Below are 56,199 nucleotides of genomic sequence, written 5' to 3'. Positions count from 1 at the left end.
AGGCGGACCTTTCCTGGAGTGCCGCGCCCGGCCACGCGGCCCGGGCGGGCGTGTCGGTCTCGGCGTACCGGTTCCAGCTGGGTCAGGAATTCAACGGCGTGGCGCAGCCGGGATTCGACGAGCGTCCGGTCGGGACGGCCGCGTTCGTGGAGGACCAATGGACCCCGAACGCGCTCTGGACGGTGCGGCCGGGGGTGCGCGCGGAGGTGTTCGGCCGCCGCGGTCACGCGAGCGTGGAGCCGCGGCTGTCGGTGAATCACGTCCTGGGCCCGAACCTGCGCCTGAAAGCCGGCGGCGGCGGCTACACGCAGCACCTCCAGCTCGTCTCGACCGAAGCCTTCAATGGGACCGACTTCTGGGTGCCGACCGACGTCTCCGCGAAGCCGGGACGCTCCTGGCAGGCGGTGAGCGGTCTGGAGTGGCTGCCGACCGATGAGTACACCGTCTCGATCGAGGGCTACTCCACCTGGCTTCGGAATCTGGTGCAGCTCGACAACACCCGCGCGGCCGACGCGCAGGGGACGAGCACCGAGGACCTCTTCTACACCGGGGGCCGGGGCTGGGCGAGCGGCGTCGAGCTGTTCGCGCAGAAGCGCCGGGGCGCGCTCACGGGATGGGTCGGCTACACGCTGGGCTGGAGCCGCCGCCGCTGGCCGGAGCTGAACCAAGGGCAGACCTTCCCGCCCAAGTACGACCGCCGGCACGACGTGAAGGTGGTCGCGCAGTGGAATCGGAAGCGTTGGAGCTTCGGCGCGGACTTCGTGTTCGCGACCGGCCAGGCGTTCACGCCGGTCGAGGCGCAGTATCGACTCGACGATCCGGCCACGGGGCAGGAGAAGATGCTGCTACTGCCCGGCGCCAGGAACAGCGCGCGGCTGCTTCCCTACCACCGCCTCGACGTGAGCGCGACCCTGCATGGTCATCTCTTCGGCGTGCCTGCGGATTACTATGCCCAGGTCTTCAACGTGTATGACCGCAAGAACGAATGGTTCGTTCAGTACGACACGGAAACGAGCTCCGGGGCGGACCCCAAGATCGTTCATCAGCTGCCCCTGATCCCGACGATCGGGATCAACTTCGATCTATGAAACGCGCCCTGGCCTGCATCGCCATCGCGCTCGCGGTCGGAACGGGATGTTCCGGGGAGCGCGACGCTCGAAGCCTTCTGGCCCCGAAAGGGGGAGGCACGATCGTCGTGGAGGGTCGGCTGATCGTCAGCGGCGAATTTCCTGAAATCCATCTCAGCATCACGCAGGCCCCCGATCAAGCCCCCATGGGCGACGCACCGCCACTGCGCGGCGCAAGCTTGTTCCTGACGACCGGATCGGTGGATACGGTCTGGTACGAGGAGCTCAATAGCCCGGGGTCCTATCGCCCGTTCCGGGGCACCCCAGGGCTGCTCAATGAGGTTCGGCCGCGCACGACGTACCGCCTGAAGGTCAGTGCGGCGGACGGGCGGATCGTCACGGCCCAGACCACAACCCCGGATACCTTCTCCGTGCGCGAGTGGCTCCTGGTCGATTCGAACACGCTGGCGGCACGCAGAACAATCGCACCCTTCGATACTCTGTACTATCAGGACGGTCTGGTCGAAGCACGCTTCGACCGCGGCAACGCCTTGGCCTTCCAGATGGCGCTTTTCAACCTGGAAACCAATTCGCCCTTGCTCCTGGACGCCGACTTCATCGATCCGGCCGATCTCGCGACCCTGGAGCGCCGGAGCTCGTCGCCACCGCTGGAAGCCCCGGACGGATACGTCCGCCTCCCGTGGCTGGCCGTCTGGTACGAGGGCCGACATGAATTCGCCGTCTATTCGGTGGATCAGAACTGGTACGACGTGGCCCGCTCCGTACGATTCAACGGGCCCGCCAATCTCGGATTTGGGTCGAACGCGGGCGACGATTTCGAGCGTCCCCTCTTCCACGTTCAAGGCGGCATCGGCCTGTTCGGTTCCGCCGCGGTGGACTACACCTACTTCACCGTTTGGCCCCGCCCCTGAACTCCGCGAACCCGCCACAAGCCAGGCGCGGCATGGTCCCATGGTCGCAATGCCCCCTCGACCATAGGACGTGCCCTGGGGACGGTTCGTGCCTTGTGGGGGTGCCGACATTCCCCCATGATGCAGATGTATGAATTTGCCGCGGCCACGGCCTCTCCGGGCCTCCCGCGACGTTGACGACCGACAAACCTGACCGAGCGGACTGCCGGCCAGGAGGGAGCCCCATGACCACCCAGCTCAAAGACGCGAAGAGCCCCGAAACCGCGACCCTTTCCCTCAACGGCACCTCCGCCACCTTTCCGGTGATCCGCGGCACCGAGCAGGAGACCGCGATCGACATCGAGAAGCTCCGGGCGACGACAGGCCTCATCACGCTCGACCCGGGCTACGGCAACACCGGTTCCTGCCGGAGCGCGATCACGTTCATCGACGGGGAGAAAGGGATCCTGCGCTATCGCGGGTACCCGATCGAGGAGCTGGCCGCGAAGAGCACTTTCCTCGAGGTGGCCTGGCTCCTGATCCACGGCGAGCTCCCCACGCGCGAAGAGCTGGACGGCTTCACCGCCGAGATCACACGCCACACGATGCTCCACAAGGATTTCGACCGGTTCTTCGACGCGCTCCCGAAGGACGCGCACCCCATGCCGGTCTGTGCCGCGGCGGTGGGCGCCCTCGCGACCTTCTACCAGAAGCCCGAGAGCGATGCGCAGATCCACGACACGATCATCCGCCTGATCGGCAAGATGCCGACGATCGCGGCCTACAGCTACAAGCACTCGATCGGGCAGCCCTTCCTGTACCCGCTGAACCGACTCGACTACGTCGCCAACTTCATGCGGATGATGTTCGGAGTGCCCAGCGAGGAGTACGAGGTGGATCCCGTGCTCGCGCGGGTGCTCGATCTGCTGCTGATCCTGCACGCCGACCACGAGCAGAACTGCTCGACCAGCACGGTGCGCATGGTCGGAAGCTCGATGGCCAACCTCTACGCGAGCATCGCGGCGGGGATCAGCGCGCTCTGGGGTCCGCTGCACGGCGGCGCCAACCAGCAGGTCATCGAGATGCTGGAGCAGATCGCGCAGCAGGAGGGGTCGGCCGACAAGTTCATCGCGAAGGCGAAGGACAAGAACGACACGACGCGGCTGATGGGCTTCGGCCACCGCGTCTACAAGAGCTACGATCCCCGCGCGGCGATCCTGAAGCAGGCCTGCGCCGACGTGTTGAAGCGGGTCGGCCGCTCCAGCCAGCTCCTGGAGATCGCGATGCGGCTGGAGGAGGTGGCGCTGCACGACGACTACTTCGTCAGCCGGAAGCTCTACCCCAACGTCGACTTCTACTCCGGCGTCATCTACCAGGCGCTCGGCATCCCGGTGAACATGTTCACCGTCATGTTCACGCTGGGCCGGCTCCCCGGATGGATCGCGCAGTGGCTGGAGATGCGCCGCGACAAGGATTTCCGCATCTCCCGGCCGCGGCAGATCTACGTGGGCTCGCCGAAGCGGATGTACGTGCCGCTGGCCGATCGCGGCTAGCGCGGCCCCACAGGAACGTAGCGGGCCCCGCCCCCCGGCGGGGCCCGTTCTCGTGCCGCCAGGCGACCGGCACCCTTCATGCGTACCTCCCCACCGCCATCATCCTCATGAAACCGATAACCGCCGACACGACAGGCGTGTGCCTCCCGGCGCGCGCCGTCGGCGGCCGCTGTGGGACTGACAGCATGACAGAGGCCCATGACGGGCCCGTCAGGCAGGAGAAGCCAATGGCAACCCTCGTCCAGGATGCGAAGAAGTCCAGAACGGCCACGCTCTCGCTGGAGGGGACCCTGGCCACGCTCCCCGTGATCACGGGCACCGAAGGGGAGACCGCGATCGACATCGAAGAGCTCCGGGCCGCCACCGGCCTGATCACGCTCGATCCCGGCTTCGCCAACACCGGCTCGTGCAGGAGCGCGATCACCTTCATCGACGGCGAGAAGGGGATCCTCCGCTATCGCGGCTATCCGATCGAGGAGCTGGCCGCCAAGAGCTCGTTCCTCGAGGTCGCCTGGCTCCTGATCCACGGCGAGCTGCCCACGAATGTCGAGCTCAAGGAATTCACGAACGAGATCACGCGCCATACGATGCTGCACCAGGATTTCGAGCGCTTCTTCGGCGCCTTGCCGAAGGACGCGCATCCCATGCCGGTCTGCGCGGCCGCCGTGGGCGCGCTCGCCACGTTCTACCAGCAGCCGGAGAGCGAAGCGCAGATCCACGACACGATCATCCGGCTGATCGGCAAGATGCCGACGATCGCGGCGTACAGCTACAAGCACTCGATCGGACAGCCGTTCGTCTATCCGCTCAATCGCCTCGACTACGCTTCGAATCTGCTGCGCATGATGTTCTCGGTGCCGAGCGAGGAGTACGAGGTGGATCCGGTGCTGGCCAAGGCCGTCGACCTGCTCCTGATCCTGCATGCCGACCACGAGCAGAACTGCTCCACCAGCACCGTCCGCGTGGTGGGCAGCTCCAAGGCGAATCTCTACGCTTCCATCTCGGCGGGCATCAGCGCTCTTTGGGGTCCCCTCCACGGCGGAGCGAATCAGCAGGTCATCGAGATGCTGGAGCGGATCGAGGCCGAGGAGGGCTCGGCCGACCGGTTCCTCGCAAAGGCGAAAGACAAGAACGACACCACGAGGCTCATGGGCTTCGGGCACCGCGTGTACAAGAGCTACGACCCGCGCGCGGCGATCTTGAAGAAGTCCTGTGGCGAGGTGCTCCAGCGCGTGGGCGTCTCGAGCAAGCTTCTCGAGATCGCGATGAGGCTCGAGGCGGTGGCGCTCCAGGACGAGTACTTCGTGAGCCGGAAGCTCTACCCGAACGTCGACTTCTACTCGGGGGTGATCTACAAGGCGCTCGGCATCCCGGTGAACATGTTCACGGTCATGTTCACGCTGGGACGGCTCCCCGGCTGGATCGCGCAGTGGCTCGAGATGCGGCGGGATCCCGATTTCCGCATCTCCCGTCCGCGGCAGATCTACGTGGGGTCGCCGAAGCGGATGTACGTGCCTCTTCCCGACCGCGCCTGACGCGCGGCATCCATCCGGCCCGATGGACGGAGGCCCCGGTCGCGCGAGCGGCCGGGGCCCCGTACTGGTTGTGGCGCAGAGTCGCGATCAGTGGGCGTGCGTGGTGTCCGCCTTCTCCTTGGCTTCCTCGGCCGCGGCCTTGGCCTTCTCCGCCGCCTCGTCGGCCGCCTTGGCGTCCTGCTTCGCTTCCTTGGCCGCGTCCTTGGCTTCCTGGGCCGCGCCGGTCGCGCCCGTCGCGCCCGGGGTCTTCATCGTTTCGAGCCAGGCGGCAACGGCCTCCTTCTCGTCCTTCGTCCCCTTGAACTTCAGCGTAGGATGGGAGCGGCCGTCCACCTTCTCCATCTTGTCCAGCCACTTCTCAATCCACTCGTGGCCCCGCGTGTCTCCGATCGTGGAGAGATCGGGAGGCTTGTGCTTCATGGTCGCGGAGACCGGCTTGGTCCGCTTGATCTGAGCGGCATCCACCGAGTGGCACCCCTGGCACTTGTACTTGGTGAAGATCTCCTTGCCCTGCGGGGCCTTGTCGGACTCGTCGGCAGAGGCGCGGCCGGTCAGCACGACCGCGCAGAGCGTGATGGCCATCATGGCGATGATGCGCTTCATGGTTCGTCCTCCTTGTGAAGCACTCTGGGCGTGGGCGCCCACGTACCCACAAGGATAGCAGCGCCCGGCCCGTTCGTCGCGAGGGGGTGCAACAAAAGCCTTTACTTCCCGCCGGGGCCTGCCGATACTTCCCGCAGTCGAAGTCGCCTGACGGTCGCAGTGCAGCGCCATGACGCGATAGAACGCCGCAGGATGAACCCTTCCTGCGGCTTATTTTGTATCCGGACGACTCGTCCGGGGACCCGTCCAAAGTGGCCGGGTCGGCCGTTCCGAGAGGGCGGCGAGTTGGGGCAATCGTCCCCGAAGAGCAAGGAGCACAGTGTGGCTGCTGGTACCGTGAAGTGGTTCAACGAAGCGAAGGGCTTTGGGTTCATTCAGCAGGAGGGTGGCGAGGACGTCTTCGTTCACTACTCGGCGATCATGGGCGAGGGCTTCAAGACGCTGGCCGAGGGCGAGCGGCTGGAGTTCGACATCGTCCGCGGACCGAAGGGTCTGCAGGCGGCCAACGTCCGGAAGGCATAGCCTAGCCGAACCGAACCACGGAACAGCCCGGGGCGGGGCCGAAAGGCTCCGCCCCGTTCGCGTTCTACTCCCGGATTCGCCCCAACAGCCGGAGCAGCCCGTCGAGGATGGTGAGGGGATGGGGCGGGTGTCCCGGAACGAAGAGGTCCACGGGCACGACCGATCCGGCCCCGTCGATGACCTCCGGATCGCCCGCGAAGGGGCCGCCGGAGATGGCCGCGGCGCCCACCGCCACCACGATCTTCGGCCCGGGCACCGCCTCGTACGTCTTCTCCAGCGCGAGTTTCATGTTCCGCGTCACGGGGCCCGTGATCAGGAGCCCGTCGGCATGCCGGGGCGAGGCCACGAACTGGATCCCGAAACGTCCCATGTCGAAGACCACGTTGCCGAGCGCGTTCGCTTCCTGCTCGCACCCCGCCGATCCGCCCGCGCTCACCTGCCGCAGCCGGAGCGAGCGGCCGAAGAGCCTCCGCGCCTCGGCGTCGAGCGCCCCCGCGAGCCGGTACGCTCCCTCGTCCGCGACCAGGTCCTCCCGCGCGCGCGCGGCCATCCGGTAGTCCTTCCCGAAGCGCACCGCCCCGCTCGGGCAGGCCTCGACGCACTCGTTGCAGAAGAGGCAGCGCCCCAGATCCAGCGCCAGCCTCGGCGCTCCCCCGTTTTCCGCGGGCGGCTCGACGCGAATGGCCGATGTGGGACAGCGTTCCGCGCAGGCGCGGCATCCCTCCTCGCATCGCGCCGGATCCAGAACCGGCCTTCCCCGAAACGATGCGGGCAGCACCGGGCCCGCGGCGGGCATCGCGATCGTCCGCCGTCCCTGCCGCATCCGCTCCACGAAGGCCTTCAGCACGCGCCCGCCCTCACCGGTCGTAACCCGAGTAGGAGAGATTGAAGCTCTTGTTGCAGAGCGGAAAGTCGGAGACCGGCTGGTCGCGCATCGCCATGGCGAGCCCGGCCCAGTTGTGGAACGAGGGGTCCACGATCGCGTAGCGGCGGAAGCGTCCCCCGTCGTCGGTGACGGCGACGTGGCAGATCTCCCCGCGCCAACCCTCGACCAGCGACACGGCGATCCGATTCGCGCCCCCGCCGGCGGGGACCTGCGCGCGCGCCGGGCCGGCGGGCAGCGAGCGCAGGAGCTTCGCCAGGTACTCGGCGGAGTGCGCGCACTCCAGCGAGCGCACGGCCGCTCGCGCGAACACGTCCCCTGTGTCACGGACGGCAACGGGCATGGAGCGGGTCGCATACGCCCCGAGCGGATGGTCCTTACGAACGTCTCCGGCGACGCCCGACGCGCGCGCGGCCGGGCCCACCATGCCGAGCGCCGCGCAGGTTTCGCGCGGCAGCGCGCCGGTCTCCTCCAGGCGCGATCGGGCCGTGGAGTTCTTGAGCATCAGCAGGAAGGAACGGCCCAGCTCGGCCACCGCGCGATCCACGCCCGCGGCCATGCCGCCCGCCGCCTCGTCCGAAAGGTCGGCGGCGACACCGCCGGGCCGGACCCATCCCAGGCCCATCCGGTTGCCGCACGCGGCCAGCGTGAGATTCAGGAGATCGCCGCGGATCCTTCCGCAGAAGGCGGCGGCGGGCAGGTAGCCGATGTCGCCCGAGAGCGCGCCGAGGTCTCCGGCGTGATTGGCCATCCGCTCCAGCTCGAGCGCGACGGCGCGAAGGGCCGCGCCCCGCTCGGGGACGGCCGTGTCGGTCAGCGCTTCCACGATCTGCGCGTAGGCGGCCGCATGCCCCGCGGACATGTCGCCGGCGACCGCGTCGACGCGATGGACGGTGCGGGCGTCGGGGCCTCCCTCCAGCGCGCGCTCGATGCCCCGGTGCTGGTAACCCAGGGAGATCTCCAGATGGATCACGCGCTCGCCGTGGCACTGGAAGCGGAAGTGGCCGGGTTCGATCACGCCGGCGTGCACGGGTCCGACCGCCACCTCGTGCACCTCCTCCCCCTCCACGGCGAAGTACCCCATGATCCCCGGTCGCGGCGCGTCCGGGACGGCCGTGACCGCGCCGACCGGCTCGCGCCGGGGCGGCACGAACCGCACCGGCTTGAGCCACGGGTGCCCTTCCGGCGTCAGCCCCCAGGTCTCCGCGATCTCCCGTTCGAAGAGATGGGCCTGCGGCATCTCCACCGTGAGGGACGGAAACGCCTCGGCGGCGCGCGTCGAGGTCACGAGCAGGTTCCGGTCCCCGGGGCGCTCGAGAATCGCCACGATCCGGATCGCGTCCCCATCCGGGAACCCGAACAGCGAGACCAGCCGCGCCCCGGGCGTCGTGAGGATGGCCTCGCGGAACGACGCCGGCTGAAGACAGGGCACGTCGGCGAGCGGCGCCGATCCCCCGTTTCCGAGGGGAAGGAACGCGCGGGCGCTCATCGAACGCCGGCTCCGACCAGCGCCGCCGCCGAGCGCAGCGCGCCCGAGAGTCCCGAAGGAAGGTAGAGGCCCAGGAGCAGCGACGCCGCGATGAGCGCGAGCGGCGGCAGGACGGCGAGGCGGCTCTCGCCCGCGGAGGCCCCGGGCACCACCAACGGCGGTCCCTCCCCCTGGGCCATGCGCGTCATCGTCGCCGCCATGCCGACGAACGCCACCGTCAGAAGCGCCAGGTAGAGCGCGGCGATCGCGAAGCGCCCCTGCTCCAGGGCGCCGCGCAGGATCAGGAGCTCGCTCGAGAAGGTTCCGAACGGCGGCGAACCCGCGATCGCGAAGAGTCCCGCCATCCAGAGCGCGCCCGTCACCGGAACGCGGCGGAAGAGCCCGCGCACGTCGCGGGCGGTCTTGGTCCGATAGGCCGCGAGGATGTTTCCCGCGAGGAGGAAGAGCATCGCCTTCACGACCGCGTGGTTCACCGCGTGCAGCATCGCGCCGAACGTGGCCGCGCCGCCCAGGCCCACGCCGAGCGCGAGGATGCCCATGTGCTCCACGCTGGAGTAGGCGAGGAGCCGCTTGTAGTCGGCCTGCGCCACGAGGAACGCCGCCGCGAGCGCGATGGAGAGGAGGCCGAAGACGATGAGCATCCCCCCGGCGTACGTGCCGAGCCCGGCCGCCCCGCAGATCTGCAGCACGCGCAGGATTCCGACGAACGCGCAGTTCAGGAGCGCGCCGGAGAGGAGCGCCGAGACCACGGAGGGAGCCTCGCTGTGCGCGTCGGGGAGCCAGGTGTGGAGCGGCGCCAGGCCCATCTTCGTGCCGTAGCCGATCAGGAGGAAGAGGAACGCGGCCTTGAGCCAGGGCGTCTGCAGCGAGGCCGCCTGCGCGGTCAGGAGCCGCGCGCTCAGCGGCAGGCTGGCGCCGCCCGGCGCGGTCGCGGCCACCACGAGAAAGAAGTTCCCGAGCAGCGCGAGGCCAATCCCCACCGAGCAGATGAGAAGGTACTTCCAGGTCGCCTCGAGCGAGCGGTGATGGCGGTGGAAGTAGATGAGCGGCGCGCTGGCGAGCGTGGTCGCCTCGATGGCGACCCACAGGAGCCCGAGATGGTCGCTCACGACCACGAGGGTCATCGTGGCGAGGAAGAAGAGGAGGCATCCGGTGAACACCGCCTCCGGGGCGTTCGTGAAACGGAACCCCTCGACGAAGTCCTCCCGCGCTCCCGGGAACTCGCGGCCGAGATACCCCACGGCATAGACCGCCGCGGCCAGGAAGAGCCCGCTCGTGATCGTGAGGAAGAGCTGGCCGATCGCGTCCAGCGCGAGCGCGCCGCCCCATCCGGAGCCGGGGGCCCGAACCCAGAGCGAAGCGGTGAGCCCCGCGTGCGCGACCGCCGTGAGGAGGAGGAGCGCGCGACGCCACGAAGCCGGCCGGAGGAAGAAGGCCAGGAGGCCGGCCGCGGCCGGGATCAGAACGAGCGCGGAGAGCACCGCTACTCCTTGAGCGCCGCGAGCCGGGTGGTGTCGATGCTGTCGAACTCGCGGCTGATGTGGAACACCGTGATCCCCATGACGAACACCGCAACGAAGACGTCGAGCAGGATGCCCATCTCGACGAGCACGGGCGCCTGGTAGGCGATCCCCACGCCGAAGGCGTAGATCCCATTCTCGAAGACCAGGTAGCCGAGCGCCTGGCTCACCGCCTTCTTCCGGCTCACCACGAGGAAGAGCCCCACGAACAGGATCGAGAGCGACGTGGGGACGAGGAGGTCGGAAGCCGCCGCGGCCGGGAGCGGCAGGCGGCGCGCGACCCAAAGGGCGGTCAGGAAGGCGCCGACGCCGGCGAGCACCGACGGGACGTAGCCGACGAAGGGCTCCACCTCGCGCCGGATCTTCGCCCCGCGAAGCGCGCGGAACAGGAGCCAGGGGAAGACGATCCCCTTGAGCACGATGCCGGCGGCGCCGATCGCGACGAACGGCGCCGTCAGGTGCCCCGCGTTCGCCAGGATGGCGGTCACGCCCAGCAGCACGCCCTGCACCGCCACCGTCCGGATGCTCGCGTTCAGCCGGCTCAGCCCGAGCAGGCGGAGGTTCGTGAAGACGAGGAGCACCATGATCGTGTCCAGGAGGAGGCGCATGGTCCTATCTCAGGATGAGCGCGATCGCGACCACGGCGAACGCCCCGGCCCCGACCAGGAACTGAGGCACGCGGTTCATGCGAAGGCGCGCGATCGTCGATTCGACGATTCCGATCACGATCGCGAGGACCGCCATCGCCAGGAGGAAGGCGCCCCCGTCGAGCGCGAGGATCCCCGTGCGCACGGGAAGGAGGAGCCCCACGAGGAGCGCCCCCATCACCCAGAGCTTGAGGGCCGCGCCCCAGAGGATCATCGCCAGGTCCGGCCCGCCGTGGTCCAGCACCATCGCCTCGTGGATCATGGTCAGCTCCAGATGCGTGCTCGGATCGTCCACGGGGATGCGCGCGTTCTCCGCGAGCAGGACGGCGAGAACCGCCGCCCCGACGAGGACGAGAACCGGAGCGCCGCGCTGCCAGTCGGCTTCCGTGAGGCCGCCCACGATTCCGCTCAACGAGGTGCGCCCCGAGACCCGCGCGGCCGCCGCCAGGCAGAGCAGGAGGACCGGCTCGGCGAGGGCGGAGAACGCCGCCTCGCGGCTTGCCCCCATCCCCTCGAAGCTGGATCCGGTGTCGAGCGCCGCGGCCATCGTGAGGAACCGCGCCGTGCCGAGGAGATAGAGGAGCAGGACGAAATCGCCCGGGAACGCGAACAGCGCCGGAAGGCCGCCCTGCGGCAGGAGCGTGAGCGCCGCGAGCACCGCGGCGACGCCCGCGACCGGGCCGAGTCCGAAGACCCAGGTCGTCGTGCGGCTGAACACCGCGCTCTTCCGGAGCAGCTTGCCCAAGTCGTAGTAGAGCTGGAGGAGCGGGGGGCCGGTTCGCCCCGCGAAGAAGGCTTTGGCGCGCTGGATCAGGCCCAGGAAGAGAGGGGCGAAGAGGATGGCGAGAACGGGTCCGCCGAGGCCCTCCGGATTCATGGGTTCACCAGGAACTGATAGACGAGAACGGCGACCAGGGTGAGGGCGATGTAGAGCACGTACACCTGCACCCTCCCCTCCTGGATCCTCCGGAAGGGGGCGACGCGGCGCGCGACCTCGGCCGCGATCGGAGCGACGACCCGCTCGCGGAACGAGTCCGGCGTTTCCGTGGCGTGCGACGCCTTGTCCGGAAAGAGGCCCATCGGCTTGAGCGAGGAGACGCGCGTGCCCAGGAGCGGCGCGAAGACTTCGAGGATCGGCTGCGCGAAGGAGGATGCGGTGTACTGCATGCGCGGCGTCGGCAGGGCGTAGCCGCAGTCCCACGTTCCGCTCCGCCGGACGCCGCGGCGGGCCAGCAGCGCCCGTCGCAGCACGACCGCCGCCAGGACGAGCAGGAGAAAGAGCCCGGCGACCGCCGTGACGCGCGTCAGAATCGTCGTGGCCGTGCCGAATCCGGCGGCGAGCGCGGGTGCGGGAAACGCCGCGCCGTACGGGAGCGCCGGCTGGAGGAGCGGGAGCAGCCACGGCGCCATAAGCCCGATCGCGAGGCACAGGGCCGCGAGGATCGCCATCGGCGCGCGCAGAAGAACGCCCGACTCGCGCGCCTCGGACGCCCGGGCGCTCCGTGGCTCGCCGAGGAACGCGATGCCGAACGCTTTCACGAAGCACGCCGCGGCCAGCCCCCCGATCAGCGCGAGCCCAGCGATCAGCGCCATCCCCGCCAGCGCCATCGACCCCGGCGCGGCGGCGGCGGCCTGGAACGATCCCAGGTAAATCAGGAACTCGCTCACGAAGCCGTTGAGCGGCGGAAGCCCGGAGATCGCGAGCGCGCCGGTCAGAAACGCCGCCCCGGTCCAGGGCATGCGGCGAAGGAGTCCCCCCAGGTGCTCGATCTCGCCCGTCCCGGTCGCGTGGATCACCGATCCCGCTCCCAGGAAGAGGAGCCCCTTGAACATGGCGTGATTCCAGACGTGGAGCAGCGCGCCCGAGAAGCCGAGAGCGGCCAGGAAGGGCGTCCCGTACGCGGTGCCGAGAAGCCCGAGCCCCATGCCGCCGGCGATGATGCCGATGTTCTCGATGCTGTGGTAGGCGAGGAGCCGCTTCAGCTCGTGCTGGGCGAGCGCGTAGAGCACCCCGAGGATTCCCGAGACGAGGCCGATCGCGATCAGGAGCCACCCCCACCAGGCGGGGGGCGGTCCCAGGTAGGGCAGCATCCGGAGGAGCCCGTAGATCCCCATCTTGATCATCACGCCCGACATCACGGCGGAAACGTGCGCCGGCGCGGCGGGATGCGCTTCGGGGAGCCACATGTGGAGCGGCATGAAGCCCGCTTTCGTGCCGAAGCCCACGACGGCGAGCAGGAAGAGCGCAGAGGGGCCGAGGAAGGCGCCCGCCGCGGGGGTCGAAGCGGCCGGGGCACCGCTCAGGCCGAAATCCAGCGTGGGCGCCACTCCGGCGAGCCCCAGAAAGAAGACGAGGAGAAACGCCGTGCCGATGTGCGCGGCGATCAGGTAGATGCGGCCCGCGCGCCGCGCCTCGTCCCGGTCGTGGTGCAGCGTGACGAGGAACCACGATGCGAGCGTCATCATCTCCCAGGCGAAGAGGAAGAGGATTCCGTTTCGGGCGGCCACGACAAGCGCCATGCTGGCGACGAGCAGGTTGAAGGCGAGCCATGCGGCGGCGCCGCGGCGCCCCGGCCCGGCACGCCAGGCGCCGCCTCCATAGGCGGCGGCGAGCGCGGACAGGCCGAAGATCGCCACGAGGAAGAATGCCGAGAGCGCGTCGATCTCGAGGCTGAAGGAGGCGAGGGGAACGCTCCAGGGGAGACGGAGCGATTCCGCGGGGTGGCCCAGCAGCACGCGGACCGCCGGCACCAGTCCCAGCGCGCATCCGACGACCGCTCCCCCCGCGCCGGTCCGCGCGCCGGTGCAGCCGCGGGGAACGATCCATGAAACGAGCCCCGATAGGACGAGCGTTCCTGCGGAAGCCAGAAACCAGAAGATCGGACGGCCCCTTCCCGGGTGTGGGACGGCGTTCGAATCGACGCGCTTCGGAAAAAAGGACAAGCGGCCGTTCGGACCCTACCTCATGCCGGCGCGCGCGACAAGGCGCGTGGCCGGCGCCGTCGCCCGCCGCCATCCTACTTTGGTACCGCTTGCGCGAGCCGGGCCGCGGGCAGAACCTGAATCTCGAGGTGGTCGAGCCGAGGAGGGGTGAGCCATGCCGAACACGATGGGCGATCGAACCGAGGAGAAGGGCTTCTATTTCCTGACGTCGAGCCGGCTCCGCTGGGAGCCGGCCGCATGCGGGCCGGGCGAGGTGCGCCGGCTCTACGTGGATCCCACCGACCGGATCGAGGCGCGCCTCGTGCGGTTTCCCGCCGGGGCGGTGACGGCGGGCGCGCCCGAGCTGCTCGGACCGGAGGTGTACGTCGTCTCGGGCGAATTCGAGGCCGACGGAGAGCGCCTCAAGGAGGGCGACTTCCACCGGACGGTGGGCGCCGCGGTGGACGGCCGCACCGAGGCGGGATGCATTCTGTTCACCCTGCGCGAATGCGCCCCCTCCGCGGGCACCGGCGAGGCGCCGGACGTCGGCTCGATGTGCGCCGCGGACACCATCCGCGTCGTGGAGCGCCGCTGGACCGACACCGGCCCCGGCATGCGGTACAAGCGGCTGATGCGCGACCCGGCGCATCACATCGAGATCACGCTCGTGCAGCTGGATCCGGGCGCCGCCTACCCCGGCCATCGCTACGTCGGCGCCGAGGAGATCTTCATCCTGCGGGGCGACTGCCTCTGCGAGGGACGAAAGCTGGGCTACGGCGACTATCACCGCTCGGTGGAGGGCGCCGTCCACCGGCCCGCCGCCACCGAGGGGGGCTGCGAGTTCATCCTGATTCGCCACGGAATGCCCGACTAGCGCGCGCGGCATCCGCTGGCACGAGGGGCCCCGCTGTCCGGGGCCCTTTCGTTTGGGGGTGGACACGTCCGGCGCCGCGATATATCTTTTAGATATGTCAACGCGATCGCGGTCGACCCCTTTCGCCATTCTCGGCCTTCTCGGATTCGAGCCGATGTCGGGCTACGACATCCGGAAGGAAGTCGCGGCGAGCATCGGCTACTTCTGGAGCGAGAGTTACGGCCAGATCTACCCGGCGCTGCGGGAGCTCTCCCGGGAGGGCCTGATCCGGGTGAAGCCGGGGACCCCGCCGGGGGGGCGGGAGCGCCGCGTCTACGAGATCACCGCGAAGGGACGCCGCGCGCTCGCGGCATGGCGGGCGGAGCCGCCGCGCCCCGCCCCCGTTCGAAACGAGCTCCTGCTCAAGCTCTTCTTCGGCGCCCCGGGCGAGGGGGGCGGCGAGATCGCATGGCTCGAGCAGCTCGCGACGAAGGAAGCGGCGCATGGGCGCGAATTCCGCCGCATCCGCCGACAGCTCCTCGACGAGCGGCGCGATCATCCCAGCCTTCCCTACTGGCTCGCCGTGGTGGCTTATGGCGAGCTTCACTCCCGTGCCGCCCTCCGCTGGGCGCGAGAGACCTCGAGCGCGCTCCGGGATCTTCGGGTCGCGCGCAAACACCGGGAGCCTTCCCCATGACGGAACCGCTGGCGCCGAGCGTAGCGACCCCCGCAGAACGGCGCCTGCTGGCGCCGGTCCGCCACACCGTGATCCTGATCGCGATCCTGTTCGCGATCGCGGCGTACGGCGTGTACGGGCAGCACGTGGCGGCCCAGACTCCCCCACCCGCATCCCGCGGCTCAACCTTGCCGCTCTACCTGGCGCTCCTCGTCGCCGAGTGGGCGCTCGTCCGTTACGTCATGGTGGGTCTTCGCAAGGGCGGAACGCCGTTCCGCGAGATCCTGGGGCGCCGATGGACCGGCTGGAAGGACGTGCTGCGGGACGTCGCAATCGCTCTGGCGGTGTTCGCAATCTGGACCGCGGGCTCCGGCGTCGTGGACCACTTCACCAGGGCCCAGACCGCGAAGGCCGTCGAGAACATGCTCCCCCGCGGGGTCGCCGAGATCGCGGTCTGGATTCTGCTCTCGTTGTCCGCGGGCTTCTGCGAAGAGGTGGTCTATCGCGGCTACCTGCAGCGCCAGTTCCACGCCCTGACCGGCAGCGGCATCGCCGCCGTGGCCCTCCAGGCCGTGATCTTCGGCATCTCGCACGGTTACCAGGGCGTGCGCAATATGCTCTTCATCACGGTGTACGGCGCGCTCTTCGGCGCGCTGGCTCTCTGGCGGCGGAGCCTCAAGCCCGGGATGATCCTGCACGCATGGACCGACATCTTCGGAGGAATCATCCAGAAGAGCTTCTAGCGCCCACGCCGAGCCTTCCTACCGCCGGCGCTTCCGCCAGTCCTCGCACAGGATCGCCCAGCGCTCGTGATCGCGCCAGCGGCCGCGAATCTTGAGGTAGCGGCGCGAGTAGCCCTCCCGCACGAACCCCAGCTTCGCGACCAGCGCGAGCGAGGCCGCGTTGTCCGGCTGGATGTTGGCCTCCACGCGGTGCAGCCCCATCGTCGTGAACGCATGGTTCAAGGTCAGCGCGATCGCTTCGGTCATGAGTCCCTGCCCCGCGTACGCCGCGCCGAGGTAGTAGCCGAGGTACGCGCTGCGAAAGACGCCCAGCACGATCTGGCTCAGCTCGACCGCGCCCACCACGGCGCCGTCGGCGCGCCGCTTGATGAGGAGCCCGAGAAAGTTCGGCTGGCGGCAGGCGGCGAGGTAGCGCGCGTAGTGCTCGTGCGTGGTCGGCGTGAAAGCGCGCCCCTTGTGGAACGCGACGCTCGCGCGGTTCATCTGGAGCAGCGCCGCCTCGTCCGCGAGCCGCGGCGGCGCCAGGAGGACCCGCGGCTCCACGATCAGCGGTCCCGGCGCTTCAGGGAATGGAGACCCGCGCGGCGCTCACCAGAGGTGGACCCGCTTCTCGGGAGGAAGGTAGTACTTCGAGGAGGCCGTGACGGCGGGGAACGCGGCGTACCAGCCGTCGTCGTTCCGGACCACGCCGTTCACGCGGAACTCGGGCGGGCTGTGGGGATTGGAGAGGAGCCGCTGCCGGTTCGTGCCCTCCTTCACTTTCGAGCGCCAGCTTTGGGCGTAGCCCAGGTAGAAGCGCTGGTCGCCGGTCAGTCCGTCCCGCACCGGAGCCTCCTGGCCGCCCAGAGAGATCCGGTAGGCCTTATGCGCGATCACGAGTCCCGCGAGGTCGGCGATGTTCTCCCCCAGTGTGAGCTTCCCGTTCACGTGCAGCCCCGGAAGACCCTCGTACTGATCGTACTGGGCGGCGAGCGCGCTCGTCTGGGCGTCGAACCGCTTGCGATCCTCCTCGGTCCACCAGCTGCGCAGCACCCCCGACGCATCGTACTTGGAGCCCTGATCGTCGAACCCATGGCTGATCTCGTGGCCGATCACCGCGCCGATCGCGCCGTAGTTCACCGCGTCGTCGGCCTGGGGATCGAACTGGGGCGCCTGGAGGATTCCCGCCGGGAAGACGATCTCGTTGGCGGTCGAATTGTTGTAGGCGTTCACCGTCGGTGGCGTCATGCCCCACTCCGTCTTGTCCACGGGACCGTCGATCCGCTTGACGTCGCGGTTCCACGCGAACCGGATCGCGTTTTTCACGCTGCCGACCAGGTCTCCGCGGTCGACCGCGAGGGACGAGTAGTCCCGCCACTGGTCCGGATACCCGACCTTGACCGTGAACTTCCGAACCTTCTCCATCGCCTTTTCGCGCGTGGGCTCGGTGAGCCAGGGGAGCGTCTTGAGATCCTCCGTGTAGGCGGCGAGGAGGTTCTTCACGAGGGCCTGGATCTTGGCCTTGGCCTCGGGCGGAAAGTACTTCGCGACGTAGAGCTTGCCCAGCGCCTCCCCCATCCGCGTGTCGAGGAGGCGGGCGCCGCGCGTCTCCCGGTCGAGCTGCTTCGTCCGGCCCCCGAGGGCGGTGCCGTAGAAGTCGAAGTCCGCGTCGTCCACGGCCTGCGGGAGGTACGCCGCGAACGCGTGGAGGTAGCGAACGGTCAGGTAGTCCCGCCAGACCGCGACCGGCGTTGCGGCGAACACCTGGGCGATGGGCGGGAACGCCGACTTCTCGGCGACGACGAGGCGCCGATCTCCCGCCGGTGCGCGCGCCGGGATCCCCGCCGCCTGGAACCAGGCGCTCCAGGGAAAGCCGGGCGCGAGCTTCGCGAGCTCGGGGATGGCCATCGGATTGTAGGTCCGGTCGGCGTCGCGCCGGTCGGCGGCGGGCCAGGACGCGGCCGCGATGTCGTGCTCGGCCGCGAAGATCGCGTCGACCCGGGCCGGGGCGGCGTCCAAGCCGGCGAGGGCAAGCATCCGGGCGAGGTATTTCCTGTACGCCTCGCGCGTCGCGACGATCTCCTTGTCGTCCCGGAGATAGTAGTCGCGGTCGGGCATCCCCAGCCCCGACTGGCCGACGAACACGACGTAGGCGTTCGGGTTCTTGTCGTCCGCGTCGATCCGCATGGAGAAGGGCCCGCCCAGCCGGAGCGAGGGATCGCTCATCAGCGCGACGATCGCCTCGGGCGTATCCGCATGCGCAATGCGAGCGAGGTCGCCGGCTGAGGGGTTCATCCCGGCCGCATCGATCCCCTTCCGGTCCACGAACGCGTCGTAGAGGTCGCGGAGCTTCCTCTCCTCGTCGGTGAGGGTCGGCCGCGCGTGGAGGTCCGCAATGATCGCCTTCATGCGGTCTTCGTTCCGGAGACTCATCTCGAGCCCCGCGCCGGACGACGGGCGGTCCGGTGGAATCGCGGCCGCCTTGAGCCAGCCGCCATTGGCGTAGACGTAGAAGTCGTCGCCCGGGTTGCCGGAGCGGTCCAGGTACTCGAGGTTCAGCCCCCAGGGCGGCACGTCGGGGGCGGCGAGCAGCGGCAGGGGCCGGGCCAGCGGAAACGCTGCCGCCAGGAGCAGGGGAAGGAGCCTCAGTCCGCGCATGGGACGAAAACCGTAGCAGGGTTCCCGCGGCCCATCAAGAACCGAGGCAGACTACTCGTACCGAAGGGCGTCGATCGGGTTGAGCCGCGAGGCGCGGATCGCGGGGAGCATGCCGAAGCCGATCCCCACGGCGGAGCAGAATAGAATTCCGATGAACGCCCATTCCATCGGAACGCGCACGTCGAAGTGGGCGAAGACCGCGACGAGGTTCCCCATCCCGAATCCGGCGAGCACGCCGACCACGCCCCCGATATTGCAGAGGATCACCGCTTCCAGGAGGAATTGCGTGAGGATGCTCGCGGGCTTGGCGCCCAGCGCCTTCCGGATCCCGATCTCGCGGGTCCGTTCGGTCACCGCCACGAGCATGATGTTCATGATGCCGATGCCGGCCACGACCAGCGCGATGATGCCGATCACGAACGCCGCGAGCTTCACCCCCATGCTCATCTTGTTGAACTGGGTGATGAGGCTGGAGCTGCTGAAGAACTCGAAGTTGTCCTCCTGCCCCGGCCTCAACCCCCGGTCGCGCCGCAGCACCTGGCGCGTCTCCTCGATCGCGTCCTGGGTCAGCTCGGGCGTCTTGGCCCGGACGGTGATGTTCACCGACCGGGCGAAGCCGTCGCGCCCGATCAGGCCGTACGTGTTCACGAAGGTCGTGACCGGAATCAGGACGTAGTTGTCGAAGTTTCCGCCGAAAGCCGACTTCTTCTCGTCGAAGACGCCGATCACCTCGTACTTCCGGCCGTCGACGCGGATCTCCTTGCCGATCGGATCGGTGAAGGGATAGAGCTTCTTCGCGATGGCGAAGCCGATCACCGCGACCTTGCGCGCCGCCTTGATGTCGATGGGCGACAGGTTCCGCCCCAGGCCCACGTAGTGCGTGTTGTTGGGCGGGTACTCGGGCGTGCCGCCGCAGATGGAGAGGTTGGGGTTGGTCGTGACCCCATGGTACGAGGCCGCGAAGCCGAAGTCCCAGAGCTCCGAGCCGACCAGGTCGACGCTCGAGACGTGGTCCCGGATGGCGGCGGCGTTCTCCAGCGTGAGCGGCGGGCGCTTCATCGCCTTGCGGCGCTCGGCGGCGCCGTGGAAGCCGCCGGCGGGCCACTTCTGAACCTGGAAGACCTGGGCCCCCAGCACGCTCATCTCGCGCTCCATGGTCCCCTGCACCACCGAGATCGCGGTCATCACCGCGATGATCGACGCGACGCCCGCGACGATGCCGACCAGGGTCAGCGTCGAGCGGAGCTTGTTGCTGACGATGGCCCCCATCGACATGAACAGCGTATCGAGCGCGTGCAGCAAGGAGGGGCCCCGCCGGCGGCTATTCATAGCGGAGCGACTCGATCGGATCGAGCCGCGCTCCCCGGTAGGCCGGCAGCACGCCCGCGAGCACGCCGACCGCGACCGACACGGCGACCGCGATGACGAGGATCGGGACGGAGAGCGAGGCCGGCATCAGGGTGGCGTTGAGCACCGCGGTGAGGAGCGCCGCGAGCAGGATCCCGATCGCGCCTCCCATGAGGCAGATGGCCGAGGACTCGAAGAGGAACTGGAGGAGGATGCTCTTGCGCGTGGCGCCGATCGCCTTGCGCACGCCGATCTCGCGCGTCCGCTCGGTGACCGATACGAACATGATGTTCATGACGCCGACGGCGCCGACGAACAGCGAGATGCTCGTGACGATGAGTCCGACCAAGAGCACGACCCCGATCGTCCGGTTGAAGCCGCCCACCAGCGTGTCCATCTTGTTGATCGAGAAGTTGTCGGGCTGGGTGGGCCGGAGCTTCCGGATCGAGCGCATCTCGCCGATCAACTGATACTCGAGGTCACCCAGCTGCTCCTGGGCCGGCGCCTTCACCGCGATCATCACGTCCTGGTGGCCGTGGTCGCCGCCGAATGCGCGCACATACGTGGTGATCGGAACGTAGATCTGCCGGTCGAAATTAGGCCCGCCACCGATGAAGCTGCCACCCTGCTTCTCCATCAAGCCGATCACCCGGAACCGGCTCCGACCGATCTGGATCTCCTTGTCGAGCGGATTCATGCCCTTGAGGATCCCCCCTGCCACGTCCGTCCCGATGACGCAGACGTTCTTCTTGTACTGGATGTCGAAGGGCATCAGGAAACGGCCCGATTGGGGCTGGGCGCCACCCATGCGCATCTGCTTCTCGGTGGTGCCGACGATCCGCACCCCCTCCATGGTCTCGTCCCGGTACTTGACATCGAACTCGTTCGACAGCGACGGGTTCACGATGGCGCGCCCGCGCAGACTGGTCTCCAGCGCCTGCGCCTCGCGGAGCTCGAGATTGGGGCGGTTCCGATAGAGGAAGAAGTCGTTCATGATGACCCACGGCATGCGCGAGACGTAGAGCACGTCGGCGCCGACCGAGGAGAAGCTCTCCCGGAACTTGTTCTGCAGCCCGTTCGCCGCGGTCATCGTGAGCACGACCGCGACGATTCCGATCACGATGCCGAGGGTGGTGAGGACGCCGCGCGCCTTGTTGGCCCGGATGGCCCGGATCGCGATGTGGAACGACTCGCCGAGGCCGAGGTTCGATCTCATCCCGCCAGGACCTCGGCGCGCGCTTCGACGTTCGACGCGCGCGGGGGCGGCGCCGGGCCGCGGCCCTTGCCGGAGGACCCGCTCGCCACGTCGCTCTCGATCTTGCCGTCGCGGAGGCGCACGGTCCGATGGGCGCGCTCGGCGATGTACTCCTCGTGCGTGACCACGATGATGGTCTGGCCCGCCGCGTGCAGCTCGTCGAACATGGCCATGATGTCGTCTCCGGTCTTGCTGTCGAGATTTCCGGTCGGCTCGTCCGCGAGGAGGATCGAGGGGCCCACGACCAGCGCCCGCGCGATCGCCACGCGCTGGCGCTGCCCGCCGGAGAGCTCGTTCGGGCGGTGCTTCATGCGCTCGCCCAATCCGACCTTGGTCAGCGCCTCCTCGGCGCGGGCGCGCCGCTCGGCGCGCGGCACGCCGGCGTAGACCAGCGGAAGCTCCACGTTGTGGAAGATGTTCGCGCGCGGAATCAGGTTGAAGGTCTGGAAGACGAACCCGATCCGTCGATTCCGGATCTCGGCGAGATCGTTCTCGGCCATCGAGGCGACCATCTGCCCCTCCAGGTAGTAGCGCCCCGAGGTCGGCGTGTCCAGGCAGCCGATCAGGTTCATCAAGGTCGACTTCCCGGACCCCGAGGGCCCCATGATCGCCACGTACTCGTTCCGGGCGACGTCCAGCGACACCCCGTCCAGGGCGCGCACCTTCTCGGCGCCCATGTCGTAGGTCTTGACGATGTCCTGGAGCGAAAGGGTGATCCCGTCGGCGGGGGTCATGCCGTTATCCCTGCGAGCCGCGCTGGTCCTGGCTCCGCTCCGGCTTCTTGTTGTTGTTGATGGTCACGACGGCGCCGTTGTCGAGGTCCTTGGAGATCGCGCGATAGCTGCCCGTCACGATCTGGTCCCCCTCCTTGAGCCCGTCCACGATCTCGATCAGGTCGTCGCCCTGGATGCCGGTCTTGACCTGCTTGGCGATCGCCTTGCCGTTCTCGATGCAGAAGACCACCTCGACGAAGCCGTCGTGATCGGGCTTGTAGCGGGTCTCGGCGTCCTTCCGCTTCTGCCCCTTCACCGCGAGCTGGTCCACGCTTCGGGCGGCCACGGCCTGCAGCGGCACGCTGAGTGCGCTGGCGTTGGTCTTCGTGATGATCTCGGCGCTCGCGGTCATCCCCGGGCGAAGCGTCTTGGGCGGGTCGGTGATCGCGATCTTGATCTCGAACTCCGTCTTGGCCTCCGTCGTCCCCTGGGCCGCCGAGATCGCGCTGCTTCCGATCTCGGACACCACCCCGTGGAGCGTCTGGCCGGGCAGCGCGTCCACCTCGATGTCCGCGGGCTGGCCGACGGCGATCGACATGACGTCGTTCTCGTCCACCTTGACCTGCGCTTCCATCGCCGAGAGGTCGGCGACCGTGGCGATGACGTCCTTCTGGAACTGTGAGCCGAGCGCGATCTCCCCCTGCTCCTTGTTGAGCGCGCTGACCGTTCCGGCCATGGGGGCGAAGATGGTGGTCTTGGAGAGGTCGACCCGAGCCTGCTTGAGCGCGGCCCGCGCCTGCGCGACCTGGTCGAGGGCTGCCTTGTAGCGCGCCACGTCGGACTGGTACTCGGCCTGCTTCGCCTCGAAGGCCGAGGGCGACTCCAGCTTGCCGTCGAGGAGCTGCTTGGAGCGCTTGTACTCGCTCTCGGCCCGCACCAGGCTTTCCTTCACCTGGGCCGCGTTCGCCTCGGCGGAGCTCACGCCGGCTTCGGCGTTCTCGACGGCGGCCTGGTAGCGCTCGCGATCGAGCCCGACGAGGAACGTCCCCTTGTTGACCCACTGGCCTTCGACGATGGGTAGCTTGATGATCTTGGCGCTGACGTCGGCACTGATGTCGACCTTGGTCTTGGGCTGGATCTTGCCGGTGGCGCTGACCTTCTGGACGATCTTCCGGCGCTCGACCTTGGCCGTTTGGACCTCCGGCGGCTTGCTCCCGCGGCTCTTCATCGCCACGACGCTGGCGACGACCAGCAGGAGCACGGCGCCCACGGCGATCCAGACGCGCTTGTTCTTCATGGCCCAACGACCTCCAATCTCTTCTGAGTCAACGGCTTCAGGACCTCTGGAACGCGAAAGAAGTACGGCGCTCCGGCGCCGAAGGTTTCGGCGCGGTGGCGGTGTCTGCGGATTTTCCGGTATCCGGCAGCCTGGGGAATTGGATCGGGGGAAGTCTACAACTGGTTGGGAACGATTGGAACGGGGTGCTTCAGAGCCCTCCCCGCAGGGGAGATCTTACGCTCGCGAGAGTTGGTAGCCGGCCCAGATGCCGGCGAAGCCGCCGAGCATCGAGAGCGCGATGGGCCACAACGAGAAGGGATCGGCGCCCCAGAGGCTGGGAACCCAGCCTCCGAGCGCCGACCCCGCGATCATGCCGATGGTGATGAGCGCCTTGCGGTTCACCGCTGGCGGGTGACCGGCTCGTCGTCCGGTTCGTCCGACGTCCCCAGATCCACGTCGTCCACCGGGTCCAGCTTCAGGAGGTCTTCCCGCAGGGGCGCCGAGCCGTGCTGCAGGGCCGCCAGAGCCAGGTCCTCGGCCGGTGGCAGGTCTTGGAGCATGACGAACGCGGCTCCGGCCGCGAACCGGCCGATCGCCTCGCGCGCGGACTGGCCGGACGAGCCGGTGCGCTTCCGCTCCTCGAGCACCTGGGCCAGCGTCACCGCGCTGCCGCACACGGAAGCCCACCGCTTCTCCACGTCGCGCGCGCGGTCGGGATTGGAATTCCGCACCTCTTCGGAGACCAGCGAGTAGGAGGCGGGATCCCCTTCCGGCTGGTACGAGGTCCACACCACCCGCGCCGAGGTGCTCCGATCCAGGTGCCGATGGAGGAGCGACGTCCCGCTCGTGGTCTCGATCACCTCGTAATCGACGCCCGCCGTCACGTCGCGCGTCCGCGAGACGACCTCGATCGGCACGTCCACCCAGCGCGCGATCTCGTGGCCGTCCTTGTCGTGATCCACGACGCGGCGGTAGACCGTGTCCCGGAACAGGTGGAACTGGGTCGACGATTTCACCGGCCCGACCGTTCCCCAAACCACGCGCTGGGCCCCCATGCGCCGCCCCATGCGAAGGGCGTCGTTGCGCGAGAGGTCCTCCAGCTCGGCGACGGTCATCGAGCGTCGCATGGCGTCGCCGCCCAGCACCTTCGTGAACTGCGCGGCGGGAGGCGCCATCTCCTCGGCCAGCTCGTCCTGCCACGCCTGGGCCACCTGCGCGCCGAAGGCCGGATCCTCGGAGGTGGTCCGGAAGGGCGCGAGGGCCACGCGCGTCGTGGCGTCCGCCAGGGTGCGGTCGATCCGCCGGCCCACGTCGCGGTAGTCGTTCACGAAGCGGGAGGCCTCGGTGTACTCCAGGCACGCCTTCTTCGGACGCTTGGACGCGGCCGCTTCCTGCCCGGCCTGGTAGTGGACGCGGGCCGCGGCGCGCCGGAGCGCGTTCTCCTCGGCGGGCCAGCCGGGCCCGACCGGCACGGTGGCGTAGTGCGCGGCGTTCAGCCGGAACTCGGCGAGCTTCAGCACCTCCTCGGCGGCGTTCAGGCTGTCCAGCTGGGCCAGGTCGCGGATCTTCCGCTGCCAGTCCTGGACGATGGCCGTCCCGGCCGCGGCCGCGGCCGATTGCGCCCGCGGATTTCCCGGCTCCTTGTCGAGGGCGCGGGTGGCGAGTTGCCAGGCCTTCCAGGCGTCGCCGCTCGCGAGCTTCTCTTCACTTTTCTGGGACAGCTTGGACGAGCCCGCGCACCCGGCCAGGAGCGCGCCCGTCACGAGGATCGGCAGCCATCGACGGAGCATGAGGAGGTCCCCCTTTCGTCCTGACGGTATCGGCAGGATCGGGACCTTCCTTAATGGGAGGCCGGTGAGCTACTTCCGGAAGAAGACCCCCAGGTAGTAGGGCCAGACCACCAGCGCCAGGACGCCCTTCCAGAAGGCGAGCTTCAGATAGCCGATCGTGAACAGCCAGCCGATGAACCAGAGCGGCCCCAGCGCCGCGCCCGATCCCATCGACTTGCAGGTGACCTTGACCTCATCCATGCCCCGCCCCTTTCCATGGCCGCCCGGCGACCGGCGGCCGGATCTCAGTGATCGACGGAGGCGGCCCGTGCGGCCGGCGCGCCCAGGAAGTCCTCGACCACGCGCACGAACTTCTCGGGCTCCTCGAAGTAGGGCAGGTGTCCGCTCTTCTCGAACACCTGCCAGCCCGAACCGGGGATCGCCTTGTGGATCTTCCATGCCGTGCTCGGGGCGACGTTGATGTCGTAGCGCCCCGTCAGGACCAGCGTCGGCATCGCGAGGGTCGGGAGCACCGGCCACATGTCGTACTTGGCGAGGTCGGCGTTCAGCGCCTCGTTGACCGACCGGCTGTAGTGATAGCGATCCGCGTTCTTCATGAACTCGTCGCGCTTCTGCTCGGAGACGAAGAGCATCCGGAGGTATTCGGCCAGGCTCTGGCGGCCGGAGGCGCTGTCGCCGAGAGCGTCGGCGAAATCCAGCACCCCCTGGCGATCGATCCCTTCCGGGAAGATGTACTTGAAGATGAACTCCGTGTCGGCCCACTTGGGAGCGGCGGAGTCCACGATGAGCAGGTGCGCGACGCGTTGGGGATGCCGGGCCGCGTAGGCCATGACGAGATACCCGCCCCAGGAGTGCCCCAGGAGATCGATCGTCTCGGCGTGCAGCTGCTCGCGCAGCGCGTCCAGATCGGCGATCTGATCGGCAAGGGTGCAGGACTGCTCTTTCGCCAACGCGCCCGACCGGCCGTTCCCCCGCTGGTCATAGAAGACGACGCGCCGCTTTTTCGCGAGCGTGTCCCACGCGTCGGAGCAGAGCACGTAGTTGTGATCGAAACCGGGACCGCCGTTCACCATGACGAGCGGACGGCCGTTCCCGCCGCCGCGGACTTCGTACCAGATCGTGGCGCCGCCGCCGGCGGTGAAGGTCGCTCCCGGGCCCGACGGCGCGGCGGGACCGGCGGCCGCGGGGGTCGCGGCCATCACGAGGGCGGCGCAGGCGACGCCGAGGAACCAGCTGGGGCTGCGGAACATCGAGGACTCCTTTCGGAAGCGGTCGGACGCTGGGGGTCGAGCGCCGAGCCTACGTCCGCCGGATGCCTCGCGCCTATCGGATTTGCGGGAACTGACATCCTCGCAGGGCGCCGAGGCATGGAATTGGCTAGGTGCCGAGGCGGCGCCGGGCAAACGGCCCGGCGGCCACGCTGACTTCATGTTCGCGGCCCCGTGGCGTCGACGCCCGAGGGCAACTTGTAATCGAGTCATCCCATGGTCCTGGTGCAGGCGTTCCTCTCATTCCTCGGACGGTCGGCCGGTAAGGTCCTGAATGCGATCTTCGGCTGGGCCGTGATCGCCCTGTTCGGCCGTACCTCGTCCCGGCAGGAGACGATCCTCTCGGGGGTCGTGGCCATGGCGGTCCTCTGGCCGCTCCTTTTGGTCGGAATCGCCGCGCCCAAGGTCGCCACGTTCCTTCTGGCCTTCATCCCCCTTGCCCGGTCGGTGCCCGATTCCGTCGTGCGCATCGTCTGGATCGCTCTGGCGCTTCTGATCCCTACGATCGTGGGGCTGGTGGTGGCCGCCAAGGCTCCCCCGGGCACGGAGCGCGAGCCGTTCGTGAAGCGGGTGCTTCGCGGATTTCCGCTCACGATCGGCCTCGCCGCCGCGTTCGCCGTGATGTTCCTCACGGTCCCGGCGCTTCGGATCGTCTCCGTGCTGCGCGGGTGGTCGGACGAGCATGTGCCCCTCATCACCGAGGGGGACGAGTACCGGGAGGCCGCCGACCAGATCGACCGCCTGATCGAGGCGAACGATCTCGATGCCGCGCGGGCCGAGCCGCCCTGGTGGATGAAGACGCCGGCCGGGATCCTGCGACGGATGGGCGGCCGGGCGCTGCGAGGGTTCATCCCCCGGGAGCTCGCGCACTGGCGGGGAGCGTCGCTCCAGATCGCCCTCTATCCCAGCGACGCGCTCGTGCGGGGCGACAAGAAACGCGCTTCGTGGACCCACGGCCTGATCGCCGAAACGTTCGCGCGGGGGCCGGGACTCCAGACGTTCGATCCGGACGCCCAGGAGCTCGAGCGCCAGGTGCATCGCGTGTGGCGGGTCTACGAGAACGAGCCCGAGGCGCACCAGGACTCGCGCGTGCTCCTGGCGCGCGTCCGCGAGGCGGGCCGCGATCTGGGGACGCTCGACGTTCCCTACGAGCAGTGGCAGGTCGTTTATCGAAAAATCGTGCAGCTCGCCCGCGCGATCGAGGGGGAGCCGCAACTCTTGCAGGCCGCCGCATCGGCGGAGGGAGGATCCATGAATTCGAAACGTGTGGAGGACGCGGCGCCGGAACCGCGCCCGCTCGAGTCGGCGTCGACCGGCGAGCTTCTCGGGCAGTTCTTCCGGCAGACGTCGGAGCTGTTGAGGAAGGAGCTGGAGCTGGCCAAGGCGGAGGTGAACGCCAGCGTGAAATCGGGCGTAACCATGATCGTGGGATTCGCGGTCGCGGCTCTGTTCGGCCTGCTCGGACTGGGCCTCCTCTCCGCCGCGGCGGTGCTGGGGCTGGCGACCAGCATGGCGCCGTGGATGGCGGCCCTGATCGTGGGCGTCGCGATGCTGGCGATCGCCGGGATCGCCGCCGCCGTCGCGCGGTCGAAGCGCGTCAAGAATCCCCTGGAACGGACCCAGAAGACCCTGAAGGAGGACGTGCAATGGGCCAAGGAACGCATGGCGTGAAGGCCTCGCCCGAGGAGCTGAAGCGCGAGGTGGAGGCGATCCGGGAGGAGATGACGCCGGTGCTCGACGAGCTGGATCACCGGCGGCACGAGATGACCGATTGGAAGCTGCAGCTGCGCCGCCGCGGTCCCGCCCTCCTCGGGGTGGTCGCGGGGATCGCGGCCGTGGTCATCACCCTGAAGATGGTGAAGCGGCGCCTATCTCGATCGTGACGATGCGGACCGGCGACTCCCCCGGCTGCGTGCGCCGGAGCAGGGGAAGCGACACGTTGTAGACGGGGATGCCGGCGCTGGTCCGCCCCTCGGGCCGTCCATGGTGGGCGTGCCCGTGGAATACGGCCGACACCTGCATGCGGTTGAGCGGCTCCTCGAGCCGGCTGCTGCCCAGGAAGGGATGGATCTCCGCGGGCTCTCCCTCCACCGTCTCGACGATGGGAGCGTAGTGGAGGAGGGCCACGCGCGTCTCGGCCCGGAGCTGGGCGAGGGCGGCGCCCAGCTTCAGCGACTCCTCGACCGCCTCGCGGACGAACTGCTTGACCACCGGCTCGCCCCAGGGCTCGAGCACCCGGCGGCCGAACCCGGATGCGAACCCCTTCACCCCGGCGAAGCCCACGCCGCGAATCTCCACGGCGTCCCCGTCCAGGACCTGGACGGGAGAATCCTTGAGCGCCCGCTTGATCTCCTCCTGCTGGTCGGAATGGAAGTCGTGGTTCCCGAGGACCGCCAGGATCGGAATCTGGATTCGGGACAGGAGCTTCGCCAGCTCGACCGCTTCGTCGACCAGCCCGTGGTGCGTCAGGTCGCCGCAGATCAGCAGTACGTCAGCCTGCTCGACCGCTCTCGCCAGCGCTGGCACGGTGGATGCGTCACTGGAATGTGGATAGTGGATGTCCGCCACCGCCGCGATTCGCAGCCGCGCCGGTTCTCGGCCGTCAGTCATCGGATCCTCCTCGCTTCCCCACCCTGGAGCCGTCCTCCGAGCCATGCAGAAAACGCGCCCGAAATCCGTCTCCTTCTATGCGGCGGTCCTCAACTCGATGTGCGAATCGCAGATCCCGTTCCTCATCGGAGGAGGGTACGCCCTGAAGCGCCATACCGGAACGGGCCGCCCCACGCGCGACCTCGACATCTTCGTTCTCCCGGCCGACGCGGAGCGGGTGCTGCAGCACTTCGCGGAGCTGGGGTACCGGACCGAGATGACCTTCCCCCATTGGCTGGGCAAGATTTACAAGGGGAAGGCTTACGTGGACGTCATCTTCAGCTCCGGAAACGGCGTGGCGATGGTCGACGAGGCGTGGTTCGAGCACGCGTCGGAAGACGAGGTGCTGGGACACCGCGTGAAGATCTCCCCCGCCGAGGAGATGATCTGGTCGAAGGCGTTTCTGATGGAGCGCGACCGCTACGACGGCGCGGACGTGGCGCATCTGATCCTCGCGCGCGGCGCCGACCTCGACTGGCAGCGGCTCCTGCAGCGCTTCCGCGACTACCCGCTGGTGCTGCTGGCCCACCTCACGCTCTTCCTCTTCGCATTCCCCTCCGCTCGAGACCGGGTGCCTTCGTGGGTCTGGGAATACCTCCTCTCCGACCTGGAGCGGGCGCGCCGCGGATCGGGGGAGGAGGACCGGGTCTGCCGGGGAACGCTCCTGTCCCGCGAGCAATACCTCGAGGCTCTCGCGCGCGGATATCGCGACGCGCGGCTCCCTCCGGAGGGTCGGATGCGTCCGGAGGACGTCGTCACCTGGACGCGCGCCGCGCAGGCGAATCGGGAGGCGCAGGAGCGGAAATCGCCCTAGGGAGTGGGCGCGGCGCGCCGCGGGAGCGTACAATTCCGCCCTCATGGAACCTCCCCCCGCATCCGACCAGGGCTGTCTCTACAGCCTCCTCATCGTTCCTCGCGAGCGGCACGAGTCGATCCTCGAGACCTTCGTGGCACCCCTAGCCGCCAGCATCCAGAACCACCCCGACCTCGATTCCCTCTTCTTCGTCCGCTTCTCCGAGCCGGAGTGGCAGCTTCGGTTCCGCGTCCTGGGGCGCCGCTCGTGGGTCGAGGGGGACCTGCGCGCGGACGTCGAGCGCCGGGTGCGCGAGCTCGAGTCGGACGGCACGATCGAGCGCCACGAGTTCCAGCGCTACGACCGCGAGCTCGATCGCTACGGTGGAGAGACCGGCATGGCGCTCGCCGAGAAGCTCTTCCACGTCGACTCGCTCGCCTGTCTCGATCTCGTGCGGATCGACCGCGCCGGCCTCCTGAAGAAATCGCGCCGCGAGCTGGCGATGGCGCTGGTCGACCGCTTCATGGATCTCGCGGAGCTCTCGGCGCGGGAGCGCATCGACTTCTACAAGTACGGCTACGGCTGGGCGCTCGAGCTGAAGACGTGGGAGGCGGAGGAGCTGTCGGCGCTGGAGACCCGCTTCCAGGCGCTCCGCCCCGGATTGGAGAGGCTCTTCTTCGGCGATGCGGCCGAGGACCCCGCGCGATTCTATGGCGGAGCCGAAGCCGCCGCCGTCGCGGCCCGGTTCCTCGAGCAGGCGCGACCGATCGTGGAGTCGATCCTGCGCGAGCATCGCGCGGGCCGCATCCGGCAAAGCCTGGTCCATCTCCTCTGGTCCTACACGCACATGATGACGAACCGCCTCGGCGTGGAGGCGGTCCCCGAGGCGATCCTCCGCTTCTTCATGGCCCGCATGCTCGAGGAGCGCGCCAAGACCGCCGCCTGACCGCGATGACGCACACGGCTCCCCTGCTGATCGTCCGCGTGGCCGGCCTGCCGTTCGAGGCGCTGGCCCCGCTGCGCGGCGAGGAGGCGAGCGCCGCCGCCGGAGCGCTGCTGGACGGACTGGAATCGCGCGCGGCCGATGCGGAGCGCCTCTCGGCGCTCCTCTACGAGGCGGCCGGGGCGGGGGTCGCGCCGGAGCTGGCCGGGGCCCGGGGCGCCGTGCTCCGACTGCGCCGCGCGATCCACCACGGGCGGGCCCTGTCCGAGGGGGACCTCGCAAAGGCGGCGCCCCTTCTCTCCGCGGAGCTCGGCTCGAGGATGCGCGCGCATCGGGACGCGGCGTGCGCGGTCGAGCGGGCCCGCGCCGAATACGCGGCCGCCTATGCCAGGTGCGAGGCGGGCGGACGCGCGGCGATCGCCGCGGCGGCGCGCGATCCCTTCGTTCGCGCGGGCCTTCGCCTCGCGGCGCGCGAGCTTTTGGGGCGGGCCGACGCTCTCGCGGGCTCGTGGGGCCAGCGCGAACGCCACGCCGCCTCCAAGGTGCTCGCCTACCTGGGGCGCTTCGCCGCGAAGACCAGCCCCAACGGCCTCTTCTGCGCCACGGGCATCGGCCGTCTGGGCGATGCGCCGGCTGGAGTGCGGGACGGGCGAGCGGTCGCGCGGCTCGACTTCGCCCTGCACGTCGGCGAGGCGCGGACGATCACGGCGTGCCTCGCGGTTTCGCCCGGAGCGGCCGCGGCGATCTTCCCGCGCGCCAATCCGACGCTGCGCCGCGAGGGCGATCGCTGGACGCTCTGGCGGCCGGCCAGCCCGCGCCGCGAGAACGACGACGAGGTCCGTCTCGAGATCAAGGACCACCCGGTGCTGCGGATGTTCCTGGAGGAGGCGACCGGACGCATCCCCGCCGGGCGCGTGATCGAGACGGTCTCCGCCCGCGTCGGCCAGGACACCGCACCCTTCTACGCGAAGCTCGTGGAGCGCGGGGTGCTGATCGCCGAGGTGGAGATCCCCTGGAGCGAGCGGCGGCCGCTCCGCGCGCTCGCCGCGCGCTGCCCGGGCGCGCCCTGGGCCGGCGAGCTCCTCGCGATCGAGGCGGAGGTGGACGCGCTGGCGCAGGCGCCGATCTCCGAGATCCCGGCACGGATCGACCGCGTCGCCTCGCGTCTCGAGGCCCTGCCCCACGCCCGTCCGCTCTCGGGCGACGATCTCGTCCGCTGCGATGCCGCGACGGGATTCGAGGCATCGCTTCCCGCGGCGCTGCTCGCCGGTCTCGAGCGACTCCTCCCGCTCTACGCGCGGTTCTACGGCGCGATCTATCCGGAGCGGCTGACGCGCGAGACCTTCGCCGCCCGGTTCCTGAAGCGCTACCCGCCCGACGCGCCGATCCCGGTGCTCGACTTCTATCATGGCCTGTTCGAGCCCGCCGCGCAGGCGCCGCTCTCCGCCTTCGTCTCCGCGGCGTCCGGCCGATCCGATTCCCCGCGGCGCGAGGCCGCCGGGCGCGCGTTCGAGCGCGCGCGTGATTTCTTCGCCGAGCGGGCGAGGCGGGCCGAGGCGGCCGGCGCCGACGAAGTCCTCCTGTCCGAAGCGGACTGGATCGAGATCGCCGGCGACGCCCCCGAGCCGCGATTCTCCTGCGCGGCGCTGTTCCAGGTGGCGGCACCCTCGGCTGCGTCGGCCGCGGACCGCGCGGCGCGGGTCTGTCTGAACGCGCTCTTCCCCGGCGCGGGCCTTTCGGTGGCGCGGCTGGCCCACCTGCACCGGCCGGCCGTCGAGGGGGAGGAGAATCCGATCGTGCGCGTCCTGGAGGAGGGATGGGCGCGGCGAGCCCGCCCCGGGTCCGCGTTCGCCGAGGTGACCTTCATGCACGGCGGGCGCACCGCCAACGCGGGGCTCCGCCCGCCGCTCTTTCCCCTGGAGATCGAGCTGCCGGGCGATCGCGCGACCGAGGGGCGCGAGGCGATTCCGCTCGCCGACCTCACGGCGACGTGGGACTCCGCCGCCGGCCGCTTCCACCTGCGCTCCGTCTCCCGCGGGATCGAGATCGTCCCCGTGATCTCGAGCGGCATCAATCCGGAGGGGTTCGTCTCCTTCCTCACGATGGTCGGGGGACAAGACCTGCAGCCGCTCGGCCTCTTGCCGGGATTCGACCACCCCGAAGTGAGGCGCTGGCCGCGCTTCCGATTCGAAAACGTGATCCTGTTCCGGAGGCGATGGGCGTTCGAGGCGTCCGAGCTGCCCGGTGGAACGACGGCGGAGGAGCGTTTCCTCGAGACGCAGCGCTGGCGGCGAGCGCACGGGCTGCCCGCCGATCTGTTCGTCCACACCGATGCCGAGCCCAAGCCGTTCTACGCCAACCTGGACGCGCCCCTGTTCGTGGATCTCATGCGCCGCTCGTTTCCGCGGGCGGCGCGGGTCCACGTCACGGAGATGCTCCCCGGCCCCGCCGACCTATGGATGGCCGGCACGCCGAGCGGCGGTCGGCACGCCACAGAATTCCTGGCGCACATCGACAACCTGGATCCCGCGACGAGTGGCACCGAATGAGCCCGCGCGGCGCTCCGGAGGATGGAGGCGGCGCGCGCGCCGCGCTGAGCCGCCCCGATTTCCGCCGCCTCTGGATCGCCCACGGAGTGTCCCAGGCCGGGGACGGCCTCACCTGGCTCGCGCTGGTCCTGACCGTGAACCGGCTGACCGGATCGGCCGCGATGATCGCGACCCTCTCGGTCGTCCTCACCGTTCCGCAGCTGGGCCTCGGCCTCTTCGCCGGGGTGATGGCCGACCGCTGGGACCGGCGCCGCACGATGATCGTCGCCGACCTTGCGCGCGGGGCCCTGGTGCTCGGATTTCTCCTGATCCGCGATCCCGGCGATCTCTGGCTCCTCTACCTGCTCGGATTCCTCCAGGCGATCGTCGGCGTGTTCTTCAATCCCGCGCGCGCCGCGCTCACCCCTGGGCTGGTGGCGCCCGCCGAGCTCCTCGGCGCCAACTCCCTCCTTCAGACGACGCAGGTCGTGGGCGGCCTGATCGGGACCGCGCTCGCCGGCGTGCTGGTGCCGCTCGCGGGAAGCGGCTGGCCGGCGTTCGTGCTGGACGCGGCGAGCTTCCTCGTCTCGGCCGGATGCGTCGCGGGAATCCGCGCCGGCGGGATCGCCGCCACGCGCGCGGATGCGCCCTCCATCGAAGAGGGCCGCGGCATCCTGCGGGAGCTCCTCGACGGGCTGGGCCTGGTGTTCGGCTCCCGCGTGCTCCTCGCGGTCCTGATTTCGTTCGCCGTCGCCTCGCTCGGGACGGGCGCGGTTTCCGTGCTCTTCGTCCCCTTCCTGGTGAATACGCTCCACGTCCCCGCGGCCTCGGTGGCGCTGGCCAGGGGGGCGCAGGTCGCGGGACTTCTGCTCGGCGGCGCGTGGGCGGCGCGAAGCGGCCTGTCGCGTTCGAGCGCGCTCCTCGTGGGCGGTGGCCTCGCCGGCATCGGACTGGCCACGGTGCTCCTGGGCGTAGCCCCCGATCTCGCCTTCGTCCTCGCCTGCCTCCTCCTTCTCGGGCTCTTCGCCATGCCGATGCAGTCGGCGACCAACGCCATTCTCCAGCGCCGCACGCCCAACTCCTTGCTGGGACGCGTCGAGTCGGCGGTCGACACGATGCTACTGGCGGTGATGATGGTCTCGATGGGATGGGCCGGGCTCGTGGCCGACCGCGTGGGGATACGCGAGGTCTTCTTCGTGGCGGGAGCCCTCTGCGTGGCGGGCGGGGCCGTCGGGTGGGTCATGTTGACACGCGCCCTGGCCGCCGAGCCCGACGCCGATGATCGAACCGCGGAAACAGGCTGGAACGGCCTCTCGCGCCGGGAGTAAGATTCGGGCCCGCGGGTAATTCGACCCGCTCTTCCAATCCACCTAGGCAGGAGGCTCCCCATGAATGAGAACCTGGATCTGGAAGTCGTGGAAGTGGAAAGCGGCCCGAAGCCGGGATGCACCGGCTCTTCGAGCACCTCGCCGCGCTGCACGTGCCCCGTTCTGGTGACTCCGGAAGATTCCGAGGAGAACTGAGGCGGGCGGTTCCCTTCCGCAGTAGGTGAAGGGCGGTACGGCCATCGGGTCGCACCGCCCTTCGTACGTTTCCCGCCGCTACAACTCCTCCTCGCCCGCAGCCGCCTCCGTGTCCGCCTCGTCGCGCAGCGAATCCACCGCGGCCAGCAGCGCCACCCGCCGATGGGGCGGAACGAAGAAGCCGAGAGCGAGGCCGCAAGCGAATCCGCCGATGTGGGCGTGAACGTCGGCGTGGACCAGCGTGGGGAGGAAGACGAGGAGGAAGAGGGGGACGTAGACCCGCCAGACTTTCCACCGCTGCGCGTAGTTGAACGAGCGCCGCCTGCGGATGAGGAACGACACCGTGCAGCCGACCAGCCCCATGATCGCCCCGGAGGCGCCGATGCTGAGCGGCGGCGCGCCGTGCCCCGTGTAGGAGATCCAGGCGGCGCCGAGCCCGGTGAGGAAATAGAGGGCGACCGCCCATCCTCCTCCCATCAGGAATTCCACGGCTCCCGCCGCGGCGACCAGCGCCAGCAGGTTGCTCGTGAGGTGCCCCGGTCCCGCGTGGAGGAAGAGCGTCGGCAGGAGCCAGCCGTAGGCGCCGTGCGCGTGCACGTCGATCCAGCGCTCCCCCGCCCATGCGCGCAGGGCATAGGGGTAGCTGGATCCCAGGAGCGCGAAGAGGACCGCCGCGACGGTCACGTTGGCCGCGAGCAGGAGCTCGGTGGCGGAGACGCCACGCTTCGGGAAGAGGAGGCCCCGGACGCTGACGGTGGGAGGCTCGCTCATGCTCGTCGTCTCCGCCGCGCCGGCGGGGATCGCACGGAGGGATCAGGCGCCCGCGAGCGCCTGGCGCAGGTCCTCGATCAGATCGTCGGGGTGCTCCAGGCCGATCGAGAGCCGCAGGAGATCGTCGGGAGTCGTGGTGTCCGGACTCTCGACGGAGACGCGGTGCTCGAGGAGGCTCTCGAAGCTGCCGAGGCTCGTCGCGTTCCGGAAGAGGCGGACCCCCCGCGCCGCGCGAAGCGCTCCCTCGCGCCCTCCGGCGACCCGCAGCGACATCATCGCGCCGAAGCCGCTCATCTGGCGCCTGGCAATCTCATGACCCGGGTTCGATGCGAGGCCCGGGTAGTGCACCGACCGAAGGCCCGGATGCCCCTCCAGCGCGAGCGCGAGCGCGAGCGCGCTCGCGGCCTGCCGCTCCACGCGGCACGCCAGGGTGCGCAGGCCGCGCAGCACCATCCAGGAGGCGAACGGCGAGGCGATCGGCCCCAGGATGTGGCGGTGGTGCTGCACGCGCGCGACCGTGTCGTCGCGCGACCGGAAGACGAGCGCGCCCCCCAGGATGTCGCCGTGTCCGCCGAGATACTTCGTGGTCGAATGGAGCACGACGTCGGCGCCCAGCTCGAGCGGCCGCTGCAGCGCGGGAGTCGCGAAGGTGCCGTCCACGAGGAGCCGGGCCTTCGCGCGGGCCGACTCGGCCGCGAGCGCGCGCAGGTCGAGCACCTGCATCAGGGGGTTCGTCGGGGTCTCCGCCCAGAAGAGCCGCGTGTTCGGCCGGACGGCCGCGCGCACGGCACCGAGGTCGGTCATGTCGACCGACGAGGCTTCCAGCCCCCATCGCGGCAGGTACTCCTGGGCCATGGTCCGGAACGCGTAGTAGATATCGCGATGGAACAGCACGTGCGCGCCGGGATCGAGCGCCTGGAGGTACGCGCCCCCCGCGGCGACGCCCGAGGCAAAGACCAGCGCCGCTTCCCCTCCTTCGATCTCCGCGAGCGCCGCCTCGAGGCGCGCCTGCGTGGGATTGGACTCGCGGATGTAGATGTGCCCGGCGCGCGCCTCGCCGGCCGGGCCGTGCTCGAACGTGGTGGAAAGATGAACGGGCGGAGCGAGGGCGCCCGTCTCGGCATCGGGCTCTCCCCCGGCATGGACCGCCCGCGTCTCGAAGCGCATCACCCCACGCTGATCGGAAGGGCCGTGTTGTGTGTTTTCAGATAGGCGTTCGGGTCGTGGTACAGGGAACCCTCCGGGAGATGGGGCCAGAGCGGCCCCAGGTCCCGCTTGATCCGTTCCACGTAGAATTGAGGCAGCTTCTCGCTCTGTCCCGTGAAATAGGGCAGGAACGACGGGTCGGCGTCCAGGAGCTCGCGCACGCGCGAGTGATACCGGATCCGCCCGAAACCCTCCGTGGAGATGGCGCGCACCACGTTCATCCACTTGGGAATCGGCTCCTTCGTGCCCCGGAAGCGCCTGGCGATCGAGCGCCAGGAGAAGCTGTACTTGGTGAGGTCGATCACGCGGTCGTAGAACTCCCGCCACTGGTAGTTCTTCGGCTGGACGTTCATCGCGTGGTTGTTGTTCAGGAAGTGGAACGGAAAGCCGGAGACGCGCCCGGCCCGCTGCAGTTCGAGGTTGAGCGGAGCCGCCTTTCCGAACGCGGTGAGCAGCGAGTAGCCCGGAAACGCGCCCGGCGTCATGTCGATGAACCGCTTGGTCAGCTCGAACGGCTCATCCCCCTCGTCCATGTCGAGGCCGAGGACGAAATTGGTCTGCACGTAGGGGATGTAGCGGAGCACCGTATTCACGTGCGCCGAGACCTGCTGCACCTTGTCCATGCCGCTGATCTTGCTGCCGGTGCCGGCCTTGTTCCCCAGCGAGTACCAGGACTCGATCCCGGGCAGGATCGCCTTGAAGCTGTTGTGCTTCATGCGGACCAGGTGCGGCTCCGACAGGAGCGAGAGGCTGCTCTCGGCGAGAAAATCGATGCTGCCCGGAGGCACCGCCTCTTCGATCGTGTTGATGTAGTCGTTGAACCGCACCCCGAAGTTGGGATCGTGCCACCCCACGCGCGGGTGCTTCATCTTGGTCCGGAGGAAGCGCAGGTCCTGCTTGATCTGCTCGAAGCCGAGCGGCTGATACTCCACCGTCGAATCGATGCAGAAGGGGCAGGTGTAGGGACAGCCGAGGCTGCCGATCATCGGAACGATCTTGAAGGTGGGCGCCTTCCGGAGCGTCGGCTCGATGAACTTCCACCGCTCCTGGACGCCCGGGAGCGTCGCCGGGTGCTTCTTCGCGTCGAGCAGGACGCCCAGCGGCCGGTGCGGCGCGCAGTCGGTGAGCGCCGACCGGACGGTCTCCTTGTCGGTGAACCCGAAGACGTAGTCGAAGTATTTCCGGGCGTCCTCGGGATAGCAGCGCGCGTGGGGCCCGCCGAGGGCGGTGACCGCGCCGCGCGCGCGGAGCTGGTTGCTCAAGGCGTAGGCGAACTGCGCCGCCTGCGAGAAGGCGCTGATGAACACCAGGTCGATGTCCGCGGGGATCAGCTCATCGAGATCCTCGAATCCGGTGTAGCAGGTGAGGTGGACCTCATGGCCTTCCTCCTCGCACCAGACCGCGATGACCTGGGGCATGATGCTCGCCAGGTTGGCGTGCATGATGCGCGCGTAGAGAGCCCGGGTCGGTGCCCGGGCGACGATGTCGAGTACGGCTATGCGTAATTTCCGAATGGTGCCTCCCTTCGTTGAACGTCCATGAAACGCTACCGGAGAATCGGCGTCCGGGGCTAGCCCATAAGTGCCTTGGGCGACGAACTACGGGATGCTACGCGGGTTCGGGCCGCGCGGCCCCCCACCGCCATGGCCACGCCCCCGAGAATGAGCGCTGCCGAAACCACGAGGCGCGTCGAGATCCGCTCCGAAAGAAGCAGGATCCCTCCCGCCGCCGCGATGACCGGCACCGTGAGCTGGAGCGCCGCGGCCTGGAGCGCGCGCAGGCTCCGGAGCGCCGCGAACCAGGCGGCGTAGCCCGCGCCCGAGGCGAGCACGCCCGAGGCGATCGCGAGCAGAAGACCGCCGGCCGTGACGCGCGACTCCACGGGGCGGCCCGCGGCGCGCGCCAGGGCCCAGAGCAGGGCCAGCGCGGCGATCGCGAGAGGCACGGAGCGGACGAAGTTGGCCGCCGTGTCCCCGATCGCGTCCTGCGAGCGCCGGCCGCGCAGGGTGTAGATCCCCCAGGCGGCGCCGGCCGCCGCCATGAGCACGGCTCCCTTGGGGTCGGGGGCCGCGAGCCCGGGCGCGACCAGGTAGACCAGGCCGGCCAGCGCCGACAGAATGCCGAGGGCTTCCAGCCAGTGGACCCGCTCCCCCTCGATCAGCGCGCCGGCGAGCATCGTCGCCTGCACCGACAGAAAGAGGATGAGCGCGCCGGTCGCGACGCCGAGCGAGACGTAGGCGAAGGAGAACGGCATCGCGTAGAGGAAGAGGAGGAGCGCCGACGTCCACGAGGCTGCCTGCGAAGGGCGGCGCCGCGTCCGGGGCCGGGCCGCCGCGAGCAGTGCCAGGGCGGCCGCTCCCGATGCCAGGCGAACCGCGGTGAACGAGGCCGGGTCGATCGCGCGCGGACCGAGCGCCAGGCGGCAGAGGATGGAGTTCGCGGCGAAGCCCGCGAGGGCGAACAGCGTGAAGAGAGCCGTCACCGACGCAATCGCCTCGATGCTCCCGGGCCAGGGGCGGCGATCGCTATCGCGCGCTCGCGTCGGAGCCGGGTCCCCGGCCCACGCCCCGGAGCGTGTTCAGCCGCAGCCCGGTGAGCATGCAGCCGATCGAGATCCCATAGAGGACGCCCCCCACCGCGTCCACGACGCTCGAAGAGAGTCGCGAGCCGGGATGGATCAGCCAGTGCCAGAGGGAAGCGAAGACCAGGAACAGCAGACCGAGCTGGATGCGTCCATTGAACCAGGCTTGTCGACGGGCGGGGGTCATCCGTGCTCCGAAAGGGGAAAACGAACTACCGTCTCCTCATCATCATGCGGTCCGATGCCGATCCTGTCCACCGGCTCGTGAGGCCGCGGAACCCGGGGCGATGCATCCGGGGGACCTGCCGATCATCCAAGAGTCAGGAGAACCGTCCCGGAACCGGGGTAGGAAGGACCATGATTTATTCCCGCCGCCACATCGCCCTCACGGCCGCCGTCCTGATGCTGTTGGGCCCCGGGTCGGCGCTGGCGCGCCAGGCTCAAAATGCCGCCAACGGCGGAAGGGCCTTCGCGGAGCGCGTTTCCGAGAACGTGGGCATCGCCCGTTTCGCCCTGATCCGGCCCGGCCTGGCGCGCGGCGGGGAACCCAACCAGGACGGCCTGCGCTATCTCCGCGACCACGGCTACCGCACCGTGGTGAGTTTCCTCACGAACGACGCCGAGAGCTCGTGGGTGGTGAGCTCCGGCATGCGCTACGTCCATATTCCGATGGCCTCCAGCCTCTTCAGCGCCCAGCCTCCAACCCAGGCCCAGGTGCGGCAGTTCCTCTCCGTCGTCACCGACTCGACCCAATATCCGGTGTTCATCCACTGCCACGCCGGCAAGGATCGGACGGGCGCGATGTCCGCGATCTATCGGATGGAGGCGTGCGGCTGGACCAAGGACGAGGCGCTGGCGGAGATGGACTCGTTCGGATTCAGCGGACGGTACCGGCGGCTGCGCGGCTACGTCGAGGCGTATCCCGGCTCTGCCGCCCCGACGACGGCGACCGCCCAGGCGGCGCCGGCCCCCTCCCCCTAGCGGGACGGCTTTCGAATCACCGCCCGGATGTCCTTCGCCCAGGCCTCCGCGCTGTCGGGCGGCTCGAAGGACCAGACCTCCGAAGACCCCCCGCTTCCCGAGCGGATTCGAAGGCGCTGCCCCTCCCGGCGAACCTGCAGGAATCGCCGGCTTCGCGGATTGATCTCGAGAAAGATCTGATCGTTGCGGTGGATCAGGACCGACGTGCGCGTGACGATGATCGAGGCGACCCCCTCGCGCCAGCCTGCGTCGTACCGGCCGACGTCGTGACTCCGGCGAAACTTGAGATTGTCGGCCCGGTGGAGGACGCCCTCCGTTTCGATGCGGCGCGCCAGCTCGGGCGTGAGCCGGCCCGTCTCCCGCGCGCAGCCCGCCGCGAGCGCGACGGCCAGGACGGCGGCGGCCGCGCGCGCGACCCTCAGGAGCCGCCCCGGGGTCACGGCACGATCGCGCTCATCACGGGGACCATCCAGACCGCGTAGCCCTTGGGATCCCGGATGTTCGCGATCATCTGATCGAAATAGGCGCGCGCCTGCTCGCGCGTCATGTCGCTGTAGCGGGCGGTCACGTCCACGTAGCCGTCCCGCCACGCCTCGATGATCTGCGCGAAGGTTTCGCGCGGAACGCGCAGCGTGTCGACGATCACGTACTCCATCGTGATGTCGCGCAGTCCGAGTTCCACGAGGTGCCGATAGGCGTGGCGGCCGACGAAGAGATCGGTCTGGGTCGCGGCGCCGAACCGGGCCGGGCCCTCGTGCCAGAAGTCGCGGGGATCGATCTCGTCGCGCTCGAAGTGGAGCATCCCGTAGTCTTCGACGATCAGGTGCAGGCGGCCGCCCCGGCGCGTCACGCGCGCCAGCTCGGCCAGCACGCGCTCGGCATGCGGGACGGAGTGGAGCACGTGGCGGTTCACGGTGAGATCGAAGGAACGGTCCGGCTCGCGCAGCTCGAAGGCGCTCTGGTTCTCGAAGCGAAGCCGCGGCGCCAGCGCGGCGTAGCGCGCGCGGGCCCGGTTCAGGCTCACGTCCAGGATGTCCACGCCGAGCACCTCGGCGCGCGGGAAGAGCTCCGCCAGACGCGAGGATCCCTCGCCGGTCCCGCATCCGGCGTCGAGGATGCGGATGTCGTCGCGCAGGCCGTAGCGGCGGATCAGCTGCGATTCCTGGGGCCAGATGGCGCGCGCCTGCGCGTCCAGCGTGCGCACCATCGATTCGTCGGCCATCTGCTCGGCATGCGGGTTGAGGTCGGTCATGGGCGAGAGGATACCTTCCCGGGCGCGGCAGGCCAAATCACTTGAGCACCGCCACGCGGGACGTCGCGACCCCGTCCGCCGTCTCCGCGCGCAGGAAATAGATGCCGGAGGAAAGCCGGTCTCCCGACGTCGAGCGCGCCTCGAGCGCCACGTCGTGGTATCCCGGCGCCGCCGCCGCTTCGTCCGCCAGCGTCCGCACGAGGCGGCCCCGCGCGTCGAAGAGCCGGACGCGAAGGCGGCCGGAACGGCTGCTCCGGAGGGTGACCACGGCACCGGCTGCCATCGGATTCGAGGAGAGGCGGATCGCGCCGCCCGCGCCCACCACGACCAGGGCGATCGGCGCCCGGACCCTGGCGCCGCTCACCAGCCGCCCCTCGACCGCCGCGGCCACCGAGTCCCGGCCGCTCACGCGAGCGAACAGCCGCCGGAGCGAGGCCCGGTCGAAGCAGAGTGACAGCTCGGCCACTCCGTTCCGGTCGCGATCTCCCTCGGCCACGGCCCGGGGCTCGGGCGAGACGCCCGCGGCCGGCCCGCCGTCCGCGACGAGCTCGAGCGACGAGAGGTCCAGGTCGGCGTTGCCATACGAGCCGCCCGCCGGCTCGAGGCCGATGCAGACCGGTGCGGATCCCCCCGAGAGCGGGATCGAGCGCCGGCCGTCGGCCGCGAACGCGCGCGCCGGGAGCGCATCGGCGACGTGTGCCGACGTCGAGTCGCGCCCCGAGAGCGAGCCGTCGCTCGCCTCCAGGACCACCCGGTAATCGCCTCCGCGATCATAGGCGTGCGAGGGCACCGGCCCCGCCGCCTCGCCGCCGTCGCCGAACGACCACGAATAGCGCAGGAGGTCGCCGTCCGGATCGCTCGACCCGTTTCCGTCGAACGCGACCGGCGCCCCCGCGACGCCGGCGTAGGGTCCGCCCGCCTCGGCCACCGGCGCGCGGTTCATGCGGCGCACGTCGATGCGCGTGCTCGCGCTGCCGGCTCCGTTCCATCCGTCGCGCGCGGTGAAGGTCACGGTGCAGGTCCCGGCCTGCCCCCGCGCGGGCGTCCAGGCAAAAGCGCCGGTGTTGTCGGCGCGGTCCTCGAACGTCGCTCCCACGGGAACGCCCGTAGCCTCGAGGGTGAGCTCCTCACCGTCCGGATCGGTCCCCCGCACGTCGAAGCCCCCCGCCTCCGTTTCCACGAAGACCGCCGTCTCCGGGGCGAGCATCGCCGGCAGGCGATTCACGTTACCCACGTACATCGCGGTCGTCGCCTGGCCGCGCAGCGGATCGTAGGCGCGGAACGTGACCTGGTAGGGTCCGCCCGCGTCGTCGTAGGTCGGCGTCCAGGACCAGGTGCCGGACGTCATGGCCGCGTCGGTGGCGAACGAGGCGTCGTTGCCGCGAGGCAGCGCGCTCGCGTCGGCCTCGAGCTTCCGGATCGGATCGCCGTCGGGATCGGACACGGAAACGGTGATCGCCGTGGTCTTCCCCTCCGTGGGATTCAGGAACGTAGGCGCGGACAGCGCGGGAGGATCCGGGATCCGGTCGAGGGTGAGCGCCCGGAAGCAGTTGATGCGCCCATAGCCGTAGTAGGGGTCCCATCCGGGCGCATCCTGCGCATCATGACCCACGCCATCGTCCGCGGTGGCATCGATCACGTCCCGAAGCGAGGCGGCGTTCAGGGACGGATCCTTGGCGAGCAGGAGCGCCGCGAGGCCGGCGACCATCGGCGAGGCGAACGACGTGCCGCTTCCGTAGCTCGAATAGGTTTCCGTGCCGAGCGTGAGGACGGCGACGTCCTCCCCGGGCGCGACCACGTCGAGATGATTTCCGTACGTGCTGAAGGCCGCGCGCCGGTCGTTCCGGTCGGTGGCGCCCACCGCGAGCACCTCGGCGTCGTAGGAGGCCGGAACGTACCGTGTGGAGTCGCCGCTGTTCCCCGCCGCCGCGACCAGCAGGCAGCCCTGCGCGTACGCGTACCGGATCGCCGTCTGCAGCGCGAGCGAGGCGTGGTCCCCCACCAGGCTCATGTTGAGAATGCGCGCGCCGTTCTTCACGGCGTAATCGATGCCGGAGATCCACCACGAGTAGAGCCCGACGCCTTCGCGGTTCAGGATCTTCACCGGCATGAGCCGGCACGCCCAGTCGAGTCCGCAGTAGCCGAGCCCGTCGTTCGACGTCGCGCCGATCACTCCCGACACGGCATTGCCGTGTCCCAGGTCGTCCAAAACCTCGGCGTTCGCGTCCGCGAAATTGTAGCCGCGGACATCGTCCACGTAGCCGTTCCCATCGTCGTCGACGCCGTTGCCGGGGATCTCGCCCCGGTTGACCCAGACGCGGCCGGCGAAATCCGGGTACTCGTAGCGGATCCCCGAATCGAGAACGGCCACGACCACGCCGCTGTCGCCGGTCGTCACCGCCCAGCCCTCGGTCGCGCGGATGTCGGCTCCCGGCGTGCTCGGTCCGATGCCGGGCACCTGGCCGGTGTTCCGGAGCGCCCACTGGTGGTCGAACTCAGGATCGTTCGGGACCATGGAGCCGGAGGCGGGCGTTTCGGCCGCCGATCCCTCATAATCGGGCTCCGCCCATTCCACGCCGGACTCCCGCGACAACGCCGCTACGAGCGCGGGGATGTCGTCCGGGCCGCGGAGGCGGATCCGGTAGACGCGATCGGTGCCGAGCTCCGCGTTCATGGGACGCCCCGCGCGGGCCGCGGTGAAGAGATGCGACACCTCGAAGGCCGCGGCGCGTGCCAGGCGCGCGTCGAGCGACGCCGATCCCGTGCGCGCGAGGCCGGCCGTGAAGCGGTATCCCGGCTTCAGCTTGATGAGCAGCGCCGATGGGTCGTAGCGCGCGGTCGCGGCGGCGGGAGGAATCGTGCGCGGAAGCGGCGCCGCCGCCACGACGGCCGACGCCCCGGCGGCGGTCATGACCAGCGCGGCCGTGATCAGGAGGCGATGGATGCGGGCGACCCGGCGATCGGGAACGGTTCGGACGAAGATCAACGGACCTCGGGCGGCGGCCGGCCAGCGGGGGGAACGGCCTGAGGGTACCGCGCCCGGCGCCGAGAAGGCGAGCGGGAAAGGGCCCATGATCGTCCATCTGGTCGACGGGACGTACGAGCTGTTCCGCCACTTCTATGGCCTCCGCCGCTTCCACAAGGGTGAAGACCCGCCCTACGGCGCGGTCGCGGGCGTGCTCGGAACCGTGATCCAGATGATCGAGACCGGCGCCACGCACCTCGGCGTCGCGACCGATCACGTGATCGAGTCGTTCCGAAACGATCTCTACGAGGGCTACAAGACGGGCGAGGGGATCGAGCCCGCGCTCTGGGCGCAGTTCCATCCCCTCGAGGAAGCGCTCGTCGCCATGGGGGTCGCGACCTGGCCGATGGTGGAGCTGGAAGCGGATGATGCCATCGCGTCGGCCGCGCGCATCGCCGCCGAAGACCCGCGCGTCGAGAAGATCTCGATCTGGTCCCCGGACAAGGATCTCGCCCAGTGCGTGCGGGGCGACCGGATCGTGCAGGTCGATCGGCGGGGGAAGAAGATCCTGAACGAGGCCGGCGTGAAGGAGAAGTACGGCGTGCCGCCGATGCTGATCCCCGACTATCTCGCGCTCGTCGGCGACGCCGCCGACGGATATCCGGGGCTCCCCGGCATCGGCGCGGTCGGGGCGGCCCGCCTGCTCGCCCGATACGGCGGCATCGAGTCGATGCCGGACGACGCGATCCGCGGCGCGCGCGCCCAGGCGCTCCTCTTCAAGGAGCTCGCGACGCTGCGCACCGACGCGCCGCTCTTCGAGGACGTCGAGGCGCTGCGCTGGCGGGGGCCGACATCGGGGTTCGAGACGATCGCAACGAAGATGGACGCCGCGCGGCTGGTGGAGCGGTGCCGGAAGGCGGCGCCCTAGCCGGATCGGAGGGATCCGCCTCGATCGAAGAAGACGACCTCCCCGCTCGCCAGATCGTACTCCGCGCCCACCACGACCAGCCGCTCCGCGACGACGAGCTCTTCCAGGATGCGGCTTCCGTGCCGCAGGTGATCCACCGAGGCCCGCACGTTCGCGCGCACCGCCTCGCGCACGACCGCCTCGCGCGCGGCCGCTCCCTGACCTCCGGAGCGGACCAGCCCCTCGATGTGCGGCGCGATCCGGTCGGTGATGTCGCGGATGTTGCGCGATTCGGAACCCGATCCCGTCTCGATCGCGTGGACCGTCGCGGTCACGGCGCCGCAGCCCGTGTGCCCCATCACGACCACGAGGCGCGAGCCGAACTGGGACGCGGCGAACTCGATCGATCCGACGACCGAGGGCGCGACGACGTTCCCCGCGATCCGCACGACGAAGAGGTCCCCGAAACCCTGGTCGAAGAGGATCTCGACCGGCGTCCGCGAGTCGGAGCAGCCCAGCACGATCGCGAAGGGCCGCTGGCCCTCCGTCGCGTGCTTCGGATCCCACGATCGGACCGCGCTGGCCCTCGAGGCGCGGAAGCGAAGGTTCCCCTCGACGAGCCGCTGGAGCGACTCCTCGGGCGTGGGCACGCCGGCATCCCAGGTGTGCGGCATGGACGCACTCTAGCCGATCCCCCGCCGCGGCGTATACTTGCGGCCATGTCCGTCGTCGCCACGAAGCTCCGCGACCGCTATCGCGGCGCCCTGCTGGGCCTCGCGGTCGGCAACACGCTGGGGCTGCCTGTCGAGTCCTGGCCGCGCGAGCGAATTCTCCAGGCGTACCCCCAGGGCGTGCGCGAGATGGACCCCATGGAGCTGAAGCTCCCCTGGGACGACGATCTCGCGCAGGCGGTGATCATCGCCGAGGCGATCCTGACGCATGACACGCTGGGGAACGAGGATCTCGCGGCGCGCCTGCTCGACTGGTACGAGTCGAACGGCCGGGGGATGGGCGCCCAGACCCGAGCGGTGCTGAACGCCCTCCGCCACGGCCTCCTCCCCTCCGAGGCCGCGCGCCTGATCTGGGAGCGCGCGGGGAACTCGCCCGCCGGCAACGGAGCGGTGATGCGCTGCGCGCCGATCGCGATGCGGTGGAGACTCGATCCGGTCAGGCTCCGCGCCGAGACCGAGAACAGCTCGCGGATCACCCACCACGATCCGCGGTGCGGATGGTCGGCGTTCGCGGTCAACCTGGCGATCGCCGATGCCCTGAACGGCCGGACGGCCACGATCGAGTCGATCGCGGCGGCGCTGGAGGCGGCGGACGTGAGCTTCATGCTGGTGCAGTCCGCCCGGGCCGCGTCGGGTCGCGATCTCGACGAGCTGAAGCTCGACGGCGAGTCGATGGGCTACACGCTGAAAGCGATGCAGGTGGGGCTGTGGTGCCTGGAGCGCGGGGGCGACTTCGAAGAATCGCTGGTCGCCGTGATCCAGGCTGGTGGCGACACCGACACGAACGGCGCCGTCGCCGGCGCCGTCCTGGGAGCGCTGCACGGCGCGGATGCGATTCCCCCGCGGTGGATCGCGGGGGTCGCTCGCGCCGAGCGACTCGCCGCGATCGCCGATCAAATCCTGGAGCGGGCCGAGGGCGCTACATCCCCTTGACCGTCTTCTGGCCGTCGGCCTCCCACGCGGACAGCCCTCCGGTCATGCTCACGGCCTGCGCATAGCCCGCCCGGAGCAGGATGTCGCGCCCATGCTTGCTCCGGTTCCCGGAGTGGCAGACCACGACGACGCTCCGGTCACGAGGCACCTCCGCCAGCCGCGATTCGAGATCGTCGAGGGGAATCAGCTTCGACCCTTCGATGTGTCCCTCGGCCCACTCTTCGGGCTGGCGCACGTCGACCAGGAACGCCCCCTCGGCTTGGAGCTGGGCCGCTCGCGCGACCGTGACCTGCGGGCCGGCGGCTGCCGGCGGTGTCGCGGGCGCTTGCGCGACCGGCGCCCTTCCCACCGGGCCCGCGGTCCGACGCGGCATCCACACGAGCGCGATCGCAACCAGGACGATCGCGATCAGAACCCACCACAACCCTGAAGGACTCCGGTCCCGGGCCGGCGACACCGGTTTCTCGTTCATGCTCGGCACCCCCATGTTGAGAGACGGATCATCGCGCCACTTACCGTGGAGCTTGCGGTCCGCCCCGCGGCTATGTTTAGAATGGGCGTCTATGCACCGCTCGAAGCTCCCCGTATCCATCCTTGCCGTCGCGTCCCTTCTCCTTCTGATCCTTGCCGCACCCGGATTCGCCCCCGCCGCCCGCGCGCAGAGCTCGGACTGGTCGATCTCCTTCGGGAGCGGCTTCGCCAAGCCTGAGGGCGGAGCGTTCGGTGCGATCTGGAAGCGCGGGACGCCCATCGTCCTCGCCATGGCCGGCCAGATGTCGCCGCACTTCGAGCTGGGCGGCGAGTTCGGCTTCGTCAAGTTCAAGCCCGGCCAGGACAGCACCCTGATTCCCGGCGTTCGCGGCGGCGACACCGATTGGGAGATGTGGCGCTTGCGCTTCCGAGCCCGCCGCTTCCTGGTCTCTCCAGACGCGAAGATCGCTCCGTTCGTGCTGGCGGGGGTCGGCATCTACCCGATCTCCGCCCAGTCCCAGGACTCGACCGGAACGCTGAAAGTCACCCAGACCGCCAACGGCGTGAGCATCGGCGGCGGCGCCGATTTCCGGGCCGGCGATACCGTGGGCTTCGGTCTCGAAGGGCAGTACCACTACATCCGCACCAACCGCGAGATCCTCGGCTACAAGGCCTCTCCCATGCTCGAGGTGCTCTTCGTCATCCGCTGGATCCCCGGCGGAGGCCCCGGACCCTAGCCGCACTCCTCTCCTCCTTCACCGCACACCCGCTTCGTCCCGTAGCGCGTGAAACGTGCCAGCGATCCGGACGCTGGCTCGCCTGTCCTAAGAACGGATCGACGCACACCTTGCATGGGTCGTCGTCCTGGACATGGGTGTTTGGAGCCGGACGCTCCCTGACACATTGGCAGCCTCGCGGAACGCGCTGGCAGGCGTCGGGAGCGGCCGCTCGCCGACGATCGAAGCTACTGCGGTGCGACCAGCCGCTCGAGAACCGGGTAGACGACTGCGGTGCGCTGGTAGGGCTGCTCCGGATCGATCATGTCGTGCCGGATGCCCATCCCGGCGGGGAACTGATAGCTCTCGACGCGGGCGCCGTGCGCGCGCCAGAGCGCTCCCAGCCGGGCGCACAGCTCGTTGTTCACGGCGTCGTCCGCCGCGGTGGTCACGATCACCAGCCGGCGCGCCCTGGGCTTCACGCGGCCCGCATCGCGAAGCACCGCGCCGCCGAGCCGGTACACCTGCCCGATCGCGTGGCTCGCGAAGCGCGGATAGCACTGCCGCGGCCCGGGGTTCTTCTCGCGCAGCTTCGAGTCCCACCACACGTAGAAATTGGGAAGGCGAAGCAGCGCGCCCGTGAGCGGCGCCACGATCGGCGCGGGGAGACCCTTGGGACCGAGAGCCGGCGCGATCAGCACGGCGGCGTCGACGTCGGCGCGATGCTGGGCGAGCCATCCCGCCAGCACCGCGCTCGAGGACAGACCAACCACGGTGATGGGACCGCCCAGACCGTGGGCGAGGTCCACCGAACGCTCCCCCGCGCGCACGAGATCCTCGGCGCTGAGGCGGCTCAGCTCCGTCGTCATCACGTCGGCCATGCCGTGCCGCGGCAGAAGCGGCAGAACCACGGTGTAGCCCTTCCGGGCCAGGTCGCGGCCGAGGCCCTCGAACTGCTTCGGGCAGTTGGTGAATCCATGCAGGAGGACGACCACGGGGGGGTGCGCGACGCCGCGGGCGGCGGCCGGATCCGCCGGGATCACGCGGGAGCGGCATTGGGGATTGACGGTCCTGACGTCGCAGTCGCAGATCGAATCGGCCGCGGCGAGCAGGGCCGGGCCTGCGCGGACCGCGACGGTGGGCGGTTCGGCGACGGGCGCGACTTGGCCGAGGAGGATCCAGGCCGCCGCTAGGATGGCGGCGAGAGCTCCAGCGCGCAGGACCCAGGATCTCATCGAGGGGAGGGTACGCGAAACGCGGGACGTCAGGTACCCTGCAGGGCCTTGGCGCCGGGGGTGAACTTCGTCGCCGTTCGAACTTCCTCTTGTTTGCTTCCTCGGGCGGGTGCTAACTCTAGGGTGACCTCCACCTAGCGCGCCGGACCGCCGGGACCTCGCCCGAGCGCTTCCCTCCCGCGCCGAACACGCCCATCCCTCGGGAACACCATGGCTCGGAAGCTCCTACTCTTCTCGATCGTGCTGGGGGCCCTGTTCTCCCGCGCCGGCGGTTTCCCGCTGACGATCCCTTCCAATCTCTGGATCCAGCAGCCGCAGCCCACGCTCGATCTTCCGCCGGATCGGCTTGGGGTCTATGCCGGCCGGGGATGGAATCACATGCGCTACGCCTCCGGTCTCGGGAAGATGGTCCTGTTCGACGGATACGCGGAGCTCCCCGTGTACTCGTTCGACAGCATCTTCGCGAACGCGCTCTGGCTCTACGATCCCGTCGCGAACCGTCTCTCCCTGGAGAAAGTCGACAACTGGACGACCCAGAACGGATTCTGCGAGCCGCTCCCCGAGAACGGGTCGGACCCGACCCCCTGGGACCGCCATTTCTATTCCTGTTTCGTCTATTCCCCGGTGAAGAACGCGGTCTACCTGTGGTCGGGAGCGAACCGGACGGTCACGGACGACATGATCGGCGAGACGTGGACCTACGACTTCGCCTCGCGGGCCTGGCGCGAGATCACGGGCCCGCACCCCTACACGGTCTACGAACAGGCCTGCGCGTACGACTCGGATCTCGACCGGATGATTCTCTTCGCGGGCACCGACCACGAGTACGGAACCGGGGACAGGACCTATGCCCTGGACCTGGCCACGGAGACCTGGAGCGACCGGGCGCCGCCGACCAGCCCGATGCCGCGCATGGGGCAGAACATGGTCTATGACCCCGCGCGGCACGTGACCTGGATGTTCGCGGGAGCCCCCTGGGGCAGCGCCGACAGCGAGCTCTGGTGCTACGACGATGGGGCCAACCGCTGGAGCCAGGTTCCCAAGCAGGAGCCGTGGCCGGCCGCGCGGCGCTTCGCCCACTTCGCCCGCGACAGCCGGCACGACGTGATCCTCATGTGGGGCGGCATCACGGCCAAGGACGTCACGCTGTCGGACACCTGGATCTTCCGTCCGGCGACCCAGACGTGGGAGCAGCTCTTCCCGGAGGCGTTCCCGGCGAATCCTCCCCGCTTCTACTCGGTCGATCTCGACTACGACGAGGGAAACGACTTCTTCGTGCTGAACCTGGGCGGAACGTTCTGGCTGTTCCGCTACTCCGGCTCGATCGCGGACGCCGATTCCGAGGGCGACGCCTCCGCCGCGCCATCGCTCCGGATCACGTCCTCCAACCCGGCGCCTCGGGGCGCGACGCTCGCCATCTCGCTTCCGGGACCGGAACAGGTGGAGGTGGGGATCTTCGACGCCTCGGGCCACCGCATCGAGACGCTCGCCAGCGGCACCTGGGACCGGGGGCCGCACACCGTCCAGTGGTCGGGGCGCGCCGGCGGCGTGCCGGCGGCCTCGGGCGTCTACTTCGCGCGGCTCGCCGCGGCCGGACGCGTGCTGACGAAGAAGTTCACGCTGCTCCGGTAGCGCCCCGCTTCCGCGCGCTCTTCGCGGGCCTCCTCAGATGTACTGCTTCACGCGCGGCCACGCTTCGGCCAGGGACATCTTCGGCCCGCGCGCGATGGACACGTCCAGCCCCCGCTCGTAGGGCATCGCCCACTCCGACCGCGTCTGGCCCACGATCTCGATCCGATCGAAGAACGCGGCGTTGTCCTTACGGTCGCCGCCGATGATGATCACGACCTCCCACTCGCGCCGCCGCGGTCCCCAGAGCCAGTAGCTGTTATGTCCGCTGATGGCGGGCGGCAGGCCCAGCTTCCGCCCTATCACGTCGATCGCTCCGGCCTCGCCGTAGTTCTGGCCGAAGATGAGGCAGCGCCCGCGCTCCTCGGGCGTGAGCCGGTCGTACGCTCTCGCGACCAGGGCGGCCATCTCCTCCCAGCCGAACATGTCCGCGTAATCCTGCGGCAGCGCGCCCATGGCGTTCCGTTCCTCGGTTCGGGGCGCCATGCCGAGGGCGGACTGGTAGCGCACGAACGTCCGGACGGGCAGCACCGGAAGCGCCAGCGGCACGGCGACCAGCCCGGTCAGGAGGATGAGGGCCGCGAGCGCGGGGCGAACCCAGCGCCGGGTCGCGCCGGTCCACCGCTCGACCGCCACGCCGCCCAGGGCGAGCAGCGGCGGATAGGCGACCGTGAGATAGGACGCTCGGCTGTGCCCCTGCGCGAGCAGAAGGACCAGAACCGAGAGGTAGATCCAGGGAAGAACCTGCCCCGGGCGGCCCCGCAGCGCGACCAGGCCGTAGATCAGCCCCGCGATCCAAAGCGGTGCTGCGCCGGGATTCAGGGTCAGGATCTGATCCCGGAGGAACTCGCCCGGCGTGGTCGCGGCCATCTTGAGCGAGGTCGCGTTCCGGATGAATTCCAGGGTGGGCCAGCCGTTTTGGATCTGCCACACCACGTGCGGCGCGAAGAGGGCGAGCGCGATCGCGCCCGCGAGCCAGGGCCCGGTCCCGAGCAGCGCCCGGCGCTGCCGCGTGGCGAGAAGTCCGATCGCGAGTCCGCCGCCGTACCACGCCATGCTGACCTTGTTCAGGAGGCCCAGCCCGAGCAGCACGCCGAGCGCCGACCAGTCGCGCGCCCGCCCTCGCTCCAGCGCCTGGAGCGTTGCGAGCGACGCGAGCGTCCAGAAGAGGAGATCGAGTGCGTTCATGGAGTAGTAGCGGTGGGTGCCCAGGAAAGCCGGCGCCATCACGGCCGCGAGCGCCGCGATGCCCTGCGCGAAGCGTCCGCCGCCGAGGCGCCGCGCCAGGACCGCCGTGAGGAGCACGACGGCGGCTCCGGACAGGATGGGAACCAGCCGCAGTGCGGGCAGCGAATCTCCAAGGACCGACCGGACGAGCGCCAGGAGCGCGATCGAGAAGGGAGGATGTTCGACGTAACCCCAGGCGAGATGCTCGGTGCTCGCAAGGTAGTAAAGCTCGTCCCGGAAATACCCGTAGTGCCCGATTGCCGCCAGGTGGAGCAGCAGCTTCGCCACCAGGAGTGTTGCAAGGGTGCCGACCGCAAGCCTTGGCAATCCCGGCGCCTCGGGGCCCAGGGAACGGATCATGGCCGGATACTGTCACACCGTGGATCGTTTCCTGCTACGATTCTGGCGGGGCTGAGGGGAAGGAGATTCGCGTCATGGCTCGAAGCGCGAGTCCGTTCGGCGCCGCTGCCATCAGGAGTCGTCTGTGGCGGCGCGCCGCGGCACCGCTTTCTGTTCTGCTCCTGGTCCTCGGCTGCGCCCATACGGGACGGCTGACGTTCGTCGAACAGCCGCTCACTCCCGCGGACACGACGGGCGGCCACCATCCCGAGCGCGCGCTGCGCCATCCGGTGCGCGAACGCGCCCTCTTCCTTCCCGACACCGTGATCGGATTTCAGCCCGGCACGGGAGACTCCTCCCGGCGGTATCTGGGCAAGCTCCTCGACGGCTACACCGCCGACACGCTGAACATCCTCCTGTTCGGTGACAACCGCCCCGGCTATCGCATGACGAAGCTCGCGCCCGAGCTGGCCGTCATCCAGAAGGGCCTCTCCCCGAACCCGCTCCGGTTGGGACGCGCGCTGATCACCATTCCCTGGATGCTCGTGAAGGGCCTCCTCCCCCCCGACGTCGCGATCGTGCGCGACATTCCGCCGTTCCTGCGCGGACTGCCGACCTACGGGCGTGAGAAGCAGGTTCTTCACGCGATCATGGCCAAGCTGGACACGCTGAAGATGCAGAACAAGAAGGTGGCCGCCGCGATCAACACGGGAGACCTCGTCTATGACGGCACGAACCCGGCCCAGTGGCGCCGTTTCCTTCGCCTCAGCGAACCGCTCATGACCCGGGTTCCCTATTTCGCAATGCCGGGCAACCACGAGAAGACCCACACCGAGACGGGCGTCGCGAACTGGCGCGTCGCGACCGGACTTCCGATCGCGGGCGATCGGTTCTACTACTGCTTCGACTCCGCCGACGGCTGGGTTCGGTTCGTGGCGCTGGACACCAACCCGATCACGATGCCGGGGGTTCACTGGTCCAAGGAAGTGCAGGTGAAGTACTCGAAGGAGCAGGTCGACTGGCTGACGGCGCGACTCAAGGAGCACCACGGCCCGTCGTTCGTTTTCTTCCACAGTCCGCCCATGTCGGCCGGCTATCACCGCCACGATTGGAACATGGACCCGGTCATGCAGGAGCGCCGCGAGCAGATCGTTCGCGCGATGCGCGATGCGGGCATCTCCGTCCTGGCCGGGGGACACGAGCACGATTACGAACGCGCCCTCATGACCTTCCCCGACGGCGGCGTGCTGATCTGCATCGTCCAGGGCGGAGGCGGCGCGCCGCTTCATCCGCTGCCTCCTCCGGCGAAGGCGGCCCAGCTCTTTGCCGAGTACCACGTGGCCGGGGGCACGATCAAGCCAGAGAACGTCTACACGGCGATGGTCAACAACTTCACGCTGATCCGGCTGTGGTTCGGCGGCGGCGAGCTCCAGACGTACGCGGTGGACAAGAAGGGCAACGTCAAGCTGGCCGACCTCGTGAAGATCGACCTGAAGCGCTACGGCCAGCCGAAGATCGACCAGCACAAGGTCCCGATCGCGGCGACGGCGCCGGTCCACCCCTCGACGTCGGAAGTGAAACGCGAGGCGGGGATCTCAGCGAAGGCGGATACCACGGCCGCTAGCCGGCGGATCGAGAGCCACCCGCCGCCGGGAAAGAAGAAGGGGACGACGGTGCGGAACACCGGGTCGCGGCGGCGGCGCTAGGAGGCGGCCGCCGTCACTTGAGGCAGCTTCCCGAGAGACGGTCCACGCTCATCTTGAGCCGGGCGCAGTCGCAGTCTCCCTTGCCCTCGACCGTGAAGGTGGAGGGGCCGGTGACGTCCCCGCGGAGCGTTCCCCCCGCGAGCGAGTAGCGCAGGACGAGGCTCTGCGCGCCCGAGCGGGGATTGACGTCCACCTGGTCGTCGTCGCTGTAATCGAGCTCCATCAGCTGGAAGAGGATCGGCACCTCGGACGCGGAGGAGGTGACGGCCTTGGTCATCGTCCACGGAGCATAGGGCGATTTGTCGAAGTCGAAATTGTCGTGCTCGTCGATCAGCCCCGACCAGTAGCGCTGCCCATCGATGGCGGCGCGGCTGTACCAGTCCATTTCTCCGCCCCCGAAGCCGTCATCGCCGTTGATGTTGTCGATGCGATGGACCTGGAGCCGCACGAACTGCATGGTCTCGGGCGCGGGGCTCGGCAACGTCGGATTGACCGGGCCCTTGTAGGGCATGGCGCCCCAGGACAAGAGCAGCTTCTCGGCCTCGGTTCGCAGCGCGCCCGGCTTGGTCGTGAGGCAGCGCCCGTACATGTAGTTGAGCACCGCGTTCGCGAGCAGGTCGGGCGAGGTCGCCGCGGTGCGCGCGCTGAAGGCGCTTCCCAGGGTGGTCGGTCCTCCGTTGCCGTTCCAGTGGCCGCCGTAGAACGAGATCTTGCGCGCGTAGTCCCAGTCGCGGCTGGGGTCGAAGGTGGACTTGCTGAACGCCTGCATCCTGCTCCAGACGGCCGGATCACCCACGAAATCCCGGAAGAGCCGGACCCACTGGCGGCTCGCGAAGTAGGCGCAGATGTAGGCGTCCGAGTGATGCGGCCGCCCCTGCCAGTCCTTGTTCAGGGCATCGGCATTGCTGTCCCAGTCGCCGTGCGTCCGCTTGGGAACCCCCCGTTCGCGCCGGGTATACACGTCCACGGCCTCGCGGTCCGCGCGGTCCACCGAGAGCCAGGTGGGATGGTCGCCATACTTGGCCCAGGCCCCCTTGCCGAGTGGCGGGCCGGTCGTCCCTCCTTCCACCCAGTTGCTGTGCGCATAGAAGTCCTGCACGTTGTGGAGCGACATCCCCAGCAGGGCCATCAGCCCAAGCAGGTCGCCCGCCTTCGCTTTCGCCGCGGCCGTGCTCTGCGTGTTCGCCAGCATCGCGTCCCACTTCTGCGCCACGTCGCGCGTCGAGTCGAGATCGTCGAAGTGCTGGGCATCGCCGTTGACGAGAACCCGCTCGACCGCCTTCCGGCAGGCGGGATCCAGGATCGACGCGAGCTTGGGATTGCCGATGAATTCGTAGAAGTCGACGAGGAAGTTGGCGCTCTGAGCCGTCGCGATGGCGGCGGGCGAGAATCCCTCCGACTTGAGGACGTCCTCGGTGATGTCGAAGTGCGGCCCCGTGTCGAAGGCAAGCGCGGAGCCGGCCAGGGCGATTCCGGCCAACGAGGCCAGCGCGGCCGCCAGGATTCGCGCGAATCGAAGCGTCAGGATCGTTCCGATGGATGCGTTCATGGCGTCCCCCCTCAACCCGCGGCCACTTCGTCCACGAACAGGACGGACTGGTTGGCGCGCTTCCGGCCGGACGAAACCGTCCGGTTCCCCTTGAGCTGCCACGTGATCTCGTAATCGTAATCCACGACGTTCGACGGCAGGATGAAGTCGAGGCGGTCCGAGAGCTGTCCCTTGGAGGGATTCAGCGTCGTGGTCCGGACCTGCTCGGCATCGCCCAGGTTGTAGAAGATCTTCACGGTGATGGAGCGCACCCCCGCCTGGGTGATGGCGTCCGGATCGGCCTGCAGATCCACGCTGTGCTTCTGGAAGGGCGGCGCCAGGTTGATCGCCCCCGCGTTCGCCGCCTTCCAC

53 protein-coding genes (1 of these 53 only partly in view) are annotated in these 56,199 nt (G+C 69.4%); 21 read left to right on the top strand and 32 right to left on the bottom strand.

The genetic code is table 11. The features are described 5' to 3' along the window. The 4 genes from VE326_05215 to VE326_05200 form a co-directional block, all read left to right on the top strand. A protein-coding gene (locus VE326_05215; GenBank protein ID HYJ32599.1) for a TonB-dependent receptor crosses the window boundary here: on the top strand, positions 1–1,088 show its 3' end. The gene continues 1,222 nt to the left of window position 1, outside the view; the window shows 1,088 of its 2,310 coding nt (coding positions 1,223–2,310); its start codon lies off the left edge, out of view; its stop codon occupies positions 1,086–1,088. Beyond that, complete coding sequence (locus tag VE326_05210; GenBank protein HYJ32598.1) at positions 1,085–1,999, top strand: hypothetical protein; 915 nt, start codon at positions 1,085–1,087, stop codon at positions 1,997–1,999. The genes VE326_05215 and VE326_05210 overlap by 4 nt, the downstream gene beginning before the upstream one ends. Positions 2,000–2,223: 224 nt before the next feature. Then, positions 2,224–3,531, top strand: coding sequence for a citrate synthase (locus VE326_05205; GenBank protein HYJ32597.1), 1,308 nt, complete (start codon positions 2,224–2,226; stop codon positions 3,529–3,531). 227 nt (positions 3,532–3,758) lie between these two features. Beyond that, positions 3,759–5,066, top strand: a complete 1,308-nt coding sequence (locus VE326_05200; protein ID HYJ32596.1) for a citrate synthase — start codon at positions 3,759–3,761, stop codon at positions 5,064–5,066. Between the two features lie 87 nt (positions 5,067–5,153). On the opposite strand, the gene VE326_05195 is transcribed toward VE326_05200, so the two are convergent. Continuing rightward, on the bottom strand, positions 5,154–5,669 hold the full coding sequence (locus VE326_05195; GenBank protein ID HYJ32595.1) for a c-type cytochrome: 516 nt from the start codon (positions 5,667–5,669) through the stop codon (positions 5,154–5,156). Positions 5,670–5,990: 321 nt separating this feature from the next. Between VE326_05195 and VE326_05190 the strand changes: the two genes are divergently transcribed. Next, entirely contained in the window at positions 5,991–6,191 is a 201-nt protein-coding gene (locus VE326_05190) for a cold-shock protein (GenBank protein HYJ32594.1), read from the top strand. A 64-nt stretch (positions 6,192–6,255) separates the two neighbouring features. Here the strand turns inward: VE326_05190 and VE326_05185 are convergent, their stop codons facing one another. From VE326_05185 to VE326_05160, 6 genes are all read right to left on the bottom strand, one after another. Beyond that, on the bottom strand, positions 6,256–6,987 hold the full coding sequence (locus VE326_05185; protein HYJ32593.1) for a 4Fe-4S dicluster domain-containing protein: 732 nt from the start codon (positions 6,985–6,987) through the stop codon (positions 6,256–6,258). 61 nt (positions 6,988–7,048) lie between these two features. Further along, complete coding sequence (locus tag VE326_05180; protein ID HYJ32592.1) at positions 7,049–8,563, bottom strand: NADH-quinone oxidoreductase subunit C; 1,515 nt, start codon at positions 8,561–8,563, stop codon at positions 7,049–7,051. After that, entirely contained in the window at positions 8,560–10,044 is a 1,485-nt protein-coding gene (locus VE326_05175) for a proton-conducting transporter membrane subunit (protein ID HYJ32591.1), read from the bottom strand. The genes VE326_05180 and VE326_05175 overlap by 4 nt, the downstream gene beginning before the upstream one ends. Positions 10,045–10,046: 2 nt before the next feature. Further along, positions 10,047–10,691 carry a hydrogenase gene (locus VE326_05170; GenBank protein HYJ32590.1) on the bottom strand — a complete coding sequence of 215 codons (645 nt, stop codon included), beginning with the start codon at positions 10,689–10,691 and terminating at the stop codon, positions 10,047–10,049. A gap of 4 nt (positions 10,692–10,695) precedes the next feature. Then, positions 10,696–11,607 carry an NADH-quinone oxidoreductase subunit H gene (locus VE326_05165; GenBank protein ID HYJ32589.1) on the bottom strand — a complete coding sequence of 304 codons (912 nt, stop codon included), beginning with the start codon at positions 11,605–11,607 and terminating at the stop codon, positions 10,696–10,698. Continuing rightward, positions 11,604–13,481 carry a proton-conducting transporter membrane subunit gene (locus tag VE326_05160; protein HYJ32588.1) on the bottom strand — a complete coding sequence of 626 codons (1,878 nt, stop codon included), beginning with the start codon at positions 13,479–13,481 and terminating at the stop codon, positions 11,604–11,606. Before VE326_05160 ends, VE326_05165 begins: the two co-directional genes overlap by 4 nt. A 346-nt stretch (positions 13,482–13,827) precedes the next feature. On the opposite strand from VE326_05160, the gene VE326_05155 reads away from it, so the two are divergent. From VE326_05155 to VE326_05145, 3 genes are all read left to right on the top strand, one after another. Beyond that, positions 13,828–14,526 (top strand): cupin domain-containing protein, encoded by a 699-nt coding sequence (locus tag VE326_05155; GenBank protein ID HYJ32587.1) that lies wholly within the window; start codon positions 13,828–13,830, stop codon positions 14,524–14,526. Positions 14,527–14,620: 94 nt separating this feature from the next. Next, entirely contained in the window at positions 14,621–15,202 is a 582-nt protein-coding gene (locus VE326_05150) for a PadR family transcriptional regulator (protein ID HYJ32586.1), read from the top strand. After that, positions 15,199–15,924, top strand: coding sequence for a type II CAAX endopeptidase family protein (locus tag VE326_05145; protein ID HYJ32585.1), 726 nt, complete (start codon positions 15,199–15,201; stop codon positions 15,922–15,924). Before VE326_05150 ends, VE326_05145 begins: the two co-directional genes overlap by 4 nt. 18 nt (positions 15,925–15,942) lie before the next feature. On the opposite strand, the gene VE326_05140 is transcribed toward VE326_05145, so the two are convergent. From VE326_05140 to VE326_05095, 10 genes are all read right to left on the bottom strand, one after another. Continuing rightward, positions 15,943–16,467 carry a GNAT family protein gene (locus VE326_05140; GenBank protein ID HYJ32584.1) on the bottom strand — a complete coding sequence of 175 codons (525 nt, stop codon included), beginning with the start codon at positions 16,465–16,467 and terminating at the stop codon, positions 15,943–15,945. A gap of 45 nt (positions 16,468–16,512) precedes the next feature. Then, entirely contained in the window at positions 16,513–18,561 is a 2,049-nt protein-coding gene (locus tag VE326_05135) for a M13 family metallopeptidase (GenBank protein HYJ32583.1), read from the bottom strand. Positions 18,562–18,612: 51 nt separating this feature from the next. After that, positions 18,613–19,890 (bottom strand): ABC transporter permease, encoded by a 1,278-nt coding sequence (locus VE326_05130; protein HYJ32582.1) that lies wholly within the window; start codon positions 19,888–19,890, stop codon positions 18,613–18,615. Next, positions 19,883–21,124, bottom strand: a complete 1,242-nt coding sequence (locus VE326_05125) for an ABC transporter permease (protein ID HYJ32581.1) — start codon at positions 21,122–21,124, stop codon at positions 19,883–19,885. Before VE326_05125 ends, VE326_05130 begins: the two co-directional genes overlap by 8 nt. Continuing rightward, complete coding sequence (locus tag VE326_05120) at positions 21,121–21,897, bottom strand: ABC transporter ATP-binding protein (GenBank protein HYJ32580.1); 777 nt, start codon at positions 21,895–21,897, stop codon at positions 21,121–21,123. Before VE326_05120 ends, VE326_05125 begins: the two co-directional genes overlap by 4 nt. Positions 21,898–21,901: 4 nt before the next feature. Continuing rightward, the gene (locus tag VE326_05115; GenBank protein ID HYJ32579.1) at positions 21,902–23,173 is read right to left on the bottom strand and encodes an efflux RND transporter periplasmic adaptor subunit; all 1,272 of its coding nucleotides are present in this window, start codon (positions 23,171–23,173) and stop codon (positions 21,902–21,904) included. A gap of 216 nt (positions 23,174–23,389) precedes the next feature. Continuing rightward, positions 23,390–23,557, bottom strand: a complete 168-nt coding sequence (locus tag VE326_05110) for a hypothetical protein (protein HYJ32578.1) — start codon at positions 23,555–23,557, stop codon at positions 23,390–23,392. Continuing rightward, positions 23,554–24,945 (bottom strand): hypothetical protein, encoded by a 1,392-nt coding sequence (locus VE326_05105; protein ID HYJ32577.1) that lies wholly within the window; start codon positions 24,943–24,945, stop codon positions 23,554–23,556. Before VE326_05105 ends, VE326_05110 begins: the two co-directional genes overlap by 4 nt. Positions 24,946–25,014: 69 nt before the next feature. Then, positions 25,015–25,185 (bottom strand): hypothetical protein, encoded by a 171-nt coding sequence (locus tag VE326_05100; GenBank protein HYJ32576.1) that lies wholly within the window; start codon positions 25,183–25,185, stop codon positions 25,015–25,017. A gap of 44 nt (positions 25,186–25,229) precedes the next feature. Next, positions 25,230–26,195 (bottom strand): alpha/beta fold hydrolase, encoded by a 966-nt coding sequence (locus tag VE326_05095; protein HYJ32575.1) that lies wholly within the window; start codon positions 26,193–26,195, stop codon positions 25,230–25,232. Between the two features lie 234 nt (positions 26,196–26,429). On the opposite strand from VE326_05095, the gene VE326_05090 reads away from it, so the two are divergent. Together VE326_05090 and VE326_05085 are read left to right on the top strand one after the other, a co-directional pair. Next, positions 26,430–27,884: a phage holin family protein gene (locus tag VE326_05090; protein ID HYJ32574.1), complete on the top strand. Its 1,455-nt coding sequence runs from the start codon at positions 26,430–26,432 to the stop codon at positions 27,882–27,884. After that, entirely contained in the window at positions 27,860–28,096 is a 237-nt protein-coding gene (locus tag VE326_05085; GenBank protein ID HYJ32573.1) for a hypothetical protein, read from the top strand. The genes VE326_05090 and VE326_05085 overlap by 25 nt, the downstream gene beginning before the upstream one ends. Here the strand turns inward: VE326_05085 and VE326_05080 are convergent. Then, entirely contained in the window at positions 28,056–28,823 is a 768-nt protein-coding gene (locus tag VE326_05080) for a metallophosphoesterase (protein ID HYJ32572.1), read from the bottom strand. The genes VE326_05085 and VE326_05080 overlap by 41 nt on opposite strands. Before the next feature lie 43 nt (positions 28,824–28,866). Here VE326_05080 and VE326_05075 point away from each other — a divergent pair, with 43 nt between their 5' ends. The 5 genes from VE326_05075 to VE326_05055 are packed head-to-tail and all read left to right on the top strand — an operon-like array spanning position 28,867 to position 34,649. Then, on the top strand, positions 28,867–29,676 hold the full coding sequence (locus tag VE326_05075) for a hypothetical protein (GenBank protein HYJ32571.1): 810 nt from the start codon (positions 28,867–28,869) through the stop codon (positions 29,674–29,676). Positions 29,677–29,719: 43 nt separating this feature from the next. Then, on the top strand, positions 29,720–30,601 hold the full coding sequence (locus VE326_05070) for a thiopeptide-type bacteriocin biosynthesis protein (protein ID HYJ32570.1): 882 nt from the start codon (positions 29,720–29,722) through the stop codon (positions 30,599–30,601). 5 nt (positions 30,602–30,606) lie between these two features. Beyond that, positions 30,607–33,147 (top strand): lantibiotic dehydratase, encoded by a 2,541-nt coding sequence (locus tag VE326_05065; GenBank protein ID HYJ32569.1) that lies wholly within the window; start codon positions 30,607–30,609, stop codon positions 33,145–33,147. Beyond that, positions 33,144–34,454 carry an MFS transporter gene (locus tag VE326_05060; protein HYJ32568.1) on the top strand — a complete coding sequence of 437 codons (1,311 nt, stop codon included), beginning with the start codon at positions 33,144–33,146 and terminating at the stop codon, positions 34,452–34,454. The genes VE326_05065 and VE326_05060 overlap by 4 nt, the downstream gene beginning before the upstream one ends. Positions 34,455–34,514: 60 nt before the next feature. Further along, positions 34,515–34,649: a hypothetical protein gene (locus VE326_05055; protein ID HYJ32567.1), complete on the top strand. Its 135-nt coding sequence runs from the start codon at positions 34,515–34,517 to the stop codon at positions 34,647–34,649. A 78-nt stretch (positions 34,650–34,727) separates the two neighbouring features. On the opposite strand, the gene VE326_05050 is transcribed toward VE326_05055, so the two are convergent. The 5 genes from VE326_05050 to VE326_05030 all read right to left on the bottom strand — a co-directional run bounded on the left by VE326_05050 (position 34,728) and on the right by VE326_05030 (position 39,394). Then, positions 34,728–35,420: a rhomboid family intramembrane serine protease gene (locus VE326_05050; protein HYJ32566.1), complete on the bottom strand. Its 693-nt coding sequence runs from the start codon at positions 35,418–35,420 to the stop codon at positions 34,728–34,730. 42 nt (positions 35,421–35,462) lie between these two features. Then, complete coding sequence (locus VE326_05045) at positions 35,463–36,587, bottom strand: PLP-dependent transferase (GenBank protein ID HYJ32565.1); 1,125 nt, start codon at positions 36,585–36,587, stop codon at positions 35,463–35,465. Further along, a complete protein-coding gene (locus VE326_05040; protein HYJ32564.1) occupies positions 36,587–38,068 on the bottom strand; it encodes a radical SAM protein in 1,482 nt (493 codons plus the stop codon). The genes VE326_05045 and VE326_05040 overlap by 1 nt, the downstream gene beginning before the upstream one ends. Before the next feature lie 128 nt (positions 38,069–38,196). After that, on the bottom strand, positions 38,197–39,108 hold the full coding sequence (locus tag VE326_05035) for a DMT family transporter (protein ID HYJ32563.1): 912 nt from the start codon (positions 39,106–39,108) through the stop codon (positions 38,197–38,199). A 43-nt stretch (positions 39,109–39,151) separates the two neighbouring features. Then, on the bottom strand, positions 39,152–39,394 hold the full coding sequence (locus VE326_05030) for a hypothetical protein (GenBank protein HYJ32562.1): 243 nt from the start codon (positions 39,392–39,394) through the stop codon (positions 39,152–39,154). Between the two features lie 170 nt (positions 39,395–39,564). On the opposite strand from VE326_05030, the gene VE326_05025 reads away from it, so the two are divergent. Beyond that, positions 39,565–40,188, top strand: coding sequence for a tyrosine-protein phosphatase (locus VE326_05025; protein ID HYJ32561.1), 624 nt, complete (start codon positions 39,565–39,567; stop codon positions 40,186–40,188). On the opposite strand, the gene VE326_05020 is transcribed toward VE326_05025, so the two are convergent. Genes VE326_05020 through VE326_05010 form a run of 3 tightly spaced genes read right to left on the bottom strand, consistent with a single transcriptional unit; the run spans position 40,185 to position 44,426 of the window. Then, on the bottom strand, positions 40,185–40,628 hold the full coding sequence (locus tag VE326_05020; protein HYJ32560.1) for a hypothetical protein: 444 nt from the start codon (positions 40,626–40,628) through the stop codon (positions 40,185–40,187). The two genes, VE326_05025 and VE326_05020, sit on opposite strands and share 4 nt — an antisense overlap. Further along, entirely contained in the window at positions 40,625–41,440 is an 816-nt protein-coding gene (locus VE326_05015) for a methyltransferase domain-containing protein (GenBank protein ID HYJ32559.1), read from the bottom strand. Before VE326_05015 ends, VE326_05020 begins: the two co-directional genes overlap by 4 nt. A 37-nt stretch (positions 41,441–41,477) precedes the next feature. Continuing rightward, entirely contained in the window at positions 41,478–44,426 is a 2,949-nt protein-coding gene (locus tag VE326_05010) for a S8 family serine peptidase (protein HYJ32558.1), read from the bottom strand. A gap of 85 nt (positions 44,427–44,511) precedes the next feature. Between VE326_05010 and VE326_05005 the strand changes: the two genes are divergently transcribed. Then, positions 44,512–45,333 carry a 5'-3' exonuclease H3TH domain-containing protein gene (locus tag VE326_05005; GenBank protein HYJ32557.1) on the top strand — a complete coding sequence of 274 codons (822 nt, stop codon included), beginning with the start codon at positions 44,512–44,514 and terminating at the stop codon, positions 45,331–45,333. Here the strand turns inward: VE326_05005 and VE326_05000 are convergent. Further along, a complete protein-coding gene (locus VE326_05000) occupies positions 45,330–45,986 on the bottom strand; it encodes a carbonic anhydrase (protein HYJ32556.1) in 657 nt (218 codons plus the stop codon). The genes VE326_05005 and VE326_05000 overlap by 4 nt on opposite strands. A 45-nt stretch (positions 45,987–46,031) precedes the next feature. Here VE326_05000 and VE326_04995 point away from each other — a divergent pair, with 45 nt between their 5' ends. Next, positions 46,032–46,976 (top strand): ADP-ribosylglycohydrolase family protein, encoded by a 945-nt coding sequence (locus tag VE326_04995; protein ID HYJ32555.1) that lies wholly within the window; start codon positions 46,032–46,034, stop codon positions 46,974–46,976. Here VE326_04995 and VE326_04990 read toward each other — a convergent pair. Beyond that, a complete protein-coding gene (locus tag VE326_04990; GenBank protein ID HYJ32554.1) occupies positions 46,963–47,448 on the bottom strand; it encodes a rhodanese-like domain-containing protein in 486 nt (161 codons plus the stop codon). The two genes, VE326_04995 and VE326_04990, sit on opposite strands and share 14 nt — an antisense overlap. A 91-nt stretch (positions 47,449–47,539) precedes the next feature. Here VE326_04990 and VE326_04985 point away from each other — a divergent pair, with 91 nt between their 5' ends. After that, positions 47,540–48,184 carry an outer membrane beta-barrel protein gene (locus VE326_04985; GenBank protein HYJ32553.1) on the top strand — a complete coding sequence of 215 codons (645 nt, stop codon included), beginning with the start codon at positions 47,540–47,542 and terminating at the stop codon, positions 48,182–48,184. A 227-nt stretch (positions 48,185–48,411) separates the two neighbouring features. Here VE326_04985 and VE326_04980 read toward each other — a convergent pair whose 3' ends face one another. Further along, complete coding sequence (locus tag VE326_04980) at positions 48,412–49,398, bottom strand: alpha/beta fold hydrolase (protein HYJ32552.1); 987 nt, start codon at positions 49,396–49,398, stop codon at positions 48,412–48,414. Positions 49,399–49,608: 210 nt separating this feature from the next. Between VE326_04980 and VE326_04975 the strand changes: the two genes are divergently transcribed. Further along, positions 49,609–51,030, top strand: coding sequence for a kelch repeat-containing protein (locus tag VE326_04975; protein HYJ32551.1), 1,422 nt, complete (start codon positions 49,609–49,611; stop codon positions 51,028–51,030). 33 nt (positions 51,031–51,063) lie between these two features. On the opposite strand, the gene VE326_04970 is transcribed toward VE326_04975, so the two are convergent. Continuing rightward, positions 51,064–52,614 carry a glycosyltransferase family 39 protein gene (locus tag VE326_04970; protein HYJ32550.1) on the bottom strand — a complete coding sequence of 517 codons (1,551 nt, stop codon included), beginning with the start codon at positions 52,612–52,614 and terminating at the stop codon, positions 51,064–51,066. 74 nt (positions 52,615–52,688) lie between these two features. Here VE326_04970 and VE326_04965 point away from each other — a divergent pair, with 74 nt between their 5' ends. Then, positions 52,689–54,299 carry a metallophosphoesterase gene (locus tag VE326_04965; GenBank protein HYJ32549.1) on the top strand — a complete coding sequence of 537 codons (1,611 nt, stop codon included), beginning with the start codon at positions 52,689–52,691 and terminating at the stop codon, positions 54,297–54,299. A gap of 13 nt (positions 54,300–54,312) precedes the next feature. On the opposite strand, the gene VE326_04960 is transcribed toward VE326_04965, so the two are convergent. Then, a complete protein-coding gene (locus tag VE326_04960; GenBank protein HYJ32548.1) occupies positions 54,313–55,848 on the bottom strand; it encodes a hypothetical protein in 1,536 nt (511 codons plus the stop codon). A gap of 11 nt (positions 55,849–55,859) precedes the next feature. After that, a partial coding sequence (locus VE326_04955; protein ID HYJ32547.1) for a hypothetical protein occupies positions 55,860–56,199 on the bottom strand: 340 nt, incomplete at its 5' end.

Source organism: Candidatus Binatia bacterium (genome assembly GCA_035631035.1).
In the GTDB taxonomy this organism is placed as follows: Bacteria; Eisenbacteria; RBG-16-71-46; order SZUA-252; family SZUA-252; genus DASQJL01.
The sequence above is the reverse complement of the archived record's forward strand: the minus strand, read 5'-3'. Positions and strand labels throughout refer to the sequence as shown.

Excerpts from the sequence above, each read along its gene's own strand:
- VE326_05210 (HYJ32598.1), top strand. The coding sequence starts at position 1,085 with ATGAAACGCGCCCTGGCCTGCATCGCCATCGCGCTCGCGGTCGGAACG.
- VE326_05205 (HYJ32597.1), top strand. The coding sequence starts at position 2,224 with ATGACCACCCAGCTCAAAGACGCGAAGAGCCCCGAAACCGCGACCCTT.
- VE326_05200 (HYJ32596.1), top strand. The coding sequence starts at position 3,759 with ATGGCAACCCTCGTCCAGGATGCGAAGAAGTCCAGAACGGCCACGCTC.
- VE326_05195 (HYJ32595.1), bottom strand. The coding sequence starts at position 5,669 with ATGAAGCGCATCATCGCCATGATGGCCATCACGCTCTGCGCGGTCGTG.
- VE326_05185 (HYJ32593.1), bottom strand. The coding sequence starts at position 6,987 with ATGCCCGCCGCGGGCCCGGTGCTGCCCGCATCGTTTCGGGGAAGGCCG.
- VE326_05180 (HYJ32592.1), bottom strand. The coding sequence starts at position 8,563 with ATGAGCGCCCGCGCGTTCCTTCCCCTCGGAAACGGGGGATCGGCGCCG.
- VE326_05170 (HYJ32590.1), bottom strand. The coding sequence starts at position 10,691 with ATGCGCCTCCTCCTGGACACGATCATGGTGCTCCTCGTCTTCACGAAC.
- VE326_05165 (HYJ32589.1), bottom strand. The coding sequence starts at position 11,607 with ATGAATCCGGAGGGCCTCGGCGGACCCGTTCTCGCCATCCTCTTCGCC.
- VE326_05155 (HYJ32587.1), top strand. The coding sequence starts at position 13,828 with ATGCCGAACACGATGGGCGATCGAACCGAGGAGAAGGGCTTCTATTTC.
- VE326_05150 (HYJ32586.1), top strand. The coding sequence starts at position 14,621 with ATGTCAACGCGATCGCGGTCGACCCCTTTCGCCATTCTCGGCCTTCTC.
- VE326_05145 (HYJ32585.1), top strand. The coding sequence starts at position 15,199 with ATGACGGAACCGCTGGCGCCGAGCGTAGCGACCCCCGCAGAACGGCGC.
- VE326_05135 (HYJ32583.1), bottom strand. The coding sequence starts at position 18,561 with ATGCGCGGACTGAGGCTCCTTCCCCTGCTCCTGGCGGCAGCGTTTCCG.
- VE326_05130 (HYJ32582.1), bottom strand. The coding sequence starts at position 19,890 with ATGAATAGCCGCCGGCGGGGCCCCTCCTTGCTGCACGCGCTCGATACG.
- VE326_05125 (HYJ32581.1), bottom strand. The coding sequence starts at position 21,124 with ATGAGATCGAACCTCGGCCTCGGCGAGTCGTTCCACATCGCGATCCGG.
- VE326_05120 (HYJ32580.1), bottom strand. The coding sequence starts at position 21,897 with ATGACCCCCGCCGACGGGATCACCCTTTCGCTCCAGGACATCGTCAAG.
- VE326_05115 (HYJ32579.1), bottom strand. The coding sequence starts at position 23,173 with ATGAAGAACAAGCGCGTCTGGATCGCCGTGGGCGCCGTGCTCCTGCTG.
- VE326_05105 (HYJ32577.1), bottom strand. The coding sequence starts at position 24,945 with ATGCTCCGTCGATGGCTGCCGATCCTCGTGACGGGCGCGCTCCTGGCC.
- VE326_05100 (HYJ32576.1), bottom strand. The coding sequence starts at position 25,185 with ATGGATGAGGTCAAGGTCACCTGCAAGTCGATGGGATCGGGCGCGGCG.
- VE326_05095 (HYJ32575.1), bottom strand. The coding sequence starts at position 26,195 with ATGTTCCGCAGCCCCAGCTGGTTCCTCGGCGTCGCCTGCGCCGCCCTC.
- VE326_05090 (HYJ32574.1), top strand. The coding sequence starts at position 26,430 with ATGGTCCTGGTGCAGGCGTTCCTCTCATTCCTCGGACGGTCGGCCGGT.
- VE326_05085 (HYJ32573.1), top strand. The coding sequence starts at position 27,860 with ATGGGCCAAGGAACGCATGGCGTGAAGGCCTCGCCCGAGGAGCTGAAG.
- VE326_05080 (HYJ32572.1), bottom strand. The coding sequence starts at position 28,823 with ATGACTGACGGCCGAGAACCGGCGCGGCTGCGAATCGCGGCGGTGGCG.
- VE326_05075 (HYJ32571.1), top strand. The coding sequence starts at position 28,867 with ATGCAGAAAACGCGCCCGAAATCCGTCTCCTTCTATGCGGCGGTCCTC.
- VE326_05070 (HYJ32570.1), top strand. The coding sequence starts at position 29,720 with ATGGAACCTCCCCCCGCATCCGACCAGGGCTGTCTCTACAGCCTCCTC.
- VE326_05065 (HYJ32569.1), top strand. The coding sequence starts at position 30,607 with ATGACGCACACGGCTCCCCTGCTGATCGTCCGCGTGGCCGGCCTGCCG.
- VE326_05060 (HYJ32568.1), top strand. The coding sequence starts at position 33,144 with ATGAGCCCGCGCGGCGCTCCGGAGGATGGAGGCGGCGCGCGCGCCGCG.
- VE326_05055 (HYJ32567.1), top strand. The coding sequence starts at position 34,515 with ATGAATGAGAACCTGGATCTGGAAGTCGTGGAAGTGGAAAGCGGCCCG.
- VE326_05050 (HYJ32566.1), bottom strand. The coding sequence starts at position 35,420 with ATGAGCGAGCCTCCCACCGTCAGCGTCCGGGGCCTCCTCTTCCCGAAG.
- VE326_05045 (HYJ32565.1), bottom strand. The coding sequence starts at position 36,587 with ATGCGCTTCGAGACGCGGGCGGTCCATGCCGGGGGAGAGCCCGATGCC.
- VE326_05040 (HYJ32564.1), bottom strand. The coding sequence starts at position 38,068 with ATGCACGCCAACCTGGCGAGCATCATGCCCCAGGTCATCGCGGTCTGG.
- VE326_05030 (HYJ32562.1), bottom strand. The coding sequence starts at position 39,394 with ATGACCCCCGCCCGTCGACAAGCCTGGTTCAATGGACGCATCCAGCTC.
- VE326_05025 (HYJ32561.1), top strand. The coding sequence starts at position 39,565 with ATGATTTATTCCCGCCGCCACATCGCCCTCACGGCCGCCGTCCTGATG.
- VE326_05015 (HYJ32559.1), bottom strand. The coding sequence starts at position 41,440 with ATGACCGACCTCAACCCGCATGCCGAGCAGATGGCCGACGAATCGATG.
- VE326_05005 (HYJ32557.1), top strand. The coding sequence starts at position 44,512 with ATGATCGTCCATCTGGTCGACGGGACGTACGAGCTGTTCCGCCACTTC.
- VE326_05000 (HYJ32556.1), bottom strand. The coding sequence starts at position 45,986 with ATGCCGCACACCTGGGATGCCGGCGTGCCCACGCCCGAGGAGTCGCTC.
- VE326_04995 (HYJ32555.1), top strand. The coding sequence starts at position 46,032 with ATGTCCGTCGTCGCCACGAAGCTCCGCGACCGCTATCGCGGCGCCCTG.
- VE326_04990 (HYJ32554.1), bottom strand. The coding sequence starts at position 47,448 with ATGAACGAGAAACCGGTGTCGCCGGCCCGGGACCGGAGTCCTTCAGGG.
- VE326_04985 (HYJ32553.1), top strand. The coding sequence starts at position 47,540 with ATGCACCGCTCGAAGCTCCCCGTATCCATCCTTGCCGTCGCGTCCCTT.
- VE326_04980 (HYJ32552.1), bottom strand. The coding sequence starts at position 49,398 with ATGAGATCCTGGGTCCTGCGCGCTGGAGCTCTCGCCGCCATCCTAGCG.
- VE326_04975 (HYJ32551.1), top strand. The coding sequence starts at position 49,609 with ATGGCTCGGAAGCTCCTACTCTTCTCGATCGTGCTGGGGGCCCTGTTC.
- VE326_04970 (HYJ32550.1), bottom strand. The coding sequence starts at position 52,614 with ATGATCCGTTCCCTGGGCCCCGAGGCGCCGGGATTGCCAAGGCTTGCG.
- VE326_04965 (HYJ32549.1), top strand. The coding sequence starts at position 52,689 with ATGGCTCGAAGCGCGAGTCCGTTCGGCGCCGCTGCCATCAGGAGTCGT.
- VE326_04960 (HYJ32548.1), bottom strand. The coding sequence starts at position 55,848 with ATGAACGCATCCATCGGAACGATCCTGACGCTTCGATTCGCGCGAATC.